The sequence below is a fragment of the Bacillus fonticola genome, assembly GCF_012955605.1.
Lineage (GTDB): Bacteria > Bacillota > Bacilli > Bacillales > JC228 > Bacillus_CG > Bacillus_CG fonticola.
The window spans coordinates 1,644,097-1,701,767 of sequence record NZ_CP052135.1; the positions used below are offsets into that span (position 1 = coordinate 1,644,097).

Genomic DNA, 57,671 nt, shown 5'->3' on the forward strand with positions numbered 1-57,671 from the left:
CTTCCCTTGTCACGGAACTTACATCAGTTGGGTATATTTCTCCAGATTCTCTATGCTCTAAGCATGGAGTATATTGATCTACGATGATTGACACTTCATGAGTGAACTCACTGTTGATTCCTTTCATTGGAGGGCTGGCAAGGCTTCTTTTTCCTAAAAAAGAAGTACAAAGTTGTGTACGTATTCGTTGCACGACTCTGTACTTCTATTTTGCACTACACATAAGTCATCGTTTATCTCCTTTCCTTAGATTAGGTATGTGCATGGAAGTTCTGTAGTAGGTGCCTCCATTGTACAAGATAACGATGGCTTTTTTCATTTGATAACGGGCTATTTACTATACTAGGCACTGAGACCTTCTGTGAAACAAGAAAGTGGTGACAGCCATCATCACCCAAAGGGAATCTATACTATGCCAAGAACATTCATTCGACAAATTTCAGAAAGTGCCTGGGCACAAAGCCCTTAAGAATAGCCCATTAGTAAAAGAACATCAAGAACATTTGTTCACGTATAACAAAAAAGAAGCATGAGAACTGTCCCCGTGTTTTAGATACGTATATGTGCGTTCAACGATTGATTAAGCGTGTATCCCATTAATGTTTTTTCAACAATGTGGAAGTCAAACAACTTATCAATGCCATTTATAATATCCTCTTCAGGAAACCTTTTGGCTTTATCTCCTGACCAGCGTTTGAATTCATCTACAATTTCAGCTTGTGTTAGTTCTTCTTTTTCTTTTAATAAATACGTAATTGTAGATAAACATTCTAATTCATGATTGGTGTTGAATGTGTTAACGTATTCTGCTGCTTTTTTAATAAATGGTTGTAATGTTGCAAGCTTTAATTCAACATGACCACTTACAATTTTATTATACAAAATACCATAGGCCTCTTGTGTACTTTTGACACCATGATACTTCTGAAATTCCTTAATGTTCCTGCTGATAATAGCAATAGAATTATCGTATGGCCCGTATTTATGTCTTGTGAAATTGAAATAATGCTCCCCAGAAAAAACATCCATATAGAAAGCTGTCTTTTGAAGTCGTAACGTATCAAATTTCTTGAGGTGGTGTTTGATATCCATTAAAACAAGCCCAGATAAACTTAAATTGGGTTCAGATTTTGGTTGAGATACGTAATTTTGAGACGGTTCGTATATAAGAATTTGAACATTTTCATCAACAGCGGATAACTTTTTCTCGATTAACGCTTTCACATCATTCCAAATTAAACCGCCATTTCCACTTCCTAAAGGTGGAATAGCAATCGACTGAATACCCAATTGCTCTATTAACTTTACAAGCTCATCCAGTCCTTTTTCTACATATTCAATCTTAGACTTCGCTCTCCACTTATTTTTTGTCGGAAAGTTAATAATGATTTTACCGTCTTCTTTAAAATAATGTAGCTTCCCAATTTGCAATTCTCCTGTTTTACATGCTTTGACATAATCTTTATTATTGTTAGGGAACTGCATTTTGAACTGATAAGCAATACCTTTCCCCATATAACCTTCACAATTCACGGTATTCACCAAGGCATCAGCTGATGATTTTAATAAATCACCTGTAGTATAGATAATCACGTTTTCACCTCTCTTTCTTCAACAGTTTTTTCTATAGCCAGTGACCTATATCCACAAACGGTGGCATTTTGTAAATTCCTTTTGATTGCAATTTCTTCTTAACCATCGCCCTTGTTGCTTCATTTTTTACATAAATACATTGAAAAAGCTTGGCTGGAACAACTAAAGGCGTCAAACATTCAGCCATTTTTACATTCTTAGTATATCGTTCTTCCGTTCCTGGTGTGTGCATCGTATCCCAATCAATTGCTTCAAAGCCCTCACCATAGTCATATAATTGATAATTTTCTTTATTGTTAAGTGGATGTATTGGTAGTATTTTGAAATTATTTTCTTTGGCTAGCCCTCTCGTAATACAAATATATATGAATTCTTCATCTGCATATGTGCTTTTTACAGCAACATCGAATGAGGAATACGGATGGAAATGAAAAGGTATATATTCATCCAATCCAAGTTCTGTTCGCTTAGTAATGATTTCTTGGTTTGCAATATCAAAAAATCGAACATCACTATCTTTCACTAATTTTCTTGATACTAAACCGTGTTCCAATATGGAGTCTAGGTTCGACAATCTTGTCAAATGATATAAGAGTTTGCTCGTTTTTATATTATCAATTGCCATGTTTGAATTCCACCTTATTATAATACTGCCAATATAGCAAGCCGTGATATTTATTCGATTGAGTTAAGATTTAGTGGGAGTTTTTTTCTACAATGTGAAGCAAAGGGACGGTTCCTTTGCTTCCACTTGAGATAATTTCACCATCAATTGTAGCGTATTCAAGGGCTGGGTACATGAACCTAAAGGACAATCCCCAACATATCCCACGCTACGCCTTAAAAGATAAGATTCGCAGAAACGCCTAAGATCCTTGCAGCCTGACGTTGTGATAGTCCATCTATTCCTTTTATTTTTCTCAAGACTTCATTTCTTTTTAACCTAGGTAAACTCTTTACTTGCGCTATCTCAATCGAACCTAGTGTCTGTCTAATTTCTAATCTCGCATCTTCATCCATTTTTCTACTATTATTAATGCGTTCATCTAGACACTTATCATGATTCAGCTCTTCATTAAATGCTTTAAATTTCTCTTTTGCAATTGTTCTATCTCCAGGAAACATCCCTAATAGTAAGTCTTTATCCAACTAATCACTCGGAAAATAACTTTTATCATAGTATCCAAGACAACTGCTCCACTTCCCTTCATCAACCTTATCTACGACACCAGCTTTTACTGGGTTTTGATGAATATACCTTTTAACCGTTAGTAAATAATTATCCGTTTCTACATTTTCACTTTTGAATCACTTTTCACCCTAGCTCTTCGGGGCATTTCTTCACTCCTCAAGATAAAGTTCAAAATATGGGATGATAAATGTCTACCGCCAATCCTTTCTGCCCATTACCAGAATGTAACATTGTCATAGCTTCCCAGATGGGTTTGTCATAGGTAGGTGTAATACTTAATGGAATGTCTGAGGTGTGAGATGTAGTAAATAAAGAAGGGGTGAATTAACTTGAAAAGACTCGATGACTTCATGTAATGTTTCAACAAACCGGATCTCCAATCATTTGAATAAAAAGCAGCCATCACCTGATGCTTCGACTCCTTCGCAAAGCGTCTGGGAGACCTACAATACAAATTCCTTCTACATCAGATAACAGCTGCACATCAGCTTGTATTCAGTACCTATTCAGTACCACTGCATCCCTTTTGCCCAATGCTTTCTATCACAGCAGCCCATAACCTCACACCTTACACCTTTTGTTATATTCAGAATAGCCCATTAGTAAAAGAATATCAAGAACATTTGTTCGTGTATAACAAAAAAGAAGCACGAGAACCGTCCCCGTGCTTCTTTGGGGTAGTTTATTCTTCAAAGTCATGGTTGCGAATGTATGCTGTATTCCGCCCAGCACCAACCTTGATTATAAAACCTTCCTTCAATAAGTCTGATAGTGCTTTTTCAATCGTAGTAACGCTAATGTCTGGACAGAGTGTAGCAATTTCTGCTTTTGATATCTTCCCTACCTTAGTCGCGAAAATATGTCGGACACGTTCAGCTTTGGTAAGCCCTTGATTTCGTATCGTTTCAACCCTACTGCTAAACTCTTTATAGGCACTTAGAATAACTCCTAGATAATATTTCACAAAAGGAGCATAGTTATTTTTGCCCTCATGCCATCCTTTTGAACTTTCCTCTAGCACTTCATAGTAGCTTTCCTTTGTTTTCTCAATAATCATCTCAATACTGATGTACTTCCCCACAATATACTCTTCTTGATAAAGGAGTAAAAGTGTCAGCAAGCGACTCATTCTCCCGTTTCCATCATTAAAAGGATGAATGCTTAGAAAATCAAAAATGAACTTTGAGATTAACAGTAGCGGGTCAATCCGACTTTGGTTCACAGCCTTTAAAAACGTAGTGCAAAGCGCTTCCATGGCTTCAGGTGTTTCATATGCAGATAAAGGATGGAAACGCACCCGCTGATTCCCTTCGCTGTCCACTTCCTCAATTACATTATCGATGTTCTTAAAACGTCCTCCTGTCGCAGAAGGGCTGTATGTGTATAAATCTCGATGTAACTGCAGTATGACGTTAGGCCTCACTCTGATGTACTCATAGTTTTCATGAATCGTATTTAACACTTCACGATAACCAGCTATTTCTTCCTCATCACGGTTTTTTGGATCCGCATTTTCTGCGACAAGCTCACTTAACCGGGCTTCCGTTGTGAAAATCCCTTCAATTCGGTTGGACGCACCAGTACTTTGGATTTTAGCTACCCTAAGCATAGCCTCTAAAATATTTGGCTGCGCCTCCATAAAAAGCTCTTGTTTGCCTTTGTATTCATGGATCGCTGAAAGAAGGTTTACTATCTCAGGTGTATAAAGTTCTTGATCTATCTCAAAATAATCAAATGATTTCATCATTATCTACCTACCTTATCCGTTGCCTTTATGCATAAACAATACCCCTATTTTATGCACAAAAGCAACATGATATGCAGTTCCTTAGCCTTTTAATTAATTTTCCATCTTTAGTCCTTCCATATCTCCATTTTGTTTTCTCCGTTAAAAACCATCCCCTTGATGCTAAAAAGATAAAAAATCAATATCTAGATTATTTTCAAATCAAAAACGCTAAATCTGGTATGAAATTCACGCTTTTTATCTTTTCATCATCATACTTTTACAGTTTTGATTACTATGCGGTGTAGATGTATTTAAAAATGGATAAAAAAATAGCCCATCACCGATTAAGGTAATAAGCTTGATGAAATGCATTCCTTCTATTAGATAGTAACCCTAGTAAAGAGAGGCTATATTCTTTTACTTTTGTACAACTTTCCACAATAACGCCAGATCTATTGAATAGTATATTTGTACTACGTAATACAAGAGTTAGTCTGGACCGTTTGCAGCAAACGGAGGACGACCTGCTCATTCTCTCGTTCTACCCACTAAACGGATGTAGTGCGAGTGCTGCCTTCGATGGGTAATTCTCACTCTCTTGTGGCAACAATAACTGTCGTCCATGATAGGCTTGGTAATAATTGGACTGTATTTGTGCACTTACTTGAATCTCATAATCTTGTGAAACAGTTAATAGCCCAGCATCAAAAAGGCGGTGCAAATCAATCCGCAACACAAGTCCATTTTGAATATGGTTGCTCTTCTCATTGATGTAAGGCTGGATATGTGCCGCTTCTAAAACTTCCGATGTCCCCTCGCCTGAAATCGCACATCGACTTCCATACGCTTTCAAAAGGTCCTCCCGAAATCTATCTTGTTGTACCCGTTCTTTCACCGTCTGACTTATATGGCTCACACTCTCATCCATTAAAGGAACAAACCCCGGTGCACCAACGGTCTCCACATTACCTAACGTTTCCGCTTCGTCATACCTTAAGCCAGCCCCTCTAATTTCGTGAGAATACCCAGCCTCAATGTACCACTCCTCAATAAGTGGTTTCATTACTTCCACAAAGCGGAGCATCTTTTTTGTATATTGCTCCATTACCTCCAAGTCATTCCATTGGGAAGGGTTGCTTTCGATTTTCCACCTGACCCCTTTCCATTTCTGTGCGGTAACGTCGATCTTTTCTTTTGATACTTCCAATGCTATGGCGATATCTGTCCGGTACTTCTTCATGAAAGCTTCAAAAGGCTTCTTCTTCACTGACTTCTTTTTCTTAAAATCTGGTGTAAACATGAACCTTACGGACCGTTCCGAACCAGGGGTGCTAGTATAGGAAAAGGTAAAGTAATCGTCATTGGGATAGGGCTTAATAATAAGCCAATACTTACTTCGATCCAGCTGCTTCTTTATCCTCACATCTGAATAAAACGGTAAAGACAAAAGCAGCTGCTTCTCCATATAATCAGCGAGTACAAAAAATCGTTCTTTTTTATCCATAACACAACTCCTCTGACCACATTATTTTTTTACTCTATACGACCAACAGCATACGAAATCCTGCCAGACAATCAAATTATTACTACTAGAGGGTACAAAAAGGGGTAAAATTTTTTTAACGCGCGTACATTGCCGTTACTTTATCCATACATATATATTACAATCCACCCTCCCAATGGACTGCACAACATGATAAAATCGTTTCTATGTTTTCCTCTTCGATAAGCGGTGTTTGTCAATATAGTTGTCGCATTTAAATACTTTAGTATTTCGAAAAATGGCATCAATCCCAAGATCAGTCAAGGCTACCGCGCTGCGCTTGCTGGCCTGGTGATTTGAATCGAAAGGAAATGGGGAATATTATGGTTTCCTCAATACTTCCGTTTGCTCCTCATCTCGCATCGGATTAAGTGCTACTTGTTCATTCGGTGTCCAATTTCTTACGCCTCGTGCCCAGCGTTCGGGATGCCTTGCCTTCGCTGCTTCGTATACGTCTTTTCGCTTTTCCAATATGGCTACGTGTTCTCCCTTATGACACTGTACGGGCGTCACAAAATTCAACCCACTATGTAGGTGAATCTCGTTGTACCAATGGACGAATTGCTGTGCCCATTGTCTCGCTTCCTCGAGTGATGCAAACCCTTTGTGTGGAAAATCGGGTCGATATTTGAGTGTCCGAAACATCGCTTCTGAGTAAGGGTTATCATTACTCACACGTGGTCTTGAAAAGGAGCTTTGGATGCCCATTTTCTCTAGTAAACTCAAAAATGTCTCGGCTTTCATCGGGCTCCCATTATCTGAATGCAACACGAGTGGTGCCCCTTGGATTCTTTCATTGATGACTGCTTTTTTCACGAGCGTTTCGGCGTGTTTTGCCTCTTCTGTTTCCCAGACTTCCCAACCAACTACTTTTCTACTAAATAAATCGAGAATTAAATAGAGTCGATAAAACAAACCTTTCACAGGTCCACCAAGCCACGTAATATCCCATGTCCATACCTGGTTTGGCAATGTTACCAGATGACTTTCAGGGATCCGTCTCTCGGGCTTTTGACTACGACCACGGTGATGCTGCATGTTTTCTCCCCGTAACACACGATAAAATGTGGATTCTGACGCAATGTAAGTTCCTTTGTCCGCAAGCTTTGGTACAATTTGTGTCGGCGGTAAATCGGCGTACTCTTCTTGTGTGACAACCGTCAGAATCTCCTCTTTTTCTTCTTCAGACAACTTACTTTTTGGCACGGGTCTTTCGACGATTGGACGCTGGTCGACCTTTACATCACCTTCTGCCACCCAGCGTTCACGAGACAATCCCTTTTTACGACAATACTCAGCCCTAACAGAGGGGGATGTTGACTTCCTTCACGTCTAGTGATAGACTCATTTGTATTAAAGATATTAAGAGTCTTTAATACCTGTTTTAAATGAGGAGGTTATGTATGAGGTATTCAAACGCTACAAACTTCGCCCTTCATACGATGGTCCATTTAATGCTGCAGCCTAGGGACAGCTCGGTGGGAGTGCAGGAATTAGCCGCAATGCAACATCTTTCCCCGACTTACCTTTCTAAGATATTAACCAAACTTACGAAAGCCGGTTTAATCGAGTCGACGCCTGGTGCGAAGGGGGGCTATAAAATCTCCAGAAAAAAACATGAAATATCCTTTTTAGATGTTATTCATGCGACTGAAGGAGATACTAGCTTATTCGACTGCTCCATTCATCATGAAGGCTGCTTGATTGAAAACGTAATGAGGCAGGCAGAGGAAAATATGAAAGCTGAACTGAAATCAAAGCTTTTGATCAATATTGCTAAAGAGGCAGAATCCAAACAGAAATAACAAAAAAGTAATATTAAAGGAGTGGACAAAATGATAGTAGACTGCGCTGTGATTGGCGGAGGGCCAGCTGGACTGAATGCTGCATTAGTTCTTGGAAGGTCAAGACGTAAAACTATCCTGTTCGATGACAACAAACCGAGAAATGCGGTTGTTTCAGAATCTCACGGGTTTATCACAAGGGACGGTATTGATCCTCAGAAATTCAAAAGGGTTGCCCATGAAGAATTAAGCAAGTACCCAGACGTGAGGATCGAAAAGCAACGGGTGCATCGTATTAATAAAGAAAACACCTTGTTCCAGGTGGAGACAGAAAATGGGGAAGTATACAGCGCGAAAAAAATCATTCTCGCAACTGGCTTTAAGGAAGTCCTTCCGGATATCCCACGGGTGAAAGAGTTCTATGGCAAGAGCCTGTTCAGCTGTCCTTTCTGTGATGGCTGGGAATTAAGAGATCGACCGCTGGCAGTGATTGCAAATGATCAAAAGGCGCTTCATATGGCGAAAATGGTATCCAATTGGACGAACGATTTAATTATTTTTACCAATGGAAATAAGATACTTTCGCTGGAAGAACAAGAATTGCTCAAAAGCTACGGAATCAGTATTAATGAAAAGAAGATCGCCACTTTCATTGGCGAAGACGGGATGCTGAAAAAAATTCAGCTTGAAGATGGTACGACAGTGCTCCGTGAAGGAGGGTTTATAACTGCGGAATGGAAACAGGCTGCTTCTTTTGATTCTACACTTAAATATACATTAAACGAGCATGGCGGAATTGAAACCGACAGCTGGCAACGCACGAATACGGAAGGGGTATTTGCTTGCGGAGATACGCGAATTGCCGGTCCCTCCCAATTAATTGTTTCGGCAGCAGAGGGCTCTATGGCTGCCATGTCTGTGAACGCAGCACTGATAGAAGAGAAATTTAACCAGGATAAACAGCACGCTTAAAAAAGAGGAGGATATATATGCATCACCCGAATGGCAAGCACAGCAAAGGAAAAGTATCGTACTTGGAAAGTCCCGAACGAAGAAAAGAATTCTCGCCGGAACAGCTACTGAACATGATTCCTTTAAAAGAAACGGACAGCATCTTGGACTTTGGCGCTGGAACCGGTTATTTTTCCATCCCTGCGGCTAAAAGGATCATGGGCAACGTATACGCGCTAGATATCGACGCTGCTATGCTGGAAATAATAAAAGAGAAAGCCTTGAAGGAACAGCTTACGAATATTGTCCCTGTGCAAGGGAGTATGGAGGCACTTTCTTTACCTGATGGCTCTATCGATATGATAATTGCTTCTCTGGTACTGCATGAAATACAGCCCCTGGCACCGCTGTTACATCAAATGAAAAATGTACTAAAAAAAGAAGGCTATCTAATCTGTCTTGAACTACAACCAAAAGGAAGTTCCGAGAAGGCACCGAGAATTACATTGGAAGGAATGGAGCAGGAAATGAAAGAAGCCGGATTTCAGGTAACAGAAAAATTTTTCCCAGCGAAATCTCTATACATTCTCGTTGCGCAGAAGACGGATTAAAAGATTAAATTTCTGCATAATTAAGGACATTAAGTGTCTCTAAAGTATACAATTAAAATTGAGCTGAAGGTGTGCTTATGTTTAAGAAGCAATACTAACAAAACAAAGCAAAGCAAAGTGCTGCACCGTACAACGATTCTATTCAATAGAAAATGATATTCCACAATCGGCGTGATTGCGGAAGACCAAAAGCCTAAATCCTCGCTAAAAATAAGGAGGATTTGGGATTTTTTACTTCAAAATCGTTGACGTTATTCTATTCGTAAATACTTTGTGTAACCGTCAAGTAAAAATGAACACTTTTCACTAATTAATTTTGGACACTTTCGTCCCCAAAAATGGAAGAACGATGTTTCATTCGATAACCTTCTTCCCCCTTAAAATGTATCACTTCTGCACGATGAATGAGCCTATCCAATATGGCGGTTGTGATACCTGGATCACCTAATAATTCCCCCCGTTCTTGAGGGGCCTTATTTGATGTTATAATGACGGATGATTTGTCATATAAGTCATTAATCAAATGAAAAAACAGGTTGGCTTCACGTGTGTCCATCGCCATATACATCAGGTCATCTATAATGACCAAATTAGAATCTCTGATGCTTTTCATTCTGGTCTGTGACTTTCTTGTAAATTCCTCTGTTTTTAATGTGTGAATGAGTTCCCCCATGGAGACAAATGACACCTTGTAACCTTGATAAATAGCTTCTATTCCTAGTGCCGTTGATAGGAGAGTTTTACCCACTCCCGTTGGTCCTAAAAGAATGAGGTTGTATAATTTGTCTAACCACGTGAACTCTTTTAATTGGTTGATTTGCTTCTTGCTTATCGACTGCTGCTCTTTCAAGTTGAATGCATCAAGAGTTTTATAGAAAGGGAATGCGGCCCATTTTAACCGTTTTTCAATTTGTTTTTCATCACGGCGCTTTTGTTCATAATCCGTTAAGTGATGGATAAACATTCGATACGTCCAATCTTCTTCTTCCGCTTTCGAAATCAACGTTGGGAGATAGTCGGCACCTTCTGACCCCGTTTTCCGTTTTCGCACAAGTTCATATGGGGGCTAAATAGTTTTAAGCAATACGGAACCCGCAATTATACCTCTGCATCTTTATCTATAAACGCCAGTATCTCATCATCACTAGCAGCGTGTGCGCATTATGTAATAAACAATGTAATCTGATCCACCTTTATACCCATTGCACCTGTAAACATCTTAATACTTTCTATATTGCGGGCACTATGACAGCTAATAAACCATTCAATGTTCTTCTTATTTTTGTTTACGTTGATTATCTTTTTAAAATAATCCCAGTCCACAGGAGAAAGTGAATGGCCAACAATGATTATTCTGCTCACATTCGACAAGCCATCAAAGAACTCTTGATTATTCTTTATTATATCCTTGCAGTTCTTTGTGGTTTCTTCATCGTACCAAGAAAGGTTCCGTGCCGCCGTATCAATTGCTGCTTCTACCATCTCGCGTTTCCGACTGTTTTTATACTTCGGCAATCTGTAATCACCAACTAAGTCATCGTCACCTGCACCAGGAACATGGCCAATTATCAACTTATCCTTCGGGTGGTATTTCTCTTTCCGTCTGCAACCATGAATATAGCAAACATTCTCTTTTTTTACGCCATACAACTCTTCTATAAATTCCGTATAGTTAAAGTTAAGCGTATTGGAATTACAGACTACTCCATCGAGCGGTCTGTAGGCCATATCCGGCACTTTCAATGACTCTACCCACATACGAAATCTTCGAGGCAAATCATTAGTTATCGTTTGCGAAGGTCCAGTCGCTGTGTCAACAGCTGCAAAAAAATCTGCCGCCTGTGCATCCGGGTCATAAGCATTGAAGTCGTCAAGCCACATATCAATAACTTCAAACATAGCTCCACTGTTGATATGAGCTAAAGCATCCTCAAAATCAGCCCACACATCTTCAACATTCAGGTAGGTTTCAAGAGCAAAACGCAGTGAATTGTTTTTCCCGAGCGAATCTCTGAAATTGTAATAACTGGACTTTACACCATGCATCAGATCAAAGCCATTACCTATGATGTTAAGTGTGACTGATGGATCACCTGTTGGAAAGCTATCAATGCTTACGCTCTTGAATGGTGCAGCGATTAATGCCTGTTTGAAAAATTCAGCTTGTTCTATCAGTTTCTTTGCTTTTTGTTCTTGTTCCCACTCTTGTTTCCTAGCAGTACGACACTTCTTACAGCGTTTCGGCAATGTGAGATTCTTATTTTCATAGAAGGCTTGTTCTCCAGCAGTAAAGTAAGGAGCACCGCAATCTTCACATATTCTTAGGTATTCTTCTGCCACGTCCTTCACCCCCTTTTCCCATTTAAAATGCTTCTTCGCTATACCTGATGGGGTGTGATGACTGTGAATAAACTTCGTCGCCAATGATCAAGTTGGCGAAAACGATCAAGAAGCGCGAACATGGGTAATGCGATTGATGGCAGAAATGCCGGTCAATACGGTAGCCCGAGAAATCATAGAACACGATACATGCTGAACAGGTAGTCGAACACTTTGGGAAATGATCTCCTCATCGTTTATTCAGAGTTTTGTTGCTACTCGCTCATTATAGCTCACGCCTTCAAAATATGGACATTATACTCGTCCACTTCCGGACAGGCAATACAGTCAACTTTCGGTAATTTTAGGGTGTCAAAAACAGTGAAACAAGAAAATTTGTGTGATGACAGGCACCCCCCAAAAGAACTTTGTCTCGGTTTACAATATTGGTGAAAATTAGGGAAACACAGGAACCGTCCCCGTGTTTCATGATCTCCTCATCGCTTATTCAGAGTTTTGTTGCTACTCGCTCATTATAGCTCACGCCTTCAAAATATGGACATTATACTCGTCCACTTCCGGACAGGCAATACAGTCAACTTTCGGTAATTTTAGGGTGTCAAAAACAGTGAAACAAGAAAATTCGTGTGATGACAGGCACCCCCCAAAAGAACTTTATCTCGGTTTACAATATTGGTAAAGATTAGGGAAACACAGGAACCGTCCCCGTGTTTCTCCCAGTATCTTATTCACAGGTCCTCATCCCAATCTTCTTATTTTAAACAGCAAATTCAATTCCCCTAAAACTACAACTATTGCATAAGTTACACTGACTGAAATAGCACTCTTAGGAATTACAATAAGTAACACTATTAATACTAATAGTCTTACTAAATTATTTATAGCATTGAGTTTTGGTACACCATAGGAATGAATCAGGATATTGAAAAGTCCAATATAAATTAACATAACATGGGCTAGACCTATGATCCAAAAAACAGGAATACTTTCCTTGTAGACTTCATCTAATAAGAAGTATATCATCACAGATATAATTGCTATTATTATAAATCCTAGGCCCACAACAAACGGTAAAAACTTTAATAACTTTGCCGTATAAACTTTACGCTGTTCATTAGTTTTTATAATGGTTATATCAGGCATTATTACTGTTCTAATTGTATCGTTAAGTAAAGAAAATACTACAACAAAAGTAATGGCACTGCTATATAATGCAACTTCTTTTTCCGAAGAGCTAGCACCAAGAGTAAATTGAGGAAGTCTTGAAAGCAACATAAAAAAAAGTCCAGAAAGTGCAACCCATTTACTATAAGAAAAACCCACAGTTAGAAATTCTTTCCAATCGGCTTTGCGAAAAACTTTCATTAACCCCCTGTTTTTTACCACATCAAAAGATAAAAGTAAAAACAGTGGTAAAGCATATAATGTTAAAAAGACGTAATTTACTTCAAATTTATCAACTATTAATATTAAAGATATAAATATCAGTCTCAAAAACCCATAAATAAAAGTATACTTTTTAAAGTTGGTGAAGTTTTTTTGAGCTTGCTCAATTGCTCTAACTGTCATCCAAAGGCTAAGTAAACCACCTGACAAATAAGATATATAAATTAAAGATTCATAACCTTGTAATATTGGAAAAAAGTAAATTGATACTTTTGTTATAGGAAAGCTAATTATTATATTTAACAAAAACACCATTAGCTTCCATGAATAAGATAGACTTAAAAATTCCCTGCTTTTATTTTCATTTCCTAGATTATTAAACTTCCTCACTATTGTCGTACTTAACCCGAAGTCTAAAAACAACGCCCATAACATAGTAATAGACATAGCTATTGCAAAACTAGCAAAATCACTTACTTTTAATAGCTTAGTTGCCAAAAAAATAATGATGAAACTTATAGACTGATTAAATATGTTTGCGGATAAAACTCCGGAAATTGTTCTTATACCACTACTTTTATAAAGTCTTAATACTTTCTTAGAAGGACTCATCTTACAATTAGACAACCCACTTACCTCCTTTCCAAATTAGTAATTACAAACTTCAGATTTCATTAACAAGAATAATGACTCCGTTCGTTCCATTTTATTTGCCATCTAACCTGTCCGATATATATTAAAAACGTTTAACTATTTTCTTATGTCAAAACTATCAATCGTATCTCTGTTGGTGTACTCTTAATATTCTCATTAACATTAATACGTTCATAAAAAAGATATTTTGACCTAAAAAATAGTAATGATACTTCTCTTTTTTAACCATTAATCTACTGTAAAATTTCCTTAATCAAATTTAGATAATTATTAGCAACTTGAGACGAATCAAATTCATTTAACCAATTCTCTAATTCTTCATTATCATTAATATTCAACGGCTTTTCTATCCCATTAATCATTGCTTCAGCCAAAAGTTCTGAGTTTTCAATTGGGACAAGTCTACCAAATTCCCCATCTCGTAAAATTTCATTTGGTCCACTTGGGCAATCAGTAGAAACTATATTGCACTTTAAAGCAAGAGCTTCAATTAAAACAGTTGGTAATCCTTCATATTTAGAAGAGAGTACAAACATATCCGCATTTCTTAAGAATTTATATGGATTCTCTTCAAACCCATGTAAATCAACATATTCTTCTAGACCTAAATCTTTAATTAATTTCTCTAATTTCTCACGATCTTTTCCTTCACCTAAAATTATAAGTCGTGAGTCAACCCGACTTTTTAAAATTGAAAAAGCTTGGATTAAATTTTCAAAATCCTTCTGCCTAGTTAATCGTCCAATACCTATAATGATTGGATTCTTTTTGTTTTCGTACCAACTATGATTAACTTGCTCAGCTGCTTTTACATAAAGAGTATTAGAAATTACAGGATTATAAATAACTTTCATTTGTTCATTATCAAGCTTGATATATTTACGAAGATCATCCTGTACACCTTTAGAGACAGAAATGATTCTTTCAGTTTTAGGATACAATTTTTTCATTAGAATTAATTTTATAATATTAAATAATGTATTTTTTTTACTTTTCTTATTGACACTGCTTAGATTTGCGTGTTCAGTAACAATAATCTTTGTTTTATTTTTAGAAATCCGATTAGCAATTATTGTAATTAAGTTAACATGAGACATCCCTGATATTAATAAATCAGGCTTTTCCTCTTTTAAAAATTTAAGTAGGGCAGGTATTGAATCTCTCATTCTTTTCGTTTTAAGCTCATATATAGGGATCTTTGATGATAATTGATTAACAAAAACTCCTTCTTTTTTATTCAATACCATCAAAAATTCTATATTATCTTCATTCGCTAAATTATTTAATACATTAACAACTACTCTCTCTGCTCCACCACCATTTAAGGTTGGTAAATAAAAAGCTACTTTCCTTTTCTTAAACATATTATCATCCTACTCGTTAGTATAAGTTAAATATCATTGGACCTGATGGAAATGATGTTAATAGGGCATAAAAAAACAACAAACTTAACAAAATATATCTCCACAAGGAATTACTATTAATTGTACTTACTAAAATTAAAGCCAAAAAATTTTCAAAGATTCTAGCGGAAAAATCAAGAGAAAAATAAGTAATTAAATAGAAGATCAACCCATAAATCGATAACTTAGAGATCCTATTTTTTCCCACTCCGACTAAATAAACAACTAAGAATAATGACCACCATATAAAAGCAGCACCTGAAGCGTCCTCAGGAGTTGAAAAAGAGTAGGAAGTTGCTCGTCTATCTCCCAAAAAGTCAGCAATAAATGGTAGGGATAAAGCAACTATTATAGAAAACAAAGAAAAAAACAACATTTTAAAATTAATTGATAGTTTTTTTAATGAGAGTTCATAAATATAAAATATAATAGAAAACCAAAAAGAAACATGTATAAATGGAGATAATAACAAAATATGTCTCCACTTCCCTTTTAATGAAAGACCTAATAGAAAAACTGATAATGCTAACCCTTGTCTTAAATGAACTATATTATTTTTCACCAGTTGATCTATAATAACAAAGAAAAAAACGCTTATTAATGAATACTGAGTCATTTTCCCCAATGCAAATAATGTGATAAAAACTGATACAAAAATAATAACTCTAACAGCTAAAACAGGTTCAAAAAGTAAGCCTAGTAAATAGTTAATGAATAACCATAAAGGTTCACTAACAATATAAAATGAAAAGTTTGTAATATTACTGAAAAGAATTAGTCCTCCATTGCTAACATAATTTAGATAATTATAATCATCTATTACTGTAGGGATTTCTCTTAATGATAAATAAAAAGAAATTGTTATTATTACTAAGAAGTAAAGATACATTCTTATTTTATTTTTGGGATTATCCACTTCTATGATCCCTTTCCTATTTATTATTATCCTCTAATTTTAGATAATCCTTATACCAGACATAACTCTTAACTATTTAACTATAAAAATCGTTAATATTGTAGATATAAACTCCAAACTAATAATTCTGGATTGGCGTTAGTATATTTCTTTAATCTTAACAACTTAACTTAAAATCCTATTTCCTTTGTTTTTCACGAGCCATTTGATAAACCTTAGCATAAGAAATCCCATAAAAAGAGTTTAATTTATCTCTAAAATTAGTTGGAGGTGTAAAACTATTATTAATATTGTACTTCTCCAAAAATAATGATAGGGATGCTAACCAAGAAATTATTTCGTCAATTTGATTAGTAGTAATAGTACTGGATTTTGGCCAAATCTTAATTAACTTTAAAAGTGCTTTTTCATTAAAAATACCTAAATTTAAAATTCTATCACTTGTCACTAATTTTGTAATAAAGTTATTTAAATCATTTCTTAGCCATAATCCATATTTATGATGAGTTTTCAAAGTAGTATTATTATCTATAACAGTGCTATTAAGCGATCTTCCTGTTCGAGCCCATGGCATTGATCCAACTTCATCAGGAAGTCCTTTTAGGATAATTTCATAAATCTTATCGTTTCTAACAGTAGGGTCAAGCCCCCACATAAATCCAAATGTTTTTGGATCAGTAAACAACTGGTAAACAGGGGTTTTTTCTGAGATATAGTTCATACACGCCTGAAGTTTCCTTCTCATATAATGCATTTCCTGTTCTATTTCCCTATACTGATATTCTTGCGTTCTCTTAATATATTTCTTATAACCATAAGCATCATCTAAGATACTTGAATAATTACTTCTTATAACTTCACTTTTTAATAAACCAAATTTATTTAAATTACCCGGTAATGTTTCCTTAACCCTTAGTAGATGCCTTCCAGAGTATTCAGCACGGCCAACACTATCGCCATAACTTCCTGCAATAATAGCGTCTATGCCTTTTACCTCACGAACTTGAGACATGGCGTGTAAATGTAATGGAGAAAATTCAGCACCAATTTTTGCAGCTGTATAGATATTGGCTTCTAATACTTCAGCATCTAATTTTAAATGGTTCCACTCCCAATTATATTTTTTGCAAATTTCACTTGCATATATTACATCTCTACTCTCTGTGACTCCCCATGTAAGTGCAACAACATCACCTTTAAACTCATTTGATAATTGTAATTCACGTAAAACACCTGCAACTATCCTACTATCTAATCCTCCGGATAATAAAATACCAATAGTATTCCTTTTGTCAATATATTTTAACATTTCATTTTTCAAATGTAGTTTTAATACCTTTGCAGCCTGTTCAATATCCAAATTACTATTTGAGTGATTTGGAATCTCCGAATACTCCCATATTCCAGAGTCACTAATTTTCCCCATCCATGGAGCACGTTTAACTCCATTAACTAGAGTTCTATTTGATAATAAAAAACTATTGCTAATAATTTCAATAATCCCAGCGGAATCGATTGTCCGTTGAGTCTGAGGAATTTCATTAATGATATTTTCTATATTCTTCGAAATTATTAATCTTGAGTTCTCCTCAAGATAATACGGATAATCCGTTCCTAAATGGTCATAATACCGAAATAGTTCATTTTTATGCTTTTCATCCATCTTGTAATATACGCTTGTCAACATTCTCCCCCCCAAATCGGGTAAAATAATAATACTAGTTATTTAAGTTCAATCAAAACAACAAATTTTGTAAGAAGTACATAAAATAATATTGACAGTTTTAAATCAATTTCTGTGATTTCCTTTATGATTAATAACTATTTTAATCGATTTACTATCCAGAGTTATACCCAATTCAAGACAGACTTTTATCTTAATCAGCAAAAATTACTTCATCATAATTTAACTCAAAAAGTTTAATTATGGCCCTAATATCATAGTTCTCAATGACTCTTTCTCGTGCTTGTGTATTTTTTTCTAAACCATTACTATGCAAATAGGAAAAATAACTTACTAATGAATCTGTTAAAGCAAGGGGATTTTTAGGTGGTATAGTTATTCCGGTATTTCCTAATATAATCTTCGAATCCCCTACATCAGTAACAACACAGTATAATTCACAAGCCATAGCCTCACCGATAGCATTTGAAAAACTTTCCCCCATAGATGATGAAATATAAATATCTGAAGATGATAATAATGCTGGGATATCGTTTCTTCTACCAAGTAAAATTATATTTTCCTTAAGGTTATACTGGTTTATTAAATCCTTCAATTCTATATTTGAATCGTCTAAATTAGTTCCTACCATAATCATTTTAAAGTGCCTATTTTGATTTCTTAATTCTTTTAATGCTTTGAACAAAGTATAATAGTCTTTTTGAATATTCCATCTACCAACAGTTATAATAACGATTTCCTTTTCACCTATACATAAATCTTGTCTAACTTTAGACCTCAATGCTAAGTCAAATTTAAATTTATTCAGTTCAAATCCATTTGGAATAATTTTCGACTTACAGGCAGAATATCCGGCCCTTAAATGATTTTCTAATGCCCTGTTTGAGTTATAAGTTACTCTGTTAACGTATTTAGATAATATAGAGTTCAGTTTTACAATTTTTAAAACTGTAGATGTGTTTGCATCTTTATCTAAATTACTATGTCTAATATTCCAAATGAGTTTCTTTTTTAATAAAATCTTGGAGATTATTAATCCAAAAATATCCGCATGATAAAGCCAAGTATCAACAATATCAAACTCTTTGCAAATATTTCTAGCCTTTATTAAAGAAGTAAAGAGGTTCTTTTTGTTTAAATTTAATGAGTGTAATTTTATGCCCTCGGCCTTTATCTTTTCACCCATAATACCTTCATCCTTCAAAGAGATTACTTCATGATAATACTTATCTTTATCAGAGTACTTCAAGAGCTTTAAAAGCATATTTTCAGCTCCGCCACTTCCCAACCCTGAAATTATATGAATAATTTTCTTCATAGTGAAAACCTCAATCACTCTATAGATTCTTTTTATACCAGCTTATTGCTGCTACAATTCCTCTTTCAAAACTCCACTCAGGATTGTATCCTAACATATCTTTTGCTTTACTAATATCAGCATTACTATGCTTAATATCACCTTTACGATCAGGTCCAAATATCGGCTGAATATCTTTTCCTAATGCATTCAACAAATGAGTATAGATATCAATCAAAAACTCTCTCCCACCATAAGCAATATTATAGGCCTGTCCTGCTGCTTCATGAGATGCTTTACAAGCTTTCAAGTTAGCCTCAATCACATTCTCGATGTAAGTAAAATCTCTACTCTGCTTTCCATCACCATTAATAGTTGGTTGCTCATCATTTAGTAACTGTTTAATGAATTTTGGAATTACTGCTGCATAAGCACCATTAGGATCTTGTCTTCTACCAAACACATTAAAATAACGCATACCATAAGTATCAAGTCCATATAATTTTGTATAAAGTTTTCCATACTCTTCATCTACTTTTTTGGTAAGTGCGTAAGGTGATAATACATTGCCCTCTCTTCCTTCTTTTTTTGGAAGATTTGGCTCGTCGCCATACACTGAAGAACTTGAAGCATAGACAAATTTCTTTACACCTGTTTGTCTTGCTGCTTCCATCATATTTAGTGTACCTTTTATGTTTACTTCTTCATAAAACAAAGGCATCTCAATACTTCTTGGAACGCTCCCCCATGCAGCTTGATTTAAAACATAATCGATTCCCTCACAAGCTTTTATGCATGTGTCAAGATCACGAATATCTCCTTCGATAAATTCGTAATTAGGGTTGCCTAAAAACTCTTCTACATTTTCTTTTTTTCCAGTTGAAAAATTATCTAGCCCTCTAACTTTATAGCCTAGTTTAAGTATGGCTTCTACTAAATTGGAACCAATAAAACCTGCTGAGCCAGTTACTAAGAATTTACTACCTTCTGGAAACTTAATATTTTCATATCCCATTTTTACAACCTCCAATATACAAACCCAGTATCCTCTGCTTCTTTTCTATTAAATATTCCTTTAAGGTCCATTAGTACGCAATCTTTTCTATCAATATCTATATCGAACTCAGATGTTGCTGCTACTTCATTCATAGCTTCTAAATTTACATATCCAGTTGGCCCAAACATCATTTTTACATCTTCCAATTGAATAGATTTAAATTCATCGTGTGGAACTGCAAAGATTACTGCATCCATCTCTTTTATTTCTTCTACTTCACAAAGATTAATTCTATATTCATGCCATAAATCTTCTTTGTCTGCTTGAGGATCTACAACTTTGACATCTATTCCGTATTCTTCCAATTCCTTAATTACATCTACTACTTTTGTATTTCGAACATCCGGACAGTTCTCTTTAAACGTAACACCAAATATAGCTACTTTCGCACCATTTATTTGTTTATTCGCTTTAATCATTTTCTTTACTGTACTTTCAGCAACATATTTACCCATATCATCATTTATTTTTCTTCCTGAAAGAATGATTTGGGAATGGTACCCCATTTGCTCTGCTTTATATGTTAGATAGTATGGATCAACCCCTATACAGTGACCACCAACTAATCCCGGAGAGAAATTAAGGAAGTTCCATTTCGTTCCAGCTGCTTCAAGTACTGCTTTTGTATCAATTCCCATTTTATTAAATATGATAGAAAGTTCATTCATGAAAGCAATATTAATATCACGTTGTGAATTCTCTATGACCTTTGCAGCCTCAGCCACTTTAATACTTGCCGCTTTATGCACACCCGCTTCAACGACCAATTCATATACTTTTGCAGCAATATCTAAGGTTTCTTCATCTTGGCCTGCTACAACTTTTATAATTGTTTCTAATCTATGAACTTTATCACCAGGGTTAATTCTTTCTGGTGAATAACCAACTTTAAAGTCTACACCGCACTTTAATCCTGATTCTTTTTCTAAAATTGGTACACAAATATCTTCAGTTACACCAGGGTAAACTGTAGATTCAAAAACAACTATTGAACCCTTTGTCAAATTTCTACCTAACGTACGACTTGCAGATTCTACCGGTGTCAAATCAGGTGTATGATCATCTTTTACAGGTGTAGGCACTGCAACAATATGAAACTTTGCTTCTCTAAGTCTTGCTTCATCTGAAGTAAAATCGACTGTTGTATTTTTGATTACTTCATTTCCCACTTCTTTTGTAGGATCTACACCATTCTTATAAAGTTCAATTTTTTGTTTGTTTACATCAAAGCCAATCACATCAGCTTTCTTTGCAAAAGCAACAGCGATTGGCATACCTACATAGCCAAGTCCTACTAATGAAATTTTCTCTTCCCTATTAACAATCTTCTCATATAAGTTCATATTGAATTCTCCTTTGTTTATAAACCCATTGTCTGGATAATTGTTTGGTTAACAACCTTAACATCATATTTTTCTCTAGCAATCTTCGCGCTTTCTTGCCCCATTTTTTTGCAAATCTCACGATTAGATATCAAGTATTCCATCTTATTTGTTAACCCTTTGATGTCCTTGACCTTTACTAAATATCCATTTAATCCTTCAATAACTGTCTCCCTACAACCGGGAGCATCACTCGTAATGATTGACCTCCCCATTGCCATGGCTTCTAATACCGTTTTGGGCGTACCTTCATGATAAGATGGTAATACATAGGTACTACATTGAGATATAAATGGTCTCACATCACTTTGTTCCCCAAAATATTCAATAACACCATTTTCTATATAAGGTTTCAACTCATCTGGTTTTAAGGCAGAAGGATTACTGTCATATGGCCCTACTAGCAAACAACGAACCTTAGGGTGTTTATCTTTAATTTCTTTACATGCTTCTAAGTATTCCATTATCCCTTTATCTTTAATAAGTCTACCAATATATAGAAATGCCGGATCTTTTGGGAATTGTGTTGGTTTGAATCTTTCAAGATCAACACCCGAGCCATTAATTATAACCGTCTTTTTGTCTTTTACTAATCCATTTTGAATAAACTCATTTTTATCATCTTGATTCTGAAAAAATACTTTCTTGCTACATTTACAAGCAGCCCAGTATTCTACTTTCATTATTGTTTTTACAATTTTGTTTTTAAAACCTTCTCCCCTAAATATCGATCCAAGTCCAGCTATTAAAGGGTATACTTCTGAAACACCATTTAATCTTGCAGCTATACTTCCATAAACAACCGTTTTTGCTTGGTATGCGAACACTTTATCAGGTCTTTCTTTCTTCATGAATGTATAAAGTAACCTTAAAGTCTTTAAATCTTTGAGTGGATTCATACCATTCCGTTCAACATATAGCTGCCTATAATCAATATTATATTCTTCGAATTTTTTCTTCCATTCCGCTTCAGGCTCAGAGCCTAAAGCAATAACGGTATGACCATTTTCTATAAAGTCTTTCATCATATCCATACGAAACCAAAACAATGATGATGTATGGCTTGAAAGTATAGCTATTTTCATATCAATGCTCCTACTCATTTTAGCTAATTTCTATTCTTCTCTAGGTACTCTTGGACTTCTATTTGTATTCCCTTTTCAAGAGTCATGGGATTATAACCGAAGTCACTAGTTGCATTGTCGTGGGAATAGTTTCTGTCTTCTCCCATTCTCTGAACTCGTTCTATATAATCGATTCTGCCTAACGTCAGAGTTTTAATAACTCTTGCCATTAGTACACCTAAACTTAATGGTACGCTGATGAAGACAGTTTTTTTATTGAGTTCTTTGCTTATTAACTTGAAAGCATCTATCATTCTAATAGGCCTTTCGCCAGATAGATCATAAGCGTATCCTAACTCTACTGGAGACATTAAAACAGTAAAAAATGCCTTCCCTAAATCTCTAGCATTCACAGGTTGAATGAAACTATTTCCCCCGTTGATTACAGGCATGACTCTAAGTTTATCTATCATCTTAATAAACTTACTCATATTTCTATCACAGAGATCTCCATATATCATGGAAGGCCTCAAAATAGTAATTTTTGTCAGACATTTAGTATCGCTTTTTAGCTCTTTAATCTTTTGTTCTATTTTTTTATATCCTTCTGAGGCATACTTAAATTCAGAATAAATTCCTGTGGTGTGTACTAATATTGCCCGTTTCACTTTATTCTTAATAGCAGATTGCACTATCATTGGTGAATGGTGAATATTATAGATGTGCATTATCATATCAACACCATTCATCACACTATCGATAAAGTCTGGGTCATCTAAATCTCCTACAACCTTTTCTATATTTAAGCCGCTGTTATCCAATAAAGAAGTATCGGATGTTTCCCTAACAATACAGCGAATAGAACCTTCATATTGATTATTAATAAGTTCTTGTAAAAAGTATTTTCCCGTATGACCAGTGATTCCAGTGACTAAAAGCATTTCAACACCTCTATTACTCTATTTACTTTCATGAAGTTTCTGTCTCCTTAGTACTGGCAACTTCCTTCTTAACTCCGGTTCCACCTTCAACAACCCCGTCACTTTTCACTACACTAACGATGGTTCCGAAGAAGCACTTTACATCCATCCAGAGGCTAATCTTCTCAACGTACTCCCCATCTAACTTCGCTTTCACTTCAATAGGGAGTTCATCTCTACCATTAATCTGTGCCCAACCAGTTAATCCAGGTGGCACATCATTAGCACCATATTTATCTCGTTCTGCGATCAGGTCGTACTGATTCCATAGTGCTGGTCTTGGCCCAATAATACTCATCTGTCCCACAAAAATATTCCAAATCTGTGGAAGTTCATCAAGTGAGGTTTTTCTCAGAAATTTACCCATCTTTGTGATATACTGTTCTGGATTACTTAATAAGTGAGTTGGAGTGTCCTTCGGTGTATCGATTCTCATGGTACGAAATTTCAATATATTGAAATGTGTTTTGTTAATTCCTACACGCTTTTGCTTAAACAGAACCGGCCCTCTTGAATCAATCTTAATAGCAATAATTAGAATTAAAAAAATGGGAGATAAAACAATAAGTCCAATTAAAGAAAGAATGATATCTATCAATCTTTTAACCTTCATATACATACAGATACACTCCTTAAACTTTGTTCTTTAGTAGATTAGGACTTAATTAGAGGCTCTTTTCCTCTAACCAACTACTAAACCACTAAATCGTTATTTCTATCTGATAGCCACCTCGGATATTATATTCAATATGAGAAATAGATGAAAAAATCAATATATAGTATGTTTTACCGAATTTAATTAAATTTTAATACTACATATTGTGTTTTCTTATCAAATTCCAATACTCACCTCGTAAATATTATTCAATATGAGAAATAGATGAAAAAATCAACATATAGTATGTTTTGTCGTTATAAAATGAATTTTAATACTATATATTGCGTATTGTTATCATATTACGATACTCACCTCGTAATATCTATTCAATCTACCAACCAAATACAAAATAGATATTCACTCCATAATCACTTCAAACCGAGTTTCTTCCTATTATATATACCATTCAATCAATCTATAAATCTCACTAAAAACGACTCAAACCCTTATTCCACAAGGCTTTAGGCATCTTATCTGATTACGATAGTCAGTTCCAAATACACATTCAATCAAATACATTTTTCCGAATTCTTAGGAACATAGGAACAAATCCTTCAAAACGACGTATTTTCAACGTTTCTAGCTGTTCCTATCTTTTTATGATAAGAACGTAAGCAAATCGTATTATGCTTTCATTCTTTTACACACGTCTCAATCTCCAATCAAAATGTTATGCGATTTTACGTACCACTCATACCACTAATCCCGAGAAGTCTCCAAAGCTTTTGAGGTGGTCGACGTACTTTATCTTCCACCCTTTTTACCTTTTCCTTGTTCAAGCTGCTTCTGTGTAACCTTCACATGCTCAATAAAGTCTCTCTCAACTTGCGTTAATTGATCTTTGCTACGTTCTTTATATTTTTGGTACTCCAATTCTGCTTTGATCTTTGCCTTTTCGCGGCTAATTTTCCCTGCATGATTTAGCAATTCACTACCACTCATTTTAATAAAGTCATCTAATTTCTCTATCCAGTCCTTCATATACATAGGTCTTTGTCTAATTGCCTGTAGCTCAGCAAATTCTAAGTAAGCAGTTACTAATCTATTTAAAATCTTTATCTCATCTTCACTTAAATAATTCTTGGCAATTGAAGCATCCGCTTTTCTTAAACTCTTGCCATCAAAAGATGTCATGCCCATGAATTCCTTGTCTGCATCGGCACGCAAATAAACAATTTCTGCAGCTGTGTGACCATGAGCTGCAAAATGCATTTTATTCTGTACTATTTGGAAAAACTCTGTTGATTCGGATGCTCTTGGGTCATAATCAATACTTGTTGCATAAATATCAAGTATTTGTCGATATAAGACTTTCTCACTCGAACGAATATCTCTAATGCGTTCTAGAAGCTCCTGAAAATAATTGCCCCCTCCTGCATTCTTAAGAAGGTCGTCATTCATAGCAAAACCTTTTTTCAAATACTCTTTTAAGATACGGTTTGCCCAGATACGAAATTGTGTACCCCGTAGCGACTTTACCCGATAACCGACTGAAATTATAACATCAAGGTTATAATAGTCAACGTGATAGGTTTTACCATCAGCTGCAGTTGTTGCAAAATTTGCAACAACTGAATCACGTTCAAGCTCGCCTTCAGTAAAGATATTTTTTATATGTCGCGAGATTGTAGACTTATCCCTCTGAAACAGATCTGCCATTTGATTTATTGAAAGCCATACGGTATCACCATTAAAATTTGTTTCTATTTTAGTTAAACCATCTTCGGTCTGATACATAATTATTCTTGAATCCATCAGATCACCTACTTAATATAGATTGATTAACTTTCCGGTTTCTATCTACCATACATATTCACGTCTTAAACCACAATCAATCATCCCATTCAATATATATTTTTAACCCAACAAATTTGTGTTAATTGTGATTGAATGGTAATACCTTTACCCTTTCTATACGCTTAATTACACGTTAAAAGGCACCTCAAACCCTTGGTAAAAACTAGCATTCTATAACTATATCTTAATATCTTTCTCGTTTCCCACCCCCCATCCAATCACAAAAACGGAACACCACCATTTTCATCTCTATCATCACTCTGAAAATCACTAAACCGAACTCTCCCATCAACATATGTGACATCCCCTTGTTCCGAACAAATTTCTTCACCATAATTTCGCAAATACTGATCAAAAACGACATCTGTATGTTCAATACCTTCTAAAACTAAATATCTCTCATATAACCTCTCCAACTGCAAAACATTCACACGACAGACATCCCGTTCAGCCTTTTCTATTACACCCAACAAAGACGGAACAGCAATAGCCGTTAGGATTCCTAAAATAGTAAGAACCGCCATTACTTCGATCAAGGTAAAGCCTTTATTTTTCGAATCAAAGGAAATCATTTTCTTTTTATAAGCCCTCAAACTCATATTTAATACCCCACTTTTGCAATCAAACCCCAAAAAAACAACAGCCGCAAGGCTGAGGCTCCCCTATCCTCCAATTAATACACAAACCCTTTTCCCAAACAAAAAAACAGCTAGTTGGTCAGGTATCCCCCAAACCAACTAACCCCTACAAAACAACCTTATCCCTCTCCAAAATTCCCTTCAAATAATGCAAGATGTCTTCCCTCAAGTCCCCTCGCTCCAAAGCAAACTCAATCTGCGCACGAATAAACCCAAACTTATCCCCCACATCATGCCTCACACCCTCAAACTCATAAGCCACAACCATCTGCTTCTCATTCAACGTCTTCAACGCATCCGTCAACTGAATCTCCCCACCAGCCCCAGGAGTTTGACTATCAAGAAGATCGAAGATCTCAGGTCTCAATATATAGCGACCCATAATAGCATAATTAGAAGGAGCCTCATCTTTCCTCGGCTTCTCCACCAAATCCTCAACATGAAAACAATTCCGATCAATCTCACCATTTTTCATAGCAATAATCCCATACTTAGAAACATCTTCATCTGCAACCCGCTGCACCCCAATCACAGACGAATTATATCTCTCATACACATCTATCAACTGCCCCAAACAAGGATTCGCCGGCGAATGCACAATATCATCCCCGAGCAACACAGCAAACGGCTCATCCCCAATAAACCTCTTGGCACAGCCAATCGCGTGCCCTAACCCGAGTGGTTCCTTCTGTCGAATATAATGAATGTTAGCTAATGAAGAAATTGCTTGAACTTCCTTCAAAACATCCCACTTTTCTTTCTTAGCCAATGTCTCTTCCAATTCATAAGACTTATCAAAATGATCCTCTATCGCTCTTTTCCCTCTACCCGACACGATGATAATATCCTCGATCCCAGAGGCCACCGCTTCCTCGATAATGTATTGAATCGTCGGCTTATCTACAATCGGCAACATTTCCTTTGGTTGAGCTTTCGTAGCCGGTAAGAAGCGAGTTCCCAATCCTGCAGCAGGTATGATCGCTTTTCGTACTTTTTTCAAACCCCTCACCCCATTTTTAACTTTTTGCAATTGAATTCATATGTCTTTTCCTGTATCAGTTAACAAATGTGCAATAAATGTACTTAAAAGAGGCTCACAGTAGAATCGTAAGATTCTCCCAAAGAAGATCCATAACAGAATCGCAAGATTCTCCCAAAAAAGATCACAACAGAATCGCAAGATTCTCCCAAAAAAAGATCCACAACAGAGAATCGCAAGATTCTCCCAAAAAAGGATTCCCCAACTCCCAAAAGAATCTCTCACCACACACCCTACTGATTCACAACCTCACCCACACGAACCTCTTCCCTGTTCGCCAACGAAAGCACATAATCCCTCAAACTAGGACCTTCAAATGAATCATAAGACTCAATCAACCTACTCACCCTCAAAAAATCCTCCTCAACCGCCTTCCCAATAAATATCTTCGGAAACACCGGCTCAGGATGCACTTCATTCTCATTCAACAATTCCTCAAACATCTTCTCCCCAGGACGAATCCCCGAAAAACTAATCTCAATCTCCTCTTCCGTATAACCCGAAAGCGTGATAAGATTCCTCGCCAAATCCACAATTCTAACCGGCTCGCCCATATCCAAAACAAAAATCTCCCCACCACGCGCCAAAGCACCCGCCTGCATCACAAGCCGAGAAGCTTCCGGAATCGTCATAAAATACCTCGTCATCTCAGGATGCGTCACCGTAACCGGACCACCAGCCTGAATCTGCTTCTTAAACAACGGAATCACACTCCCCCGACTTCCGAGCACATTTCCAAACCGCACCGCCACAAAATCCGTTTGACTCTGCTTGTCCAAATTCTGAATCACCATCTCAGCAATCCGCTTCGTTGACCCCATCACATTAGTAGGATTCACCGCTTTATCAGACGAAACGAGCACGAAGGTGTTCACCCCAAAGGTATCCGCAGCCTCAGCCACATTTTTCGTCCCAATCACATTATTCTTCACCGCCTCTTTAGGATTAAACTCCATCAAGGGCACATGCTTATGCGCCGCTGCATGATAAATAACCGAAGGTTGGTGCTCTTCAAATACCTCAAAAATCCGATCCCGATCCTGAACATCTGCAATCACTGGTACAATCGCAAACTCTTCTTTGTAACGATTTTTCAGCTCCATATCAATCTGATAAATAGAGTTTTCCCCATGTCCCAACAGTACGATCTTCCTCGGTTTAAACTTACAAACCTGCCGACAAATTTCCGACCCAATCGACCCACCAGCACCTGTAACGAGAACCGTTCTCCCGGTAAGTTTCTTTGCTATTGATTTGTCGTCCAGCTCGACCGGATCTCGCCCAAGCAAGTCCTCCACTTGCACTTCCCGAAACTGGTTCACCGACACCTTACCCGAAACAATATCCTCAATCATCGGCATGATTTGCGTCTTCACCTTCGTCTTACTACACTGCTGATAAATACTTTGTACGCCTTTGTGACTCAGTGACGGAATCGCAATGATAATGTTTTCTACTTTATATTTCTCGACGATTTTTGGAATGTTTGCTGTCTTCCCTTGTACCATTACGCCGTAAAATTGCAATTTCTGTTTTCTCGGATCGTCATCTACATAAGCAACCGGTTCAATAGCTGAATCTACGCTCTTTAGTAATTGGCGGACGAGCATCGTTCCCGCTGCACCTGCACCGACGATGAGCGCTCGTTTCTTTTGTTGTTTCGATCTAATAAATCGATCACGATACATTCTCCATGAGAAGCGTGAGCCACCGATGAGAATAATATGTAGCATCCATGTAATTGCCAATACGCGCATGTACATATCTCCATTGATCACAAACTGCACAGCACCCGTTGTCGCAACGGAAAACGTAATGGCTTTGATGATCGCTGCCATTTCTCCAACACTCGCATATTCCCACGCCTTTTGATAAAGACGGTATACAAAGGCAAACACATGATGACTAATGAGTAGAGCGACCGAACTAATGAGTAAGGTTTGTAGCGTATACGTGCTAATTTGTGGGAAAAGAATGAGATAACTAAAATAAATAGCTGATAATACGATGACCGAATCCAACAAAACCAATAAGGAAACTCGGCTTTGGTAGCTCAATGTAATCCCTTCTTTTCTTTTAGTATAGTAATATAATCATGTAGAAAATAAATATTTAATGAAAAAGCACATAGTGAATATGCCCTTTCATTAAATATTTAAAGGGCATTCAACCCCTCCTCACACCACACCACCGACAACGAACGTGTCTAAGGGCTGGGTTTTTCACCAGTCCCACAGCATAGCCGAGTGCCTCCGTTGATAACGGTTAGGAGACATTCCCGGGACCACACGATGTGGGTCAGAAAGGCGTTGCGCCAAGGACGGCGCGCAGTTAGCCTGCCTTCCTTACTTGACGTCGCGACTTTAGCCTTTCATCCTATAATTCTCTAGTTGTGTATTGCTAGAATGTTGTCCTAAAAAATGCCTAAAAACTTCTTCTTTGCAATCCGCTGTGGCACTTCCTGAATGATAGAACTATCTTCCAAAAGCAATTCCGCGTTTTCCGTAAAGTAATACAGCATATCCACTCCATACTTCTTTTCCACAAAGTTCATCGCCTCTGCCATTTTGAACGGTCGGTTTGTCGTGTTGTGTGCGTCTGATGCGATGAAATGCGTTAAGTTTGCCTCGATGATCTGTTGTGAAAATTGCGATATCTTCTTACCGAAATCGCCGACTAAGCTACCTGCTGTAATTTGCGTGGCGGCTCCGTTTTTGACTAGCTGATACAGTTTGCCTGGTCGTTCGATCAGCTCGGCGTTTCTCTCTGGATGCACGATCACAGGGGTTAGGCCGGCTACTTGGATGTCGTACAGTAGCTTGTCCGCATAGAGCGGCACTCCACTTGAAGGAAATTCTATAAATAGGTAGGAAGACGTTTCGTTTAAAGGGAGGATGTCTCCTTTTTTAAGGTCTTCTACGAGTTCTCCGTAAATGCGTGTTTCTTGACCTGGTCGTACTTTCAGGTCAATGTTCTCTTCTTGCAAAGCGTCGTTCAAATCTTGTACGTAGTGAAGAATGTCTGCTTTTGCGTTGTAGTACGTGGTGCTATGGTGAGGGGTAGCAATGACCGTATGGATGCCGTCACGTACGGCTGCTTTTGCCATATTGAGGCTGTCAAATAACGTTTTCGGTCCATCATCAATTCTCGGTAAAATGTGACAGTGAATATCAATCATACGTACCCCTCCTTTAGTCCCGCTTTATTCTATTCTAGCATAACAGTTCGACACTTTTTGTAAACCGGTGTATTTTGTCGAATTGTGTCTAATTATTTTGACCCATAGTAATAGTAGTAATTGGAATTGTCGATTGCCTTGTTGTTCAGCACGACTCCGAGCAACTTTGCTTGTGCTGCTTGTAACAATTCCTTCGCCTTCGTAGCGGTTTCGATTTCGGTATTGCCACTGGATACGACGAGAATCGTACCGTCGCATAAATTTGCCAGCAGTTGAGCGTCTGTCACCGCTAAAACGGGTGGCGTGTCGAATAAAAGCAAATCGTACTCGGTATACGCCTCTTGTAGAAACTCTCCCATCGAACGCGAGCTTAATAGTTCTGCAGGGTTTGGTGGGATCGGTCCACTCGTGAGCACGTCCAGATTTTCAATTCTTGTCGCTCTCACAGCTTCTTGAAAGTCTGCTAATCTCGTCAACACATTCGTTAGTCCTACGGTATTCGCAAAGCTAAACGTGTAGTGGACTGTCGGCTTGCGTAAATCGGCATCGATAAGTAATACTTTTTTCCCTTGTTGTGCAAAAACGACCGCTAAATTGGCTGCTGTTGTCGACTTTCCTTCCCCTGGCCCTGCTGAGGTGACCATGATTGAACGGTATTGTTGATCGACAGAGGAAAACTGGATGTTCGTTCGTAGCGTTCTGTATTGTTCGGATATCGGTGATTTTGGATTGACGTTTGTAATGAGCTTGCGTTGCGTTTGGTTCACCGCTATTCTTCCTTTTCTTTTAAGCACCAACACGCTCACCTCGCCGTTTCTTTTGTTTTTCTTGTCGCTCCATGACCACTTTCTTTACCTCTTGCTCACTAATAGTGGTTACAACCCCCAATACCGGGAGCTCCAGCAGCTTTTCGATATCTTGCTCTGTTTTGACCGTGTTATCCAAGTATTCTAGGAGAAAAGCGAGTCCGACTCCTGCCATGAGACCGACCACGAGGGCGATCGCGATATTGAGTACGGGTTGCGGTTTGATTGGAGCAGGATTTTCCCCAACAACGGCTTGGGCTAATATGCTGACGTTGTCCACGTTCATTAAGTCGACAATCTCAGTTCGGAACACTTCTGCTGTCGTATTGGCGATGTTTGCAGCAACTTGTGGGTCTTCGTCCTGAACCGACAAATTCACTACTTGCGAATCGGTTGCGCTTTGCACGGTGATCTTTTCATTTAGCTGATTCACTGTCATATTTAGGCCCAACTCTTCAATGACTAAATCTAATATGGCTGGGGATTTAATAATGACGTTATACGTGTTAATCAATTGTAAGTTCGTCTGTACTTGACTTGTGTTGTAACCTGTTTGCTCCTCATTCGACTGATTGACTAAGAGCTGTGTTGAAGATTGATAGATTGGGGTTAATAGAAAATAACTAACGATGGCGCTCACAATAGTGGCAATGAGTGTGATAGACAGAATGAGTCGCATGCGTTTTTTTAACGTTTGAAATAATTCTTGTAAACTAATCGTTTCTTCCATGGGGTCCTCCTAAGCTTCTTGAAGTACAAGTACGTGATCTGCTCATTTACACATGATATCTTGAATAAAAAGGATTGCTTCTCTATGATAAAGCAACAGCTTACGAAGACGCAACACCATTCGACCTTTTTTTACAATTCATCCAAAACTATGCAAGTGGTCACCTTGTTTAGCTATTGAAATATATGTTGTATTGTAGCACATTTTGTCGTACTCTTTGTAAGTGAAAGTTTTACCATGAATCTGACTATACTTCCGTTATTTATACATGTTGAACCGTATGACAGACCCATATTCGTAGGAGGAAACTGATTTGAGATCGCAAAAGAGGAAAAAAACTTGGATAAAAGTAACGCTCATCGTCCTCGCGTTACTTTTAATAGGTGGCGGTGCGTATGCGTTTACTGTCTATCAGTCTTTAAATAAAGCAGTTGAAACGATGAATGAACCGATCGATCGCGAAAAATCGACAAGACGTGTTGAAGAAGTGAAGTTTGAGGAGCTGCAGCCGTTTTCTATGTTGTTGCTCGGTGTAGATGAGCGTGAAAATGACGTCGGACGGTCTGATACGATCATCGTCGTGACGGTGAATCCGAACGAAGAATCTATTAAAATGCTCAGCATTCCTCGGGATACGCGCGTCGACATTGTTGGGCAGGGAACGGTTGACAAAATCAATCACGCCTACGCGTTCGGTGGGGTGGACATGTCGATGAATACAGTGGAGAACTTCCTTGATATTCCGATTGATTATTATATGAAGATTAATATGGAGGGCTTTTTAGATATTGTCAATGCGGTTGGTGGTGTGACCGTTGACAATGAATTACAGTTTTCCAATGCAGGGTACGACTTTCCAGTAGGCGAAGTGACATTGAAAGGCGAGGAAGCGTTGGCCTTTGCTCGTATGCGGTATGACGATCCACGCGGCGATTTCGGACGACAAGAGCGCCAACGCCAAATGATTGAGAGCATCATCAAAGAAGGAGCGAGCCTCTCCTCCCTTTGGAACTTTGACGACATTTTTGCCGCGATCGGGAGCAATGTGAAGACGAATTTGACGTTTGAACAGATGATCGATATTCAGCAAAATTATAAGCGTGCCACGAACGACATTACGCAAGATCAAATCGCCGGTAGCGGAACGCGGATTGACGGGATTTACTATTACATTGTGCCAGAGGAAGAAAGAATCGCGGTTCAAAACGAACTGAAAGCACATTTAGAGCTAGACGCAAAGCCAGTCCAGGAGTGATTTCTCTTGTACTGGCTTTTTTGTGGAAAAGGGGCCGAGTTACGCAAAGTCCTAAAAACATATGATGTATCCTATTAGAAAAACAACTTCGGATGTTGATTGATAAACTACATGGGGCTTCACTCGCACCGCCTTGATCACAACTCGACTGCTTTGTGACTAGTTTCCATGCATGGTTGAGTGCCCAGTTCATGGATGTTTTTTGAAAAAGAAAAACTAGGAAGAAAGGCTCCCCCTAGTTAGCGTATTATTCTTCTTCAGATCCGACTAAGAAATCTGGATTCAGTTCTTCAAACTCTTCGTCACTGACGTCGAGCTCCCAATCGTGTTCGTCTTCATAATCTCCTTTATAGACATGGACGACGATCTTCGTTTCTCCTACTACTTCTACAAGTAATTCTCTCTCTGCATTGACAAGAACTTTGTTGCCGTTTGGCGAAATGACGGCCTCTACGCAGTTCGGTTGTTGCAAGACACGCGCGTGCACTTCGTCATCGTCAAAGCAATCTGGGTCACGATACTTCAACTTGATGACGTCTGTGTAAGGTACCTTTTCAGTGACAACCTCTGTTTTTGTGTTGTCATGGTAAGAATACCAAACATTTATGTCATAGTACCCGCTGATCTCGACTGTTTTCCCTTTCTTTTTCGCATCGTATTTATGGTTGATGATCCAGCAACCCAAGATGCTCGAAGGGTTTTCGGACGGGCAAACCGTATGATTGGACTGCGTGAATTTGCGCCCTTTCGCTACGACTGCCTTTGTAATAATCTCTCTGTAGTCAGCCATGCGAGCGAACCTCCTCTAGTGTTTTCACTTCATCCTATGCGGGACAAGAGTCTAGTGTGCGAGGCAATCATGGATTGGATTCCCCGCTTGTTCACTTGGCCTCTGACCGAAGCGGATGGGCACGACCCTAGTTGCATTGTATGCGCATAGGTAGGCGAGGAACACTGATTGCGGGAAAGATGGGCGGGGTGATGGGTGTTACGATCTGTTTGGTGCGTGAGGTGAGCCCTTGCTCGGGAGGTGAGCCCCCTGCTCGGGAGGTGAGCCATTGCTCGGGAGGTGAGCCCCTGCTCGGGAGGTGAGCCATTGCTCGGGAGGTGAGCCCTTGCTCGGGAGGTGAGCCCTTGCTCGGGAGGTGAGCCCCTGCTCAGGATTAGTTCTAGGTGGCGGTTGTACATGTGTGCAGTTTTTGGTGGGTGGATGTGGAGGCAATCGGCTAAGGCCGATTGCTACATGTAAGTTTTAGTTTGGGTTGGGATTTGTGCGTTGGAGTCTGAGCATTTTCCGCTGAGTCTGCGTATCCGGCCCTAAGTCTGAGCATTTTCCGCTGAGTCTGCGTATCCGGCCCTGAGTCTGAGCATTTTCCGCTGAGTCTGCGTATCCGGCCCTGAGTCTGAGCTTTTTCCCCTGAGTCTGCGTATCCGGCCCTGAGTCTGAGCATTTTCCCCTGAGTCTGCGTATCGAGCTGCTGAGTCTGAGCTTTTTCCCCTGAGTCTGCGTATCCGGCCCTGAGTCTGAGCTTTTTCCCCTGAGTCTGCGTATCCGGCCCTGAGTCTGAGCATTTTCCGCTGAGTCTGCGTATCCGGCCCTGAGTCTGAGCTTTTTCCGCTGAGTCTGCGTATCCGGCCCTGAGTCTGAGCTTTTTCCGCTGAGTCTGCGTATCCGGCCCTGAGTCTGAGCTTTTTCCGCTGAGTCTGCGTATCCGGCCCTGAGTCTGAGCATTTTCCCCTGAGTCTGAGCTTTTTCCGCTGAGTCTGCGTATCCGGCCCTGAGTCTGAGCATTTTCCCCTGAGTCTGAGCTTTTTCCGCTGAGTCTGCGTATCCGGCCCTGAGTCTGAGCATTTTCCCCTGAGTCTGCGTATCCGGCCATGAGTCTGAGCTTTTTCCGCTGAGTCTGAGCATTTCCTCCTGAGTCTGCGTATCCGGCCCTGAGTCTGAGCATTTTCCCCTGAGTCTGCGTATCCGGGCCCTGAGTCTGAGCTTTTTCCCCTGAGTCTGCGTATCCGGTCCTGAGTCTGAGCATTTTCCCCTGAGTCTGCGTATCCGGCCCTGAGTCTGAGCATTTTCCGCTGAGTCTGCGTATCCGGCCCTGAGTCTGAGCTTTTTCCCCTGAGTCTGCGTATCCGGCCCTGAGTCTGAGCTTTTTCCCCTGAGTCTGCGTATCCGGCCCTGAGTCTGAGCTTTTTCCCCTGAGTCTGCGTATCCGGCCCTGAGTCTGAGCTTTTTCCCCTGAGTCTGCGTATCCGGCCCTGAGTCTGAGCATTTTCCCCTGAGTCTGCGTATCCGGGCCTGAGTCTGTGTATCACCTTGTACCATCTGAGAATGTTGAACTTTGAACAAGAAAATATTTTTTTGCAGGGTTATAGATTTTATTGTCGAATAGGGTTTCATATGATCTTTTAAAGGAAGTGATAATTTGATTGTAAAGACGAGAGAGTATCCAGCTGTAATTCTAAGTTATGAGGCGTTATTTAGAAGAACCTTCCCGAATCATCGGAAACGCTCTATGATGGAGACTGATTTGGCAATGTACAGGGCCGGCTATAGGGGAGAACAAATACTGGATTATCATTTATCTGGCATCACGAGTCCTCATTTTGCGATTTTCCATAACTTGAGACTCTTCGACCACAAGAATCCCTTCCAGTTGGACACTTTGCTACTCACCCCATCATTTGCACTGATCATCGAGGCGAAACATTTGAGTGGAAAACTTATTTTCGAGAACGATTTTGACCAATGCATTCGTATTAAAAATGATCAAACAAAAGAACGCATCGAAAATCCCATCGCCCAAAGCGCGCGACAACAGTCCCATTTACAATCCTTGTTTAGATGGATGGAAGTAGATAACCTTCCTGTTCACTCCATTGTTGCCTTCACTCATCCTTCTATCATCTTAGAAACGAGCTCACCGCCACCGAAATATATTTCCCAACTAATTCTTGTCGAAAACGTAGTCAATCGGATAAGAAAGCATCACCATTTTCATTCAAAAAATCTTCTAACAACTTCTCAATTTGAACGACTTCAAACACGCCTACTTCATAAACATGCTCCTCTAATTCACGCACTTTTGAAGAAGTATGATATACCACCGGGGACATTGCGCAAAGGGGTTCAGTGTGAAAAATGCAACAATCTATCTATGACATGGAAAAGGCGCAGCTGGGAATGTAGTGTTTGCAAGTTCCGCTCGAGAACTGCACATATAGCTGCTTTGCTTGATTATTTTTTACTAGTTCAACGGAGTATTTCTATTAGGGAATGTTGTGACTTTCTCGGCCTTGATAAACGACATGTTGCCTACTACCTCTTGAATTCTATGGGATTATCCACGGTAGGGAAATCTAAAGCGACGAGATACGTTTTTAACTTTGAAAGTTTTGGTGATGAAGTATTAAATGGGAAAGTTTTGGAAAAAAGTAATTGAATGGAATTTAATCAGTGAGTTTTCGTCCAGGAGTCTGAGCATTTCCTCCCGAGTCTGCGTATCCGGCCCGGAGTCTGAGCTTTTCCTCCCGAGTCTGCGTATCCGGCCCGGAGTCTGAGCATTTTCCCCCGAGTCTGCGTATCCGGGCCTGAGTCTGAGCATTTTCCCACGAGTCTGCGTATCCGGGCCTGAGTCTGAGCATTTTCTCCCGAGTCTGCGTATCCGGCCCGTAGTCTGAGCTTTTCCTCCCGAGTCTGCGTATCCGGGTCTGAGTCTGAGCATTTTCTCCCGAGTCTGTGTATCCGGTCCTGAGTCTGAGCATTTTCCCCTGAGTCTGCGTATCCGGCCCGGAGTCTGAGCTTTTCCTCCCGAGTCTGCGTATCCGGCCCTGAGTCTGAGCTTTTTCCGCTGAGTCTGCGTATCCGGCCCTGAGTCTGAGCTTTTCCTCCCGAGTCTGCGTATCTGGCCCTGAGTCTGAGCTTTTCCTCCCGAGTCTGTGTATCCGGCCCTGAGTCTGCGTATTTCCGGCCTAGTCTGAGCATTCCTCCATGACTCTGTGTATCGTGCAATGATAATAGATCATTTGAAATTAATTCAACTTAGAGTTTATTGAAGCACTCGGCTTGACTCCCCTCCCAAAAAAAAAGCAGCTCACCCAAGGGCTCGCTGCTTCCTTCTTATGATAATTTTGTGCGATTTTTTGTACTTTCCAACTGGGCTCCGGTCATGCCGCGGAGTAGGTCGCCGCCTGTGGATTCGATGATGTCGTTTGTCACGGTGTTGGAAATGGTGTTGGCGATGAGTTGCAGTAGTTCGTTCACTTCCATTTGTGACTGTTTGAATTCTTGGACGAGCGGGATCGCGTCGATTTCTTCTTCAACTTTTGCGATTTTTTCTTCTGTCATCTTCAATGCGCGCTCTTTTCCGAAGTGTTGGAAGTTGACCGCTTGTTTTTGCAGGCTTTTTAGGCTTGCGATGAGTTCGCGTACTTTTTTGTTTTCTTGAATTTGGGCTTCGGCGCGTTTGAAAAAGTCTACTTCTTCGGTTTCAGCGATCATGCGCGCAAGATCGCGTGCTTTTCCTACGATGTCGTCTTTTGTGTATGTTGTCATTTTAGTTCACCTCAGGCTGAGTGCGTACCCGACCATTTCTCCGTCGAGTGACCACGTTTTTGTGTTTGTTACTTTGACTAGGACGAGTTGACCGATGGCTTCTTCTGGCCCTTTGAAATTGACGAGTTTGCTTGTGCGCGTGTAACCGGCGAGCACCTCTGCGTTTTTCTTGCTTTCGCCCTCGACGAGCACCTCGACAATTTCACCTTCGTAGCGGTCCATCGCTCGTTTGCTGAACTCATTGACGAGTGCATTCAAGCGTTGCAGACGTTCCTTTTTGACTTCCATTGGTACATTATCTTTCATCCGAGCAGCAGGCGTTCCTTCGCGCGGTGAGTAGATATAGGTGTATGCGGTGTCAAATCCGACCTCGCGATAGAGCGACATCGTTTCCTCGAACTGTTCTTCCGTTTCGTTCGGGAAGCCGACGATGATATCGGTCGTGAGCACGACGTCTGGAATCGCGCGTTTAATTTTGCCTACGAGCTCTAAAAACTGCTCGCGTGTGTATTTGCGCGCCATGATTTTTAGAATGTCGCTTGATCCAGATTGAACTGGCAAATGAATGTGTTCGACTAGATTTCCCTTTTTCGCTAATACTTCAATTAGATGGTCGTCAAAATCACGCGGATGGCTCGTCATAAAACGAACACGCGCGATGTCGATGCTTCTCAAATCATCCATCAAATCGCCAAGACCATATTCGAGATCATCAAAATCTTTGCCGTACGCGTTGACGTTTTGGCCGAGAAGCGTAATTTCTTTGTAGCCGTGAGCCGCTAGCTGGCGCACTTCGTGAATAATTTCTTCTGGCCGGCGACTCCGCTCTTTGCCGCGTGTGTATGGCACGATGCAGTACGTACAAAACTTATCGCACCCGTACATAATGTTGACCCAACCTTTGATCGAGCCTTTGCGGACGCGTGGCAAGTTTTCGATCACGTCGCCTTCTTTGGACCACACTTCGATGACCATTTCCTTTTGCATGTACGCTTCGTGCAAAATGTTTGGAAGGCGGTGAATGTTGTGCGTGCCAAAGATCATATCAACAAACGGATAGGATTTTAAAATTTTATTGACGACAGATTCTTCTTGGGACATGCAGCCGCACACTCCGAGAAGTAGTCCTGGTTTTTCAAGCTTTAAATGCTTCAAGTGCCCGAGCTCTCCAAACACTTTGTTTTCCGCATTTTCGCGAATCGCGCACGTATTCAGTAGGATCGCATCAGCTTCCTCTGGCACTTCGGTCGGTTCGTAGCCGAGCCCCATAAAAATCCCAGCCATCACTTCTGTATCGTGTTCGTTCATTTGGCAACCGTATGTGCGAATATAGAACTTTTTGCCTTGTCCCATTCCGGCAAACTCTTCTGGAATAGCAAAATCTTTATGGTAAGAGATCTCTTCTTTTCCACGTTTTTTCGCTTCCTTTAACGAAGGAGGCATGTAGACTGCTTGAAAGTATTTGCTGTAGTCTTTCTCTTTTGAAGAAGACTGCTTTGCTTGTTGACTGTGTAGCCGTTGTTCTTCGTTCATTTGAGTTGTAAATCTCCTTTCCTCTGTACAGGGATAAAGGCTACGTTTGCGACGCCTTTCTGACCCACATCGCATGGGACCCCGAGGACTTGTTCATATCTTAACATTATAAGGGCTATGCCTAGGAAATACAATGAACAACGTATGACAACGGACGGGATTGGGCTGTATACTTGATGAAACAAAACTCTGTTAGAAAAGCGGTAGGGTCTGATGGATTATTAACAGAAAAAGAGCCCACCACAACTAGGCGGACTCCTTTGTCACTTTAGATAATATTTAACTCTCTCCCAGCCTTTTCAAACATATCCAACGCTTCTTGCAACTCTTTCTTAGAGTGCTGCGCAGTCACGATTGTGCGCACGCGTGCTTTGCCTTTCGCTACGGTTGGGAAGGCGATTCCTTGGGCAAATACGCCGTGTTCTAATAGTTTGTCTGAGAATTGGTGGCACAGCGCCGCGTCTCCTACAAGTACTGGGGTGATCGGCGTTTCGCTTGGACCGGTTGTGAAGCCGAGGTCAGCGAGTCCTTGTTTGAAGAACTTTGTGTTGTCCCAGAGCTTATCGATGAGTTCTGGTTCTTCTAGCAAAACGTCGATCGCCGCGTCGCAAGCCATGGTGACTGCTGGCGGATGCGATGTACTGAACAAAAACGGGCGGCCTTTATGAATTAGGTAGTCGATGAGTGTGCGCGTGCTGGCCACGTAGCCACCGAGTACGCCGATCGCTTTGGATAAAGTTCCGACTTGGATGTGCACGCGTCCGTCTAGTCCGAAGTGGTTCACCGTTCCGCGTCCGTTCTTACCTAAAACACCTGAAGCGTGGGCATCGTCGACCATCACAAGCGCGTCGTATTGTTCCGCAAGCTCAACGATACGCGGTAGTGGCGCGATGTTTCCGTCCATTGAGAAGACGCCGTCTGTGACGATGATCCGTTTGCGGTAGTCTTGCGTTTCTTTCAGTGCTCTTTCCAAGTCTTCCGTATCGACGTGTTTATACACTTTGCGTCCGGCTTTCGTGAGGCGAATCCCGTCAATGATCGAAGCATGGTTCAATTCGTCCGAGATCACTACGTCTTCTTTAGTCAAAATCGAAGAAAGAACGCCTTGGTTCGTCGTGAAGCCTGATTGGAATACGAGTGAAGCTTCTGTGTGTTTGAATTTCGCTAGCTTTTCTTCTAGTTCTTTGTGCATCGAGAACGTGCCGGCGATCGTGCGTACAGATCCTGTTCCTGCACCATACTGTTCAACAGCGCGCAAAGCCGCTTCGCGTAAGCGCGGGTGACCTGTCAAACCTAAATAGTTGTTAGAAGAAAGCTGGATGACTTCTTTCCCATTAATTTGTACTTTTGAGCCTTGCTCGCTTTCGATCGGTACAAGGTTACGAAACGTTCCTTCTTGCTTCATTTGGTCTAGTTCTGCTTGTAAGTATTCAAAACCTTTCACACTTGTCGCCTCCTGTTTTGCCATTTACGGATGTAATACTACTTTACCACAAGCCCCTTTAATCATCAGGTCAAAGCCTTTTTCGAACTCTTCAAGCGGTAGGTGGTGCGTTAAGATTGGTGTCACGTCGACTTGTCCTGATGAGAGCAGACGCGACGTTTGCTGCCATGTTTTAAACATAAGGCGACCGGTGATTCCTTGTACGGTAAGCCCTTTGAAGACGATATCGTTCGTGACGTCAATCTCGACACGCTTCGTTGGCAAGCTGAGGATGGAAATGCGTCCGCCGTTCGTCGCCATTTTAAAGCCTTGGTCCATCGCCACCGGGTGTCCGCTCATTTCACAAACGACATCGACTCCATGACCGTCTGTGAGTTCTTTTACGCGCGCGACTGGATCTTCTTTGCTTGAGTTAATGACCGTCGTGGCGCCCATTTTTCCCGCGAGTTCTAACCGGTATTCGTTCACATCAAGCGCGATCACATGCGTTGCTCCAGCTGCCTTGGCCACACCGACTGCCATTAAACCGATCGGACCACAGCCAATAATCGCGACGGTTTGACCTGCTACCTCGCCGGATAAGACGGTTTGCACAGCGTTCCCCATCGGTTCCTGGATCGACGCCATATCTTCTGGCAAATTGGCTGGGTTTTTCCATACGTTTGTTGCTGGGACTGCTACGTATTCCGCAAAACAGCCTTGTGTGTCGACGCCGATAATTTGTGTATCTTTGCAGACGTGGTATTTGCCTGTCAGACATTGTGGACATGTACCGCACACGATATGCGTCTCTGCAGATACTTGCTCGCCAACTTGGACGTTTGCGACGGCACTACCGACTTCGACAACCTCGCCGCTAAACTCGTGCCCAAACACGTACGGAGGATTGACTCGACTAGCCGCCCAGTCATCCCACGTATAGATGTGCACGTCCGTCCCACAAATTGACGCCGCTTTTACGCGAACGAGTACATCTGTTGGTCCTACTTTTGGAATCGGGACTTCGCGAAGCTCAGCGCCATATCCTCTTTCATGCTTTACAACTGCTTTCATTGTTATTCCACTCACAGTGAACACCCCTCTATGAATCTACTCTTAGTCTTTATTTAGTATTTTATCATAGGTTCATATATTTGAAAAGTCGTTGTCCATTGCCAGTGCACAATTGACCACTGCCGTGAAACCGTTTACAAAATTCGTCGCACGCGTGCCATCCTCGCAACTCAAACTGGATCAGGCAACGCATTTGCAAAGTTTCGATATAGAAAACCATCGACTTGATCGGCGCTGTAACGTTGAAGAAGCGCGTCTATTAAATTCGGATACTCGCCCGCTTTGCTCAAACCTTTTACCGTTTCTGTAATTCCATCAAAATCGGAACCGAAGCCGACTTGATGCTCCCCACCGAGGGCACATACATGCTCTACATGACGGAGGATATCATCTACCGTCGCAACAGGTTCGCCTGTGAGGAAGTCTGGGACAAACGTGATCCCCATCACACCCTGCCGTTTGAGTAGCGCTGTTATTTGCTTATCGGAAAGATTACGTGCATGTGGTCTAATGGCCGCACAGTTTGAATGCGAAGCAATTGGAAATTGGGCCACTTCCATACAATCCCAAAAGGCACGCTCACACAAGTGCGATACGTCACACCACGTTTTCGTTTCATTGAGGACGTTAACGACTTGGTAGCCAAACGTTGATAGACCGGCGCCACGTGGTTCTTTAGCACCGTCAGCTACAGCGTTCGCGTGGTTCCACGTTAAACCAACGGAACGAACGCCTAGCCGCAGCAATGTGCGAAGTTTGGTGAGGTCCTGCCCAATTGCCTCACACCCTTCCAGCGTGAGGAGGGCTCCCCATTGGTGGGACGTGAGATTTTGTAGTTCCTGTTTGCCCTTAATTAATTTGACATTCGAATGAGCCGCTAAAATTTTCTCATAAAAAATATCAACCATTTGCAAAGCCGCTTCAAAACGAACATCTGGGTGCACGTCGTCCGGGATATACAACGCAAAAGCCTGTGCCTTCATACCGTTTTCTTGTAGCTGCTCATATGTATTGTGCAAGTTTGGACTGTTCTCGAATGAAGTCTCCTGGTTCAGAAGCAACTGCATTAACGTGTCGCAATGTAGATCAAATATCCGCATACTGTACTCTCCCCTTTTCGTTCCATACTATCGCTTTTTTGACCATATGAAAACAACCTATCTACCAATTTGGCAAATAGGTTGTAAAGAATTAGCGCGGTTCTATGATGAGTTTAATGGCGGTACGCTCTTCCCCGTCAATCAAAATGTCTGTAAATGCTGGGATACAAATCAGATTGACACCGCTTGGGGCAACGAAACCTCTAGCAATCGCCACTGCTTTGACCGCCTGGTTCAATGCACCGGCCCCAATCGCTTGAATCTCTGCCACTCCACGTTCCCTGAGGACACCAGCCAGTGCACCAGCTACAGAGTTGGGATTCGATTTCGCTGATACTTTTAAGATCTCCATTCTTTGCGCCTCCTTGTCTTTTCCCTCTACATTACTCATGTACGCGTTAGCTGGAAAATAATCAATGTATCAAGTCCCATTGCTACTATATTCTAGGCAAACACAAGTTATGTCAGCTTGTACGAAGAAAAGCGGAAGGCGCTTGCTCAGGGGAACCGGCTCATCTTGCTTTCCGGAGACAAAGTCGTTCTTTGACTTTTTCGGAGGAAACAAAATGACGCCGCGTCCCCTAGCGCCTGGAGCTGGACACTGAAAAGCGGAAGGCGCTCGTTCAGGGGAACCGGCTCATCTTGCTTTCCGGAGACAAAGTCGTTCTTTGACTTTTTCGGAGGAAACAAAATGACGCCGCGTCCCCTAGCGCCTGGAGCTGGACACTGAAAAGCGGAAGGAGCTCGCTCAGGGGAACCGGCTCATCTTGCTTTCCGGAGACAAAGTCGTTCTTTGACTTTTAAGCGTTAATCTCGGGATATGAGCGTTAATCCCGGGATATGAGCGTTAATCTCGGGATATGAGCGTTAATCCCCGGATATGAGCGTTAATCCCTGGATATGAGCGTTAATCACGGGATATGAGCGTTAATCTCGGGATATGAGCGTTAATCTCGGGATATGAGCGTTAATCTCGGGATATGAGCGTTAATCTCGGGATATGAGCGTTAATCTCGGGATATGAGCGTTAATCTCGGGATATGAGCGTTAATCTCGGGATATGAGCGTTAATCTCGGGATATGAGCGTTAATCTCGGGATATGAGCGTTAATCTCGGGATATGAGCATTAAATCAGTAACTTTCTGCATTTGATGGAACTCTGGATCCCCACACCAAAGTGAGGCAATCAGCAGCTGCCGAATGCCTCCCTCCAAAACCTTAATCAAAAAACGGATGGTCGTCATTAATCAATACTTGTTCGATCTTCGTCGCAGTACCTGTTTTGCTGTCAACGTCCACAACAACCGCACTCAACTGGGTTCTTCCTTCTTTCGGCACTTCAAACCGCTCTGGCAGTTGCGTTCGAAAACGACGTATAATGGTATCCTTTTTTGTGCCAATGACTTCGTCGTACGGTCCGGTCATGCCAACGTCGGTTATGTATGCGGTGCCGTTCGGGAGGATACGCGCGTCGGCTGTTGGAATATGCGTATGAGTGCCGACGCATACCGATACTTTGCCATCGAGAAAGTGACCCATTGCTTGCTTCTCACTCGTCGCTTCCCCATGAAAGTCGACAAAAATGACTTTGTGCTTCGGCTTTAGCTCCTCAAGTATGTTTTCAATCGTTTCGAACGGGCAGTCGATCGGCGGCATAAATGTGCGACCTTGGATGTTGACGACCGCCATATCCGTGCCAAGCACTTTCAATGTGTGCACACCTACTCCTGGGTTCCCTTTAGGAAAATTGGCTGGTCGAATAAGAGCATCTGCCTCATCAATAAAGTCGAATATCTCTTTATTTCCCCACGTATGGTTGCCTAGCGTGACGCAATCAGCCCCCCACTCGCGGAGCTCTCTATAAATTTTATGCGTAATCCCTTTGCCCCCAGCTGCATTTTCCCCATTGACGATCGTCGCGTGAGGCATATACTTTTTACGCAAACGAGGGAGGTATTCTTTAATCATCGTTCTTCCAAGGGAACTCACAACGTCCCCGACAAATAAAATTCGCATGATGAAATCCTTTCTAGTTACAAGCTTTTTCTTATAGCATATACGAAGGGGTCGGGACGGTGCAATAGGTTGAGGGTGTTGCTGCGTAGAGCATTGTCACTAAAATTCAATTTAATAGTCTTGATTACTTGGTGTATTTCATTTGAACTCAGTCTGCGCATCTCCACCCCAGTCTGCGCATCTCCTCCTGAGTCTGAGCATTTCCACCTGAGTCTGCGCATCTCCTCCTGAGTCTGAGCATCTCCTCCTGAGTCTGAGCATCTCCACCTGAGTCTGAGCATCTCCTCCTGAGTCTGAGCATCTCCACCTCAGTCTGCGCATTTCCACCTGAGTCTGCGCATCTCCACCTGAGTCTGCGCATTTCCACCTGAGTCTGCGCATCTCCACCCCAGTCTGCGCATCTCCACCCCAGTCTGCGCATCTCCACCTCAGTCTGCGCATCTCCACCTGAGTCTGAGCATCTCCATCCCAGTCTGCGCATCTCCACCTGAGTCTGAGCATCTCCATCCCAGTCTGCGCATCTCCACCCCAGTCTGCGCATCTCCACCTGAGTCTGCGCATTTCCACCTGAGTCTGCGCATCTCCACCTGAGTCTGCGCATCTCCACCTCAGTCTGCGCATCTCCACCTGAGTCTGCGCATCTCCACCTCAGTCTGAGCATTTCCACCTGAGTCTGCGCATCTCCATCCCAGTCTCGCATCTCCACCTGAGTCTGAGCATTTCCACCTGAGTCTGCGCATTTCCACCTGAGTCTGCGCATTTCCACCTGAGTCTGCGCATCTCCACCTGAGTCTGAGCATTTCCACCTCAGTCTGAGCATTTCCACCTGAGTCTGCGCATCTCCACCCCAGTCTGCGCATCTCCACCTGAGTCTGCGCATCTCCACCTCAGTCTGCGCATCTCCACCTGAGTCTGAGCATCTCCACCTCAGTCTGCGCATCTCCACCTGAGTCTGCGCATCTCCACCCCAGTCTGCGCATCTCCACCTCAGTCTGCGCATCTCCACCTCAGTCTGCGCATCTCCACCTCAGTCTGAGCATTTCCACCTGAGTCTGCGCATCTCCACCCCAGTCTGCGCATTTCCACTTGAGTCTGTGGATTCTTTTAGTTTATGTGCAACAAAAAGACTCAAAAGCACAACTAAGCGCCTTTGAGCCTTCCGTTACGTTATTTCGCGTATTCGACTGCCCTTGTTTCGCGGATGACGGTCACTTTAATGTGGCCTGGATAGTCTAGCTCGCTTTCTATCCGTTTGCGTATGTCGCGGGCGAGTCGATGTGCCTCTAGGTCGGTGATTTGGTCTGGCTTCACCATAATGCGTACTTCGCGTCCGGCTTGGATCGCAAAGGATTTTTCTACTCCGTCGTAGGACTCGGAAATTTCCTCGAGTTTTTCTAAGCGGCGGATGTAATTCTCTAGCGTTTCGCTTCTGGCACCCGGTCTTGCGGCTGAGAGTGCGTCTGCAGCTGCCACCAGTACGGATATAACAGAAGTTGGGTCCTTGTCTCCGTGGTGGGAAGCGATGCTGTTAATGACGGTCGGATGCTCTTTGTACTTAGTGGCTAACTCTACGCCGATTTCGACGTGACTGCCTTCCACCTCGTGGTCAATCGCTTTTCCGATGTCATGAAGCAATCCTGCGCGTCTTGCTAGCGTTTCGTCTTCACCGAGTTCCGCGGCGAGTAGCCCGGAAAGTTGCGCTACTTCCATGGAGTGTTTCAGCACGTTTTGTCCGTATGAAGTACGGAATTTCAAACGACCAAGAATCTTCATGAGGTCTGGGTGTAATCCGTGGACTCCTACTTCAAACGTCGTCTGTTCTCCGATTTCGCGGATGTGTTCGTCAACTTCGCGGCGTGCTTTTTCTACCATTTCTTCAATTCGAGCAGGATGGATGCGCCCGTCCTGAACGAGTTTGTCTAACGCAATACGTGCTGTTTCACGGCGGATCGGATCGAATCCCGATAAAATGACCGCTTCTGGCGTATCATCAATGATTAAATCAATACCAGTAAGCGTTTCAAGTGTGCGGATATTTCGACCTTCACGTCCGATGATACGACCTTTCATCTCGTCATTTGGTAAATTGACGACAGAGACGGTTGTTTCGGCTACGTGGTCGGCAGCACAACGTTGTATCGCTAAGGACAAAATGTCTTTTGCACGTTTATCCGATTCCTCTTTCACTCGGAACTCATTTTCCCTTACCATGATGGCAACGTCTTGAGCAAGCTCGTTTTCGACGCGCTCCAAGATGATCGACCGTGCATCGTCACGGGTGAGACTGGAAATGCGTTCAAGTTCGGCTTGTTCTTTACGAACCATCTCATTCACTTTGCTTTCCATCTCTTCAATATGCTGTTGTCTGTCGTTAAGAGAATCCTCCTTTTTATCTAACGTTAACTCACGTTTATTTAAGGAATCATCTTTTCGGTCTAGATTCTCTTCTTTTTGGAGCAGTCGGTTTTCCTGCTTCTGCAATTCATTCCGCCTGTCACGAATGTCCGATTCAGCTTCTGTACGAAGCTTGTGGTTTTCATCCTTCGCTTCTAACAGCGATTCTTTTTTTAGAGAATCTGCTTCTCTCTTTGCGTCTTCCACAATTTGATCGGCTGCATGTTTAGCTCCGGTTACTTTCGCTTCGTAAACGGATTTGCGAACAAAATAACCTACAACGATACCGACGAGAAGGCCAAGCAAAATGAAGATGATGATTTCAAGTATGCTCATCATGTCACCTCCTCTTGCTATGAACTTGTTTTCGGTTTCATGTCGGCATGTACATCATTGGCACTGGTACACAATACCGCCATTGTTTGGCTTTTCTTACCTTTAGTTTCTCACACTAGTAAGGATGAAAGGCTAAGGTCGCTCCGTCTAGTTAGGAATGCCTGCTAATTACGCGCCGTCCGTGTAAGGGACCTCGGCTAACTTTGCGATGTTCATGTCGCAACGCCGAGCTACTCACATCTCTGTGAGCGAACGCAGATATACTGGCATCCTTGGCGAGCGCAACGCCTTTTTGACCCACGTTGTGTGGACCTTATGTTCATCTTATGAGAAACGATGAACCTTCCACTAGGCCGTAAACTCGACCTATGCGAAGAATTTGTTAAATATACATGTTCATTTTACGTTGCACATGGAAGGCTTGTCAAGGGAAGGTGGCGGAATGTGCTTTTAATAGGAAGAAAGGGGCAGCTCACACTCATTTTAGTTGTGTGGCTGCCCTCTGTTGTGATAAGAGATGCGAAGGATTGATTACGATAGCTCGTCAAGCTCTAGCGGGTCTTGCATCTCTTCTTCTCTTGTAAGGTTCTTCTCGTCAAGTCCATAATGGTCCCGAACAGCGGTCTGAACTTCGGAAAGAATGTTTTTATTTTCCTTTAAGAACAGTTTTGCGTTCTCGCGTCCTTGACCAAGTCGTTCCCCGTTATACGAGTACCAAGCACCGCTTTTTTGAATAATATCTAATTCAGATGCCATATCGATTAATTCGCCTTCTTTTGAGATGCCTTCGCCGTACATAATATCAACTTCTGCCACGCGGAATGGTGGCGCAACTTTATTCTTCACAACTTTCACTCGTGTTTTGTTTCCTACGATGTCGTTCCCTTGCTTCAATTGTTCCGCTCTTCGTACTTCCAAACGTACAGAGGAGTAGAATTTAAGCGCACGTCCACCAGGAGTCGTTTCAGGATTCCCAAACATCACGCCGACTTTTTCACGAATCTGGTTAATGAAAATAGCGATCGTTTTCGATTTACTAATCGCACCAGATAACTTTCTAAGCGCTTGGGACATCAGTCTCGCCTGTAGTCCGACGTGCGTGTCACCCATCTCCCCTTCAATTTCCGCTTTCGGGACAAGAGCGGCAACAGAGTCGATGATTACGATGTCAACCGCTCCACTTCGAACTAATGCTTCCGCGATTTCCAACGCTTGCTCCCCCGTATCTGGCTGGGAAAGGAGAAGCTCGTCGATGTTGACCCCTAGTTTTTGCGCGTAAACAGGATCCAAGGCGTGCTCAGCATCAATAAACGCCGCTTGACCACCCTTTGCTTGTACTTCCGCGATGGCATGCAATGCAACGGTCGTTTTACCAGAGCTCTCCGGTCCGTACACTTCCACGATTCGTCCGCGCGGATAGCCCCCTATTCCTAGCGCCACATCCAAAGCTAAGGAGCCACTCGGCATCGTAGAAACTTTCCGATCGGTCTGCTCTCCTAATTTCATAATAGACCCTTTACCAAACTGCTTTTCTATTTGTTTTAACGCCATATCGAGCGCTTTTTGACGATCACTCACGGACAGTTCCTCCTTTTGTCTAGCTACAAGCGCTCACAAGTACTGGGAATCGGCTTCGTAACCAGCACGTTACCTTTTGGCCGAAGTATCTTTCGATCAGTTCCCCTATTCGAACACTTACGCTTCTTTCAACTTATCTTCACTATACCTTGTTTTGCGACGTTTGCCAAGGAAAAAAGCGAACATTTATTCGGTAAATTCCACACACTAGTAATCAATGAAAAAATCGCTTTCTCTTATAGAAAAAAGCCCTTTTACAGAGAAAACGATCCATTTTTTAAGTTGTCAAACTATTGGGGTATGTCTTTCAGAAGAGCAAACAACGCGTGCTGCACGGCGCGATGGCGAATGTTTCGCCGCGATCCTGCTAGTTGTAACGGAAACACTTTCGTCGGCTTTTCTCGTTGGGAGATCGCTACGAAGACGGTGCCTACTCGTTTATTTTCTTGTTCAGACGGACCGGCCACTCCGGTAAAGCTGAACGCAACGTCACAATTCAGTTTATCTCTCGCGCCCTCTGCCATTTCCTTCGCGCATTCGCTACTGACGGCTCCTGCTTCGTGTAAGGTCACAGGCGAAACCCCGAGCAAGCTTTGTTTTATTTCATTACTATAGGCGACGACACTCCCTTTAAAAACTTGACTTGAGCCTGGAATCGCTGTGAGTTGCTCTGCAAACAAGCCTCCGGTGAAGCTCTCGGCAGATCCACACGTCCATCCTTTTGCTTGTAGCCATTCAATAGCTCGTTCGTGAAGGCCTTTGTCACCGTACCCATAGAAGTACGTGGACAGTCTTTTTTGAACCGCCTCTTCTGTAGCCTGCAATAAGTGATTGGCCTCTGCTTCTGTCGTTGTTTTTGCCGTCAACCGCAGCGTTACCTCGCCGTCTTTGGCTAGCGGTGCGATCGTTGGGTTTGTTTGCTCATCCAGTAAATCTTGAATGATCACTTCTAACGCTGCCTCGCCAATGCCAAAGAAACGGAGCACGCGCGAATGAATGGTTGCAGCCTCTTCATTGTGAACAAAATAAGGTTCTACACACGTTGTGTACATCGGTTTCATTTCTTTCGGTGGCCCCGGCAAAAGCACATATGTCGTGCCTTCAAATACGTACGCCATTCCAGGAGCCATCCCCCACTGGTTCAAAAACACGGTAGCACCTGCCAACACGAGCGCCTGTTGCCGGTTGTTGTCTGTCATCACGCGACCTGTTTGCTGGAAATAGTTCACTATTGCCGCTAGCGCTTCTTCATCGGTTGTCAACGTTGTCCCGACGTGTCGTGCGACCGTATGCTTTGTTAAATCGTCTTTTGTCGGGCCTAGTCCGCCTGTTAAGATGACGATTTTTGATCGATTGTGTGCACTATTGAGCGTTTCTTTTAGGCGAGCCGGGTTATCTCCTACGACGCTATGAAAATATACATCAATCCCGATTCGGGCGAGCTGTTGGGATAAAAATTGCGCGTTGGAATTGACAATTTGTCCGAGTAAAAGTTCCGAGCCTACCGCAATGATTTCTGCTCCCTTTTTCATGAGACCCCTCTTTTCCACGGTTACTTGCTATTAGAAAACACGCTTCTGTTTGCATAAAAATAGTCCCATCCCGACCATAGTGTGAAAAACAAACTTATGTATAGGAAAATAGTCCCAAACGGAATTCCGAATGATTCAAACGGGATGTTGTACAAAAGTAGTGAGGCAATTGCAATGATTTGCGTTGTCGTTTTAATTTTGCCTAACTGACCCGCCGCGTTGACTTCTCCTTTGCCAGCCAAAATCAGGCGCAGTCCTGTGACGGCGAATTCACGACTGATGATGGTGATCACGACCCAGGAAGGTGCGAATCCGATGTCGACAAGGACGATCAGCGCAGCAGAAACAAGTAATTTATCTGCTAACGGATCGAGAAATTTCCCTAAATCTGTCACCAAATTTTGCTTGCGCGCGATATAGCCGTCAATCCAGTCAGTTGTGGACGCAAAAATGAATAGCAACGCGCCAAGGAAGTGATGCCAAGGAAGGGTCACGTCGCCGACTTCGAGTGCGCCCCAATCCCAGTCAATGACCATTAGTAGGACAAAAATAGGGATGAGCAAAATTCGTGATACGGTAATCTTATTCGGTAAATTCATAGCTAGTGGCTCCTTATACATAGGAAGGAGACTCCATAGAGCTACTACGAAGTCTCACAGTCATATTGTTATTGTGTGGCTCTTACGAGTACGATGTTTTGCGGATTTGCCCCTACAGGTTCTTGGAATGCGACTGATTCTCCGTTCACTTCAAGGAATGTGTTTACTGGACTTCCTGTGCGAATACGAATTTCCGTCTCTCCAGAGAAGTCAAACGTTTCTCTTCTCGGTTCGCCGGCATCGTTGGTCGTCACGCCTTCAGCAAGGAAAGTCTCACCCGCTCCATTCGTTACGCTGATCCAAGCGGCATTCCCGTCCAGGCTACCTATTACTACAGCAAACGCTTCGCCTGTCACCTCATACGTTGTCGTCCCATTTTCTTGTGAAACTTGTGCTAACGTAGTGGCCGGGGCCTCTTCTTCAGGGGTTGTTTCTTGTTCAGTTTCCTCAGATGGGGTTGTTTCCTCTTCATCAGGCGTTACTTCTTCGTCTGCGGGGTTAGGATCATTTTCATTTTCGCTGTACGAACTGTCTTCTGTTCCTTCTTCAACGGGAGTTTCTTCGCCCGTCTGGTTGTCAGACTCTCCGCCGTTATTGATGACGAAGAAATAGTAGAAGAGGAAGATAAGACCAATCACAAAAGCAGCAACGAGCAAAGTCGGAAGCGCACGTAACACTTTCGTAGAAGATACACTAGAAGAAGTAGCTGTCGTGCTTGTTTTACGCGTTTTCACACGCGACAACCCCTCTGGGACGGTCTCCTGTTGTGTGACAGGAATCTCTTTCGCGTACTCTTGGAAAATTTCATCAGGGTCTAATCCGACAGCCTCCGCATATTGCTTAATAAAAGCGCGCACGTAAAATTGACCAGGCATACCGCTATAGTTGCCCTCTTCAATTCCTTTTAAATAGCGCTTTTGTATTTTGGTTTTACCTTGAAGGTCTTCAAGAGAGTATCCCTTCTCCTCTCGTGCCTCTTTCAAACGGTTTCCCAATTCTGTCAAGTGAAACACCTACCCATACGCTTGTTAAAAATCGAACCCACCAAAATCTGAGTCGGAAAACATCGTTTCATTAGACACGACCTCGTAGGTAATCTCTTCATTTGGATCATGGCGAAGCTCAATAATATAGTCAAAATCTTCTAATGTGTATTCCGTATGTTGGACAAAAATATCTGGGTGCTCAATGACTTTCACAGCCTCTAAGCGCATTAGCTCTCTGATCAGCTGCCAGTGCTTTTCGTTGGAACGTCTAGCAGACACAATGCCGTCCACTAAAAAAATGTTTTGTTCGCTATACTCATCTTCAATAAGCTGACTGCGAACGGTTTGTTTTAGCAAAGTTGAGGAGACGAACAGCCACCTTTTATTCGCGCAAACACTTGCCGCCACAACTGATTCTGTTTTGCCAACCCGTGGCATTCCACGAACCCCAACCAGTTTATGTCCTTCTTGCTTAAACAATTCTGCCATAAAGTCAACAAGCAAACCAAGCTCATCCCGCTCAAATCGAAACGTTTTTTTGTCATCAGCATCTCGTTGTATGTAGCGACCGTGTCTTACAGCAAGCCGGTCACGCAATTTCGGTTCGCGTATTTTTGTCACATGGATCGTTTCCATCGTATCTAAGATGGAGGCCAAACGTTTCATCTGGCTGTCTTCCCTTGATAATAAAAGCATGCCACGCCTACCTTCGTCAACCCCGTTAATCGTCACGATATTAATCGAAAGCATGCCGAGCAAAGAAGATATATCCCCTAAAAGTCCCGGTCGGTTCCGTTGTATTTCATATTCCATATACCACTCTTTCATCTCTACCCATCCCTTCCACCTATTGAGACGGTTTAACTTTCTGCAAAGTTTCATCTAATTGACAGTACGTCACTTACCATGATAAAGGATTTTGTCTGAAGAGAAAAGTGTAGAGGAAAGATTTTCTACAATTATCGAGGAATTTCACGTACTTTTGGTGATGAAATAGTCATGTATACGTAAAAAAGAGAGGTTGCCCCCTCTTTTTCTAGTGCTGTTGCTGTCCACCGTTGTTTTGAACGAGCTTGACCATCATGTTGGCAATCGCGTGTTGCTCTTGTGGAGTAGCAACGGACCAAAGATCTGCAAGCACTTTTTCTTGGTCGTTTTTCGCTTGAACTTGGTTCGCAAGGTAATCACCGATTTGGTATGCCAAATCGTTGACGACGTTCTCGTTCATACCTTCGTTTTGCGCATGGTGTAAGCGGTCACCTAAAAAGTCTTTCCACTCTTGCCAGTTCTCAAGAACAGACATGCAAAACCCCTCCTTTGGATGAAAGTCGTAATTAGTTTGCGATGGTTGGGGGTGTTTTATACACAGATAATTGCTGCTGTGCTTGAATTAAGAACGCTAGGCAATTACGTTTACGGGTACATGTCACATCAAAGAAAGCCTCCGTGTGTCGATCTCGATCCTCAACCATTCATTGCCAACCGCCATCTAAAATCATCGTTTGTCCGGTCACATACGCAGACCGTTGCCCCGCTAAAAGTGCGACAGCCCCCGCCACGTCTTCAGGAAGTCCAGCTCCGAATGGGATAGATTCTTCTAAATAAGTTCGTTCCTCTCCTGTCAAATGATCGTTCATACTCGTGTCAATAAATCCTGGTGCAACAGCGTTCACACGCACACCCATTGGTCCCCATTCTTTTGCGACTGATTTCATGTAAGCGAGCTGGGCACCTTTACACGCACTGTACACACTTTCTGTAGCTGCTCCGCGTAGTCCCCATACGGATGATACGAATACGACAGATCCTTTCGAACGAAAAAGTTTCGGGGCGACTTCCTTCATTAGCAAAATAGGTTGGCGAATGTGTGTGGCAAATAGGTTGTCCATTTCGAGTTCGGTCACGTCTTGTGCTAGCTGGATGCTACTGACTCCTGCATTATGTACGACGGTGTCTACTGCGAATAGAGCGCGTGTTAATTGGTATACTTCTTCAGGCTTGGTGAAGTCCGCCCGCAGCGCAATAGCCTCCCCATCATCCTTTGTGTATTTCTCCACCATATCGATCGCTTTTTCCCTTTGTGTTGCGTAGTGCAAATAGAGCGAATATCCTTCTGCAAATAGCTTGTCGGCGATTGCTTCCCCAATAGCTCCTGTCGCTCCTGTAACGAGCGCCCATTTTCGTCTCACTTTTCATCTCTCCCCCAACATGCAGAGCCGCTCACAGGAATGCGAGCGGCTCTAAACAGATCAAGCGCCTTTCGGAACAACTTTGCAAACACTCATCGCCTCTTCTTGGAAAAAGGATTTGGCAAATTGTTGCACGTCATCAAGCGTAATGCCCTCCAAAGTCGGCAACACTTCAAACAAATCCATTTCGTTGAATGCGAAGCGTGTGAACTGGTTTGCGATAAACTCAGGTGAGTTCATGGCGCGTAAAAAGGTACCGATTTTTTTCTTTTTCGAGCGCGCCAACGCCTTTTCTTTCAACCCTTCCCCTTTGGCTGCGGCAAGAAGAATCGTACGAATTTCTTTGGCAAAAGCGTCGGGGTCATTCGTATCTCCGCCAATTGCAGCAAACCCGAAGTTCGTTTCTTGTGTGAAGTCGTAGCTGAAACTATCGTCGATGAGACCTTTTTCGTACAAATCAGTGTAGTGCTCCGAGCTAAGGGAAAACAGCATATCTAACAACATATTGGCCGTTTGTTCTCGCTTCATGAGCGCTTCGCCTGATAGGTTCAGCTCATTTGATTTAATGCCGAGCATACATTTTGAGTTTTGCACGTTCATCGGAATCGTCTCTTCCTGTTTAGCGACAGAAGTTGGTTCTTCGGCAAACTTACGCTCGATGGGTGCTTGGTCTTTGTACGATTTTTTATTTTGATTCGTTCTTACAAATTCCATCATCTCATCGGCATCGACCGCACCGACGATGAACACGAGCATATTCGATGGGTGGTAGAACGTGTTATAGCACTCGTATAACAGGTCTTTTGTCACGCCGGCAATTGATTCTTTTGTCCCCGCAATATCAATTTTTACTGGGTGCTCGTGGTACAAGTTGGCGATGAGACCAAAATACAGGCGCCAGTCGGCATTGTCATCATACATCGTGATCTCTTGGCCGATGATTCCTTTTTCCTTTTCGACGGTGTCTTCAGCAAAGTAAGGTTCCTGAACGAAATCCAGCAGCGTTTCCACGTTCTCATTCACGCGGTCTGTGCTGGAGAAAAGGTAGGCGGTTCTTGTGAAGCTCGTGAATGCATTCGCACTCGCACCTTGCTTTGTAAACTGTTGGAACACATCGCCGTCTTCTTTTTCAAACATTTTGTGCTCGAGGAAGTGTGCAATGCCATCGGGAACTTTTCGCCATTCGTTTTGACCTAATGGTTGGAAGTGGTTATCAATCGATCCGTACTTTGTCGTAAACGTGGCAAACGTTTTTTGAAAGCCACCTTTAGGTAAGATGTACACGTCAAGTCCGTTGTCCATTTGCTCATAATAGAGCGTTTCGTTCATTTGCTGGAAAGGGATTTCTTTCATTACGCTGTCTCCTCCCCTTTTAAGAAATAGATCGTATCGAGGTTGATACGCTCGCCGACTGCTTGGACTTCTTCTTTAGAAACCGCTTGAATGGCATCAATCCATTGTTCGAGCGTTTGCTTCGTTTCAGCAATTTCACTGTGATACAGCGCTTCAATGACGCCTCGTTGCGTGTCAATCGTTTCGAGTAATTGATTCTTTAAAACGGCCTTCGTCTGTTCCACCATGTCATCAGTGAAGTCACCGGTTTGCATCGCCTGCATTTGTTCGTTGACGATTTGCACTGCTTGATCGTAATTCTTTTGGTCGATGCCGGTCATAACGAGGACTAACCCTTTATGGCTTTCTAACCGGCTCGCCGCATAGTACGCCAGGCTTGCCTTTTCCCGCACATTAATGAACAATTTGGAGTGCGAGAAACCACCGAAGATGCCGTTGAACAATTGCAAAGCAGGGTATTCTTTATCGCCGTAGCGAATGTCAGTACGGTAACCAATATTCAGTTTGCCTTGCTGCACGTCCTGTTCTTCTTGTACTTCCTTCACTTCTTCCCGCTTATTTTGTTCGCCCTTTTCGAGTCGGGCGCGCTCCCGGGACGGCACAGAGAAGATAGATGTGACGAGCTTCGTGACTTCTTGTGGCTCGATGTCTCCCACAACGTACAAATCCATTTTGTCTTCAGCTAGCGCCTGTTCATAGTACTGATATAACGCTTCAGTTGTAATGCCGTCAACGTCCTCACTGCGACCGTTCAAACGAAGCGCGTACGGCTCACCTTCACACATTTCCTCGACGAGACGCACACCACTGTAGCGCATTTTATCATCGTTCATCGCTTGAATACGCGCCTTCATCGTTCTTTTTTCTTGCTCGACCGTTTTTTCGTGAAACTGCCCGTTCACAACGTTCGGCGTGTACAGCACTTCTTGTAGAAGTTGTAACCCTTTTTCTAACAGGGGCGTTCGATCTTTCAAAAAGCGCTCATTAGGTAAATCGATCGTAAACGTTAACGTATGCGTATCCCCTTTTTTAGCAAGGTCCACATACAAAGCAGCCCCATATAAATCGTCGAGATGGCTGCGAAGTTTTGTCGTCGTGTCATAGTTTTTCGTACTACTTTGGAGCACGTATGGTAACAGTGCTCGCATCGTTACCGTCTGTTCTTGGATCGGGGCGTTCATTTTCAACACGAGGCTGTTCGTCTTGAATTTCTTTGTCGGGATGGTATGTAAAGTCAGCCCATCGTGTGCGGATCGTTCTTCTTGGACGTACGTCACGAGTGTTTTCCTCCTTTAAATGAGAGTCTCATCTTGTGTAGTTTCGGATAAACGTAAT

The 57,671-nt window shown here is 41.7% G+C and carries 48 protein-coding genes and 2 pseudogenes (1 of these 50 running past the window's edge); 5 read left to right on the plus strand and 45 right to left on the minus strand.

The features are described from left to right. The 7 genes and pseudogenes from HHK01_RS15565 to HHK01_RS08105 form a co-directional block, all read right to left on the minus strand. Positions 1-127 carry the 5' portion of a hypothetical protein gene (locus HHK01_RS15565; RefSeq protein ID WP_228027516.1) on the minus strand. Its footprint begins 107 nt before the window's first position, so 127 of the gene's 234 nt are visible here — the first part of the coding sequence; the start codon lies at positions 125-127; the stop codon falls past the left edge of the window. 422 nt (positions 128-549) lie between these two features. Further along, positions 550-1,593: a type II toxin-antitoxin system antitoxin DNA ADP-ribosyl glycohydrolase DarG gene (gene darG / locus HHK01_RS08080; protein ID WP_170007309.1), complete on the minus strand. Its 1,044-nt coding sequence runs from the start codon at positions 1,591-1,593 to the stop codon at positions 550-552. Between the two features lie 31 nt (positions 1,594-1,624). Further along, positions 1,625-2,218, minus strand: a complete 594-nt coding sequence (locus HHK01_RS08085; protein WP_170007310.1) for a DarT ssDNA thymidine ADP-ribosyltransferase family protein — start codon at positions 2,216-2,218, stop codon at positions 1,625-1,627. Positions 2,219-2,433: 215 nt separating this feature from the next. After that, positions 2,434-2,742, minus strand: coding sequence for a hypothetical protein (locus tag HHK01_RS08090; RefSeq protein ID WP_170007311.1), 309 nt, complete (start codon positions 2,740-2,742; stop codon positions 2,434-2,436). Between the two features lie 725 nt (positions 2,743-3,467). Beyond that, positions 3,468-4,532, minus strand: coding sequence for a Fic family protein (locus HHK01_RS08095; RefSeq protein WP_265575534.1), 1,065 nt, complete (start codon positions 4,530-4,532; stop codon positions 3,468-3,470). Between the two features lie 523 nt (positions 4,533-5,055). Then, the gene (locus HHK01_RS08100) at positions 5,056-6,018 is read right to left on the minus strand and encodes an HNH endonuclease (protein WP_170007312.1); all 963 of its coding nucleotides are present in this window, start codon (positions 6,016-6,018) and stop codon (positions 5,056-5,058) included. A 360-nt stretch (positions 6,019-6,378) separates the two neighbouring features. Further along, positions 6,379-7,338, minus strand: a pseudogene (locus HHK01_RS08105) (IS3 family transposase); the annotation flags it as partial. Between the two features lie 122 nt (positions 7,339-7,460). On the opposite strand from HHK01_RS08105, the gene HHK01_RS08110 reads away from it, so the two are divergent. The 3 genes from HHK01_RS08110 to HHK01_RS08120 are packed head-to-tail and all read left to right on the plus strand — an operon-like array spanning position 7,461 to position 9,403. Continuing rightward, positions 7,461-7,862, plus strand: a complete 402-nt coding sequence (locus tag HHK01_RS08110; RefSeq protein WP_170007314.1) for an Rrf2 family transcriptional regulator — start codon at positions 7,461-7,463, stop codon at positions 7,860-7,862. Between the two features lie 30 nt (positions 7,863-7,892). Next, the gene (locus tag HHK01_RS08115) at positions 7,893-8,813 is read left to right on the plus strand and encodes an NAD(P)/FAD-dependent oxidoreductase (RefSeq protein ID WP_170008719.1); all 921 of its coding nucleotides are present in this window, start codon (positions 7,893-7,895) and stop codon (positions 8,811-8,813) included. Positions 8,814-8,830: 17 nt separating this feature from the next. After that, on the plus strand, positions 8,831-9,403 hold the full coding sequence (locus tag HHK01_RS08120; RefSeq protein WP_170007315.1) for a class I SAM-dependent methyltransferase: 573 nt from the start codon (positions 8,831-8,833) through the stop codon (positions 9,401-9,403). A gap of 310 nt (positions 9,404-9,713) precedes the next feature. On the opposite strand, the gene istB is transcribed toward HHK01_RS08120, so the two are convergent. The 19 genes from istB to HHK01_RS08215 form a co-directional block, all read right to left on the minus strand. Further along, positions 9,714-10,454 carry an IS21-like element helper ATPase IstB gene (gene istB / locus HHK01_RS08125; RefSeq protein ID WP_228027518.1) on the minus strand — a complete coding sequence of 247 codons (741 nt, stop codon included), beginning with the start codon at positions 10,452-10,454 and terminating at the stop codon, positions 9,714-9,716. Positions 10,455-10,564: 110 nt separating this feature from the next. After that, positions 10,565-11,743, minus strand: coding sequence for an AbiH family protein (locus HHK01_RS08130; RefSeq protein WP_170007316.1), 1,179 nt, complete (start codon positions 11,741-11,743; stop codon positions 10,565-10,567). A 738-nt stretch (positions 11,744-12,481) separates the two neighbouring features. Beyond that, positions 12,482-13,756 (minus strand): lipopolysaccharide biosynthesis protein, encoded by a 1,275-nt coding sequence (locus HHK01_RS08135; protein ID WP_170007317.1) that lies wholly within the window; start codon positions 13,754-13,756, stop codon positions 12,482-12,484. A gap of 260 nt (positions 13,757-14,016) precedes the next feature. Next, positions 14,017-15,147 (minus strand): glycosyltransferase, encoded by a 1,131-nt coding sequence (locus tag HHK01_RS08140; protein ID WP_170007318.1) that lies wholly within the window; start codon positions 15,145-15,147, stop codon positions 14,017-14,019. A 16-nt stretch (positions 15,148-15,163) separates the two neighbouring features. Beyond that, positions 15,164-16,102, minus strand: a complete 939-nt coding sequence (locus HHK01_RS08145) for an EpsG family protein (RefSeq protein ID WP_170007319.1) — start codon at positions 16,100-16,102, stop codon at positions 15,164-15,166. Positions 16,103-16,280: 178 nt separating this feature from the next. Then, complete coding sequence (locus HHK01_RS08150; protein ID WP_228027519.1) at positions 16,281-17,765, minus strand: asparagine synthase-related protein; 1,485 nt, start codon at positions 17,763-17,765, stop codon at positions 16,281-16,283. A gap of 214 nt (positions 17,766-17,979) precedes the next feature. Then, complete coding sequence (locus tag HHK01_RS08155; protein ID WP_170007321.1) at positions 17,980-19,104, minus strand: glycosyltransferase; 1,125 nt, start codon at positions 19,102-19,104, stop codon at positions 17,980-17,982. 19 nt (positions 19,105-19,123) lie between these two features. After that, positions 19,124-20,098, minus strand: a complete 975-nt coding sequence (locus tag HHK01_RS08160; RefSeq protein ID WP_170007322.1) for an SDR family oxidoreductase — start codon at positions 20,096-20,098, stop codon at positions 19,124-19,126. A 2-nt stretch (positions 20,099-20,100) separates the two neighbouring features. Further along, positions 20,101-21,483: a nucleotide sugar dehydrogenase gene (locus tag HHK01_RS08165; protein WP_170007323.1), complete on the minus strand. Its 1,383-nt coding sequence runs from the start codon at positions 21,481-21,483 to the stop codon at positions 20,101-20,103. A gap of 17 nt (positions 21,484-21,500) precedes the next feature. After that, a complete protein-coding gene (locus tag HHK01_RS08170; RefSeq protein WP_170007324.1) occupies positions 21,501-22,607 on the minus strand; it encodes a glycosyltransferase family 4 protein in 1,107 nt (368 codons plus the stop codon). A gap of 23 nt (positions 22,608-22,630) precedes the next feature. Beyond that, positions 22,631-23,527, minus strand: a complete 897-nt coding sequence (locus HHK01_RS08175) for an SDR family oxidoreductase (RefSeq protein WP_170007325.1) — start codon at positions 23,525-23,527, stop codon at positions 22,631-22,633. A gap of 28 nt (positions 23,528-23,555) precedes the next feature. Continuing rightward, the gene (locus HHK01_RS08180) at positions 23,556-24,185 is read right to left on the minus strand and encodes a sugar transferase (RefSeq protein WP_170007326.1); all 630 of its coding nucleotides are present in this window, start codon (positions 24,183-24,185) and stop codon (positions 23,556-23,558) included. Positions 24,186-24,968: 783 nt separating this feature from the next. Further along, positions 24,969-25,979 (minus strand): virulence RhuM family protein, encoded by a 1,011-nt coding sequence (locus HHK01_RS08185; RefSeq protein ID WP_170007327.1) that lies wholly within the window; start codon positions 25,977-25,979, stop codon positions 24,969-24,971. A 260-nt stretch (positions 25,980-26,239) separates the two neighbouring features. Beyond that, a complete protein-coding gene (locus HHK01_RS08190) occupies positions 26,240-26,620 on the minus strand; it encodes a type IV pilin protein (RefSeq protein ID WP_228027520.1) in 381 nt (126 codons plus the stop codon). A 145-nt stretch (positions 26,621-26,765) separates the two neighbouring features. Further along, positions 26,766-27,659 (minus strand): UTP--glucose-1-phosphate uridylyltransferase GalU, encoded by an 894-nt coding sequence (gene galU, locus HHK01_RS08195; protein ID WP_170007328.1) that lies wholly within the window; start codon positions 27,657-27,659, stop codon positions 26,766-26,768. A 272-nt stretch (positions 27,660-27,931) separates the two neighbouring features. After that, positions 27,932-29,755: a polysaccharide biosynthesis protein gene (locus HHK01_RS08200; RefSeq protein ID WP_170007329.1), complete on the minus strand. Its 1,824-nt coding sequence runs from the start codon at positions 29,753-29,755 to the stop codon at positions 27,932-27,934. A gap of 356 nt (positions 29,756-30,111) precedes the next feature. Next, complete coding sequence (locus HHK01_RS08205; RefSeq protein ID WP_170007330.1) at positions 30,112-30,876, minus strand: tyrosine-protein phosphatase; 765 nt, start codon at positions 30,874-30,876, stop codon at positions 30,112-30,114. Positions 30,877-30,968: 92 nt separating this feature from the next. Beyond that, the gene (locus HHK01_RS08210; protein WP_170007331.1) at positions 30,969-31,673 is read right to left on the minus strand and encodes a CpsD/CapB family tyrosine-protein kinase; all 705 of its coding nucleotides are present in this window, start codon (positions 31,671-31,673) and stop codon (positions 30,969-30,971) included. Further along, on the minus strand, positions 31,663-32,412 hold the full coding sequence (locus HHK01_RS08215; protein WP_170007332.1) for a YveK family protein: 750 nt from the start codon (positions 32,410-32,412) through the stop codon (positions 31,663-31,665). The genes HHK01_RS08210 and HHK01_RS08215 overlap by 11 nt, the downstream gene beginning before the upstream one ends. A gap of 313 nt (positions 32,413-32,725) precedes the next feature. Here HHK01_RS08215 and tagU point away from each other — a divergent pair, with 313 nt between their 5' ends. Beyond that, positions 32,726-33,667 carry a polyisoprenyl-teichoic acid--peptidoglycan teichoic acid transferase TagU gene (gene tagU / locus HHK01_RS08220; protein ID WP_170007333.1) on the plus strand — a complete coding sequence of 314 codons (942 nt, stop codon included), beginning with the start codon at positions 32,726-32,728 and terminating at the stop codon, positions 33,665-33,667. A gap of 247 nt (positions 33,668-33,914) precedes the next feature. On the opposite strand, the gene HHK01_RS08225 is transcribed toward tagU, so the two are convergent. Then, positions 33,915-34,457, minus strand: coding sequence for an outer spore coat protein CotE (locus HHK01_RS08225; RefSeq protein WP_170007334.1), 543 nt, complete (start codon positions 34,455-34,457; stop codon positions 33,915-33,917). 1,747 nt (positions 34,458-36,204) lie between these two features. On the opposite strand from HHK01_RS08225, the pseudogene HHK01_RS15925 reads away from it, so the two are divergent. Next, positions 36,205-36,549: pseudogene (locus tag HHK01_RS15925) on the plus strand (nuclease-related domain-containing protein); the annotation flags it as partial. An 88-nt stretch (positions 36,550-36,637) separates the two neighbouring features. Here HHK01_RS15925 and HHK01_RS15575 read toward each other — a convergent pair. The 18 genes from HHK01_RS15575 to yfmF all read right to left on the minus strand — a co-directional run bounded on the left by HHK01_RS15575 (position 36,638) and on the right by yfmF (position 57,613). After that, positions 36,638-36,775, minus strand: coding sequence for a hypothetical protein (locus HHK01_RS15575; RefSeq protein ID WP_228027752.1), 138 nt, complete (start codon positions 36,773-36,775; stop codon positions 36,638-36,640). A gap of 1,012 nt (positions 36,776-37,787) precedes the next feature. Continuing rightward, on the minus strand, positions 37,788-38,222 hold the full coding sequence (locus tag HHK01_RS08235) for a YlbF/YmcA family competence regulator (protein WP_170007336.1): 435 nt from the start codon (positions 38,220-38,222) through the stop codon (positions 37,788-37,790). A gap of 6 nt (positions 38,223-38,228) precedes the next feature. Further along, positions 38,229-39,755, minus strand: a complete 1,527-nt coding sequence (gene miaB / locus HHK01_RS08240; protein WP_170007337.1) for a tRNA (N6-isopentenyl adenosine(37)-C2)-methylthiotransferase MiaB — start codon at positions 39,753-39,755, stop codon at positions 38,229-38,231. 268 nt (positions 39,756-40,023) lie between these two features. Then, positions 40,024-41,223 carry a glycine C-acetyltransferase gene (locus HHK01_RS08245; protein ID WP_170007338.1) on the minus strand — a complete coding sequence of 400 codons (1,200 nt, stop codon included), beginning with the start codon at positions 41,221-41,223 and terminating at the stop codon, positions 40,024-40,026. After that, on the minus strand, positions 41,224-42,252 hold the full coding sequence (gene tdh / locus HHK01_RS08250; RefSeq protein WP_170008722.1) for an L-threonine 3-dehydrogenase: 1,029 nt from the start codon (positions 42,250-42,252) through the stop codon (positions 41,224-41,226). Between the two features lie 170 nt (positions 42,253-42,422). Next, complete coding sequence (locus HHK01_RS08255) at positions 42,423-43,352, minus strand: dipeptidase (protein WP_170007339.1); 930 nt, start codon at positions 43,350-43,352, stop codon at positions 42,423-42,425. A gap of 91 nt (positions 43,353-43,443) precedes the next feature. After that, positions 43,444-43,704, minus strand: coding sequence for a stage V sporulation protein SpoVS (gene spoVS / locus HHK01_RS08260; RefSeq protein WP_170007340.1), 261 nt, complete (start codon positions 43,702-43,704; stop codon positions 43,444-43,446). An 867-nt stretch (positions 43,705-44,571) separates the two neighbouring features. Continuing rightward, entirely contained in the window at positions 44,572-45,369 is a 798-nt protein-coding gene (locus HHK01_RS08265; RefSeq protein WP_170007341.1) for a TIGR00282 family metallophosphoesterase, read from the minus strand. A 1,167-nt stretch (positions 45,370-46,536) separates the two neighbouring features. Beyond that, positions 46,537-48,102, minus strand: coding sequence for a ribonuclease Y (gene rny / locus HHK01_RS08270; RefSeq protein WP_170007342.1), 1,566 nt, complete (start codon positions 48,100-48,102; stop codon positions 46,537-46,539). 528 nt (positions 48,103-48,630) lie between these two features. Next, positions 48,631-49,677, minus strand: a complete 1,047-nt coding sequence (gene recA / locus HHK01_RS08275; RefSeq protein ID WP_170007343.1) for a recombinase RecA — start codon at positions 49,675-49,677, stop codon at positions 48,631-48,633. Positions 49,678-49,967: 290 nt separating this feature from the next. Continuing rightward, positions 49,968-51,209 carry a competence/damage-inducible protein A gene (locus HHK01_RS08280; protein ID WP_170007344.1) on the minus strand — a complete coding sequence of 414 codons (1,242 nt, stop codon included), beginning with the start codon at positions 51,207-51,209 and terminating at the stop codon, positions 49,968-49,970. Between the two features lie 20 nt (positions 51,210-51,229). Next, the gene (pgsA, locus tag HHK01_RS08285) at positions 51,230-51,808 is read right to left on the minus strand and encodes a CDP-diacylglycerol--glycerol-3-phosphate 3-phosphatidyltransferase (RefSeq protein WP_170007345.1); all 579 of its coding nucleotides are present in this window, start codon (positions 51,806-51,808) and stop codon (positions 51,230-51,232) included. A gap of 68 nt (positions 51,809-51,876) precedes the next feature. Beyond that, the gene (locus tag HHK01_RS08290) at positions 51,877-52,821 is read right to left on the minus strand and encodes a helix-turn-helix domain-containing protein (RefSeq protein WP_407646899.1); all 945 of its coding nucleotides are present in this window, start codon (positions 52,819-52,821) and stop codon (positions 51,877-51,879) included. Positions 52,822-52,836: 15 nt separating this feature from the next. Then, on the minus strand, positions 52,837-53,622 hold the full coding sequence (locus tag HHK01_RS08295) for a DUF3388 domain-containing protein (RefSeq protein WP_228027521.1): 786 nt from the start codon (positions 53,620-53,622) through the stop codon (positions 52,837-52,839). Positions 53,623-53,830: 208 nt separating this feature from the next. Continuing rightward, positions 53,831-54,097 carry a DUF3243 domain-containing protein gene (locus HHK01_RS08300; RefSeq protein ID WP_170007348.1) on the minus strand — a complete coding sequence of 89 codons (267 nt, stop codon included), beginning with the start codon at positions 54,095-54,097 and terminating at the stop codon, positions 53,831-53,833. A gap of 169 nt (positions 54,098-54,266) precedes the next feature. Continuing rightward, positions 54,267-54,983, minus strand: a complete 717-nt coding sequence (gene ymfI / locus HHK01_RS08305; protein ID WP_170007349.1) for an elongation factor P 5-aminopentanone reductase — start codon at positions 54,981-54,983, stop codon at positions 54,267-54,269. A gap of 60 nt (positions 54,984-55,043) precedes the next feature. Beyond that, on the minus strand, positions 55,044-56,336 hold the full coding sequence (gene yfmH, locus HHK01_RS08310) for an EF-P 5-aminopentanol modification-associated protein YfmH (RefSeq protein ID WP_170007350.1): 1,293 nt from the start codon (positions 56,334-56,336) through the stop codon (positions 55,044-55,046). Continuing rightward, entirely contained in the window at positions 56,336-57,613 is a 1,278-nt protein-coding gene (yfmF, locus tag HHK01_RS08315; protein ID WP_228027522.1) for an EF-P 5-aminopentanol modification-associated protein YfmF, read from the minus strand. Before yfmF ends, yfmH begins: the two co-directional genes overlap by 1 nt. Positions 57,614-57,671: the final 58 nt, after the last annotated feature.

Coding starts and splice junctions, on each gene's coding strand:
- HHK01_RS08265 (WP_170007341.1), bottom strand. CDS start 45,369: ATGCGAATTTTATTTGTCGGGGACGTTGTGAGTTCCCTTGGAAGAACG.
- HHK01_RS08245 (WP_170007338.1), bottom strand. CDS start 41,223: ATGGCAAAACAGGAGGCGACAAGTGTGAAAGGTTTTGAATACTTACAA.
- HHK01_RS08120 (WP_170007315.1), top strand. CDS start 8,831: ATGCATCACCCGAATGGCAAGCACAGCAAAGGAAAAGTATCGTACTTG.
- yfmH (WP_170007350.1), bottom strand. CDS start 56,336: ATGAAAGAAATCCCTTTCCAGCAAATGAACGAAACGCTCTATTATGAG.
- HHK01_RS08170 (WP_170007324.1), bottom strand. CDS start 22,607: ATGAAAATAGCTATACTTTCAAGCCATACATCATCATTGTTTTGGTTT.
- spoVS (WP_170007340.1), bottom strand. CDS start 43,704: ATGGAGATCTTAAAAGTATCAGCGAAATCGAATCCCAACTCTGTAGCT.
- HHK01_RS08190 (WP_228027520.1), bottom strand. CDS start 26,620: ATGAGTTTGAGGGCTTATAAAAAGAAAATGATTTCCTTTGATTCGAAA.
- HHK01_RS08165 (WP_170007323.1), bottom strand. CDS start 21,483: ATGAACTTATATGAGAAGATTGTTAATAGGGAAGAGAAAATTTCATTA.
- HHK01_RS08280 (WP_170007344.1), bottom strand. CDS start 51,209: ATGAAAAAGGGAGCAGAAATCATTGCGGTAGGCTCGGAACTTTTACTC.
- HHK01_RS08225 (WP_170007334.1), bottom strand. CDS start 34,457: ATGGCTGACTACAGAGAGATTATTACAAAGGCAGTCGTAGCGAAAGGG.
- HHK01_RS08100 (WP_170007312.1), bottom strand. CDS start 6,018: ATGGATAAAAAAGAACGATTTTTTGTACTCGCTGATTATATGGAGAAG.
- HHK01_RS08255 (WP_170007339.1), bottom strand. CDS start 43,352: ATGCGGATATTTGATCTACATTGCGACACGTTAATGCAGTTGCTTCTG.
- HHK01_RS08095 (WP_265575534.1), bottom strand. CDS start 4,532: ATGATGAAATCATTTGATTATTTTGAGATAGATCAAGAACTTTATACA.
- HHK01_RS08235 (WP_170007336.1), bottom strand. CDS start 38,222: ATGACAACATACACAAAAGACGACATCGTAGGAAAAGCACGCGATCTT.
- HHK01_RS08110 (WP_170007314.1), top strand. CDS start 7,461: ATGAGGTATTCAAACGCTACAAACTTCGCCCTTCATACGATGGTCCAT.
- miaB (WP_170007337.1), bottom strand. CDS start 39,755: ATGAACGAAGAACAACGGCTACACAGTCAACAAGCAAAGCAGTCTTCT.
- HHK01_RS08140 (WP_170007318.1), bottom strand. CDS start 15,147: ATGTTTAAGAAAAGGAAAGTAGCTTTTTATTTACCAACCTTAAATGGT.
- HHK01_RS08215 (WP_170007332.1), bottom strand. CDS start 32,412: ATGGAAGAAACGATTAGTTTACAAGAATTATTTCAAACGTTAAAAAAA.
- pgsA (WP_170007345.1), bottom strand. CDS start 51,808: ATGAATTTACCGAATAAGATTACCGTATCACGAATTTTGCTCATCCCT.
- HHK01_RS08155 (WP_170007321.1), bottom strand. CDS start 19,104: ATGAAGAAAATTATTCATATAATTTCAGGGTTGGGAAGTGGCGGAGCT.
- HHK01_RS08185 (WP_170007327.1), bottom strand. CDS start 25,979: ATGGATTCAAGAATAATTATGTATCAGACCGAAGATGGTTTAACTAAA.
- HHK01_RS08300 (WP_170007348.1), bottom strand. CDS start 54,097: ATGTCTGTTCTTGAGAACTGGCAAGAGTGGAAAGACTTTTTAGGTGAC.
- HHK01_RS08180 (WP_170007326.1), bottom strand. CDS start 24,185: ATGTATATGAAGGTTAAAAGATTGATAGATATCATTCTTTCTTTAATT.
- rny (WP_170007342.1), bottom strand. CDS start 48,102: ATGATGAGCATACTTGAAATCATCATCTTCATTTTGCTTGGCCTTCTC.
- HHK01_RS08150 (WP_228027519.1), bottom strand. CDS start 17,765: ATGGATGAAAAGCATAAAAATGAACTATTTCGGTATTATGACCATTTA.
- HHK01_RS08175 (WP_170007325.1), bottom strand. CDS start 23,527: ATGCTTTTAGTCACTGGAATCACTGGTCATACGGGAAAATACTTTTTA.
- HHK01_RS08160 (WP_170007322.1), bottom strand. CDS start 20,098: ATGGGATATGAAAATATTAAGTTTCCAGAAGGTAGTAAATTCTTAGTA.
- HHK01_RS08085 (WP_170007310.1), bottom strand. CDS start 2,218: ATGGCAATTGATAATATAAAAACGAGCAAACTCTTATATCATTTGACA.
- HHK01_RS08205 (WP_170007330.1), bottom strand. CDS start 30,876: ATGATTGATATTCACTGTCACATTTTACCGAGAATTGATGATGGACCG.
- HHK01_RS08115 (WP_170008719.1), top strand. CDS start 7,893: ATGATAGTAGACTGCGCTGTGATTGGCGGAGGGCCAGCTGGACTGAAT.
- tdh (WP_170008722.1), bottom strand. CDS start 42,252: ATGAAAGCAGTTGTAAAGCATGAAAGAGGATATGGCGCTGAGCTTCGC.
- HHK01_RS08295 (WP_228027521.1), bottom strand. CDS start 53,622: ATGAAAGAGTGGTATATGGAATATGAAATACAACGGAACCGACCGGGA.